The sequence below is a fragment of the Mycobacterium colombiense genome, from assembly GCF_001953985.1.
Classification (GTDB): domain Bacteria; phylum Actinomycetota; class Actinomycetes; order Mycobacteriales; family Mycobacteriaceae; genus Mycobacterium; species Mycobacterium colombiense_B.
Genome location: NZ_MBEI01000048.1, coordinates 1 through 57,671 on the forward strand (window position 1 = coordinate 1; position 57,671 = coordinate 57,671).

At 65.7% G+C, this 57,671-nt stretch carries 56 protein-coding genes and 1 pseudogene (1 of these 57 running past the window's edge); 25 read left to right on the plus strand and 32 right to left on the minus strand.

Annotated features, from left to right (window positions below; genetic code table 11):
* Both A5732_RS11325 and A5732_RS11330 read right to left on the minus strand, forming a co-directional pair.
* Nucleotides 1-1,286: Hsp70 family protein (locus A5732_RS11325; protein WP_253189049.1), on the minus strand; the 1,286-nt coding region annotated here is incomplete at its 3' end.
* 108 nt (nt 1,287-1,394) lie between these two features.
* Nucleotides 1,395-2,480, minus strand: coding sequence for an NAD(P)H-dependent amine dehydrogenase family protein (locus A5732_RS11330; protein ID WP_076102232.1), 1,086 nt, complete (start codon nt 2,478-2,480; stop codon nt 1,395-1,397).
* Between the two features lie 83 nt (nt 2,481-2,563).
* Here A5732_RS11330 and A5732_RS11335 point away from each other — a divergent pair, with 83 nt between their 5' ends.
* From A5732_RS11335 to A5732_RS11350, 4 genes are all read left to right on the plus strand, one after another.
* Nucleotides 2,564-2,911 carry an MmpS family transport accessory protein gene (locus tag A5732_RS11335; RefSeq protein WP_170880034.1) on the plus strand — a complete coding sequence of 116 codons (348 nt, stop codon included), beginning with the start codon at nt 2,564-2,566 and terminating at the stop codon, nt 2,909-2,911.
* Between the two features lie 36 nt (nt 2,912-2,947).
* Nucleotides 2,948-4,255: a cytochrome P450 gene (locus tag A5732_RS11340; RefSeq protein ID WP_076052741.1), complete on the plus strand. Its 1,308-nt coding sequence runs from the start codon at nt 2,948-2,950 to the stop codon at nt 4,253-4,255.
* A 174-nt stretch (nt 4,256-4,429) separates the two neighbouring features.
* Entirely contained in the window at nt 4,430-4,972 is a 543-nt protein-coding gene (locus A5732_RS11345; RefSeq protein ID WP_064880531.1) for an ester cyclase, read from the plus strand.
* Nucleotides 4,973-5,007: 35 nt separating this feature from the next.
* Nucleotides 5,008-5,460, plus strand: coding sequence for a hypothetical protein (locus tag A5732_RS11350; RefSeq protein WP_076052742.1), 453 nt, complete (start codon nt 5,008-5,010; stop codon nt 5,458-5,460).
* Nucleotides 5,461-5,465: 5 nt separating this feature from the next.
* On the opposite strand, the gene A5732_RS11355 is transcribed toward A5732_RS11350, so the two are convergent.
* Nucleotides 5,466-6,953, minus strand: a complete 1,488-nt coding sequence (locus A5732_RS11355) for a flavin-containing monooxygenase (RefSeq protein WP_076052743.1) — start codon at nt 6,951-6,953, stop codon at nt 5,466-5,468.
* A 277-nt stretch (nt 6,954-7,230) separates the two neighbouring features.
* Nucleotides 7,231-7,461, minus strand: coding sequence for an acyl carrier protein (locus A5732_RS11360; protein WP_076102233.1), 231 nt, complete (start codon nt 7,459-7,461; stop codon nt 7,231-7,233).
* 235 nt (nt 7,462-7,696) lie between these two features.
* On the opposite strand from A5732_RS11360, the gene A5732_RS11365 reads away from it, so the two are divergent.
* Complete coding sequence (locus tag A5732_RS11365; RefSeq protein ID WP_076102234.1) at nt 7,697-8,455, plus strand: cutinase family protein; 759 nt, start codon at nt 7,697-7,699, stop codon at nt 8,453-8,455.
* A gap of 22 nt (nt 8,456-8,477) precedes the next feature.
* Here A5732_RS11365 and A5732_RS11370 read toward each other — a convergent pair whose 3' ends face one another.
* On the minus strand, nt 8,478-9,257 hold the full coding sequence (locus A5732_RS11370) for an Rv3717 family N-acetylmuramoyl-L-alanine amidase (protein WP_076102235.1): 780 nt from the start codon (nt 9,255-9,257) through the stop codon (nt 8,478-8,480).
* 19 nt (nt 9,258-9,276) lie between these two features.
* A complete protein-coding gene (locus A5732_RS11375; RefSeq protein WP_076102236.1) occupies nt 9,277-10,542 on the minus strand; it encodes a hypothetical protein in 1,266 nt (421 codons plus the stop codon).
* A gap of 277 nt (nt 10,543-10,819) precedes the next feature.
* Between A5732_RS11375 and A5732_RS11380 the strand changes: the two genes are divergently transcribed.
* Nucleotides 10,820-11,989, plus strand: coding sequence for an acyl-CoA dehydrogenase (locus tag A5732_RS11380; protein ID WP_076102237.1), 1,170 nt, complete (start codon nt 10,820-10,822; stop codon nt 11,987-11,989).
* On the opposite strand, the gene A5732_RS11385 is transcribed toward A5732_RS11380, so the two are convergent.
* The 11 genes from A5732_RS11385 to A5732_RS11435 all read right to left on the minus strand — a co-directional run bounded on the left by A5732_RS11385 (nt 11,969) and on the right by A5732_RS11435 (nt 21,621).
* Nucleotides 11,969-12,517, minus strand: a complete 549-nt coding sequence (locus A5732_RS11385) for a TetR/AcrR family transcriptional regulator (protein ID WP_170880040.1) — start codon at nt 12,515-12,517, stop codon at nt 11,969-11,971. The two genes, A5732_RS11380 and A5732_RS11385, sit on opposite strands and share 21 nt — an antisense overlap.
* A gap of 123 nt (nt 12,518-12,640) precedes the next feature.
* The gene (locus A5732_RS11390; RefSeq protein WP_076052748.1) at nt 12,641-13,186 is read right to left on the minus strand and encodes a carboxymuconolactone decarboxylase family protein; all 546 of its coding nucleotides are present in this window, start codon (nt 13,184-13,186) and stop codon (nt 12,641-12,643) included.
* Entirely contained in the window at nt 13,183-13,734 is a 552-nt protein-coding gene (locus tag A5732_RS11395) for a carboxymuconolactone decarboxylase family protein (protein ID WP_139334643.1), read from the minus strand. The genes A5732_RS11390 and A5732_RS11395 overlap by 4 nt, the downstream gene beginning before the upstream one ends.
* Before the next feature lie 135 nt (nt 13,735-13,869).
* Nucleotides 13,870-14,367 carry a hypothetical protein gene (locus A5732_RS11400; protein ID WP_081396030.1) on the minus strand — a complete coding sequence of 166 codons (498 nt, stop codon included), beginning with the start codon at nt 14,365-14,367 and terminating at the stop codon, nt 13,870-13,872.
* A gap of 16 nt (nt 14,368-14,383) precedes the next feature.
* Nucleotides 14,384-15,652: a cytochrome P450 gene (locus A5732_RS11405; protein WP_076102238.1), complete on the minus strand. Its 1,269-nt coding sequence runs from the start codon at nt 15,650-15,652 to the stop codon at nt 14,384-14,386.
* Between the two features lie 24 nt (nt 15,653-15,676).
* Nucleotides 15,677-16,282, minus strand: a complete 606-nt coding sequence (locus A5732_RS11410) for a TetR/AcrR family transcriptional regulator (protein ID WP_076102266.1) — start codon at nt 16,280-16,282, stop codon at nt 15,677-15,679.
* A gap of 116 nt (nt 16,283-16,398) precedes the next feature.
* Nucleotides 16,399-17,601 (minus strand): thiolase family protein, encoded by a 1,203-nt coding sequence (locus tag A5732_RS11415; protein WP_076102239.1) that lies wholly within the window; start codon nt 17,599-17,601, stop codon nt 16,399-16,401.
* A complete protein-coding gene (locus A5732_RS11420) occupies nt 17,598-18,011 on the minus strand; it encodes a Zn-ribbon domain-containing OB-fold protein (protein ID WP_076102240.1) in 414 nt (137 codons plus the stop codon). The genes A5732_RS11415 and A5732_RS11420 overlap by 4 nt, the downstream gene beginning before the upstream one ends.
* Nucleotides 18,008-19,219, minus strand: coding sequence for a CaiB/BaiF CoA transferase family protein (locus tag A5732_RS11425; protein WP_076102241.1), 1,212 nt, complete (start codon nt 19,217-19,219; stop codon nt 18,008-18,010). Before A5732_RS11425 ends, A5732_RS11420 begins: the two co-directional genes overlap by 4 nt.
* Nucleotides 19,220-20,272, minus strand: coding sequence for a phosphotransferase (locus A5732_RS11430; protein WP_076102242.1), 1,053 nt, complete (start codon nt 20,270-20,272; stop codon nt 19,220-19,222).
* On the minus strand, nt 20,269-21,621 hold the full coding sequence (locus A5732_RS11435) for an alpha/beta hydrolase domain-containing protein (RefSeq protein WP_076102243.1): 1,353 nt from the start codon (nt 21,619-21,621) through the stop codon (nt 20,269-20,271). Before A5732_RS11435 ends, A5732_RS11430 begins: the two co-directional genes overlap by 4 nt.
* A 221-nt stretch (nt 21,622-21,842) precedes the next feature.
* Between A5732_RS11435 and A5732_RS11440 the strand changes: the two genes are divergently transcribed.
* Complete coding sequence (locus A5732_RS11440) at nt 21,843-22,208, plus strand: hypothetical protein (protein ID WP_076052755.1); 366 nt, start codon at nt 21,843-21,845, stop codon at nt 22,206-22,208.
* Here A5732_RS11440 and A5732_RS11445 read toward each other — a convergent pair.
* The 8 genes from A5732_RS11445 to A5732_RS11480 all read right to left on the minus strand — a co-directional run bounded on the left by A5732_RS11445 (nt 22,197) and on the right by A5732_RS11480 (nt 30,115).
* Nucleotides 22,197-22,529: a hypothetical protein gene (locus A5732_RS11445; protein WP_065054998.1), complete on the minus strand. Its 333-nt coding sequence runs from the start codon at nt 22,527-22,529 to the stop codon at nt 22,197-22,199. The two genes, A5732_RS11440 and A5732_RS11445, sit on opposite strands and share 12 nt — an antisense overlap.
* Before the next feature lie 102 nt (nt 22,530-22,631).
* Nucleotides 22,632-23,252, minus strand: a complete 621-nt coding sequence (locus A5732_RS11450) for a TetR/AcrR family transcriptional regulator (RefSeq protein WP_076052756.1) — start codon at nt 23,250-23,252, stop codon at nt 22,632-22,634.
* Between the two features lie 62 nt (nt 23,253-23,314).
* The gene (locus tag A5732_RS11455) at nt 23,315-23,716 is read right to left on the minus strand and encodes a nitroreductase family deazaflavin-dependent oxidoreductase (protein WP_076102267.1); all 402 of its coding nucleotides are present in this window, start codon (nt 23,714-23,716) and stop codon (nt 23,315-23,317) included.
* A gap of 25 nt (nt 23,717-23,741) precedes the next feature.
* Nucleotides 23,742-24,992 carry a cytochrome P450 gene (locus A5732_RS11460; protein ID WP_076102244.1) on the minus strand — a complete coding sequence of 417 codons (1,251 nt, stop codon included), beginning with the start codon at nt 24,990-24,992 and terminating at the stop codon, nt 23,742-23,744.
* On the minus strand, nt 24,989-25,774 hold the full coding sequence (locus tag A5732_RS11465) for an SDR family NAD(P)-dependent oxidoreductase (RefSeq protein WP_076052758.1): 786 nt from the start codon (nt 25,772-25,774) through the stop codon (nt 24,989-24,991). The genes A5732_RS11460 and A5732_RS11465 overlap by 4 nt, the downstream gene beginning before the upstream one ends.
* Nucleotides 25,774-27,003: an amidohydrolase family protein gene (locus A5732_RS11470; RefSeq protein ID WP_076102245.1), complete on the minus strand. Its 1,230-nt coding sequence runs from the start codon at nt 27,001-27,003 to the stop codon at nt 25,774-25,776. The genes A5732_RS11465 and A5732_RS11470 overlap by 1 nt, the downstream gene beginning before the upstream one ends.
* Entirely contained in the window at nt 27,000-28,466 is a 1,467-nt protein-coding gene (locus A5732_RS11475) for an aldehyde dehydrogenase family protein (RefSeq protein WP_076102246.1), read from the minus strand. Before A5732_RS11475 ends, A5732_RS11470 begins: the two co-directional genes overlap by 4 nt.
* A gap of 62 nt (nt 28,467-28,528) precedes the next feature.
* Nucleotides 28,529-30,115 (minus strand): AMP-binding protein, encoded by a 1,587-nt coding sequence (locus tag A5732_RS11480; protein WP_076102247.1) that lies wholly within the window; start codon nt 30,113-30,115, stop codon nt 28,529-28,531.
* Nucleotides 30,116-30,380: 265 nt separating this feature from the next.
* On the opposite strand from A5732_RS11480, the gene A5732_RS11485 reads away from it, so the two are divergent.
* The 6 genes from A5732_RS11485 to A5732_RS11510 are packed head-to-tail and all read left to right on the plus strand — an operon-like array spanning nt 30,381 to nt 37,821.
* The gene (locus tag A5732_RS11485) at nt 30,381-31,637 is read left to right on the plus strand and encodes an MCE family protein (protein WP_081396026.1); all 1,257 of its coding nucleotides are present in this window, start codon (nt 30,381-30,383) and stop codon (nt 31,635-31,637) included.
* Nucleotides 31,634-32,659 carry an MCE family protein gene (locus A5732_RS11490; protein ID WP_076102248.1) on the plus strand — a complete coding sequence of 342 codons (1,026 nt, stop codon included), beginning with the start codon at nt 31,634-31,636 and terminating at the stop codon, nt 32,657-32,659. Before A5732_RS11485 ends, A5732_RS11490 begins: the two co-directional genes overlap by 4 nt.
* Nucleotides 32,644-33,723 carry an MCE family protein gene (locus A5732_RS11495; RefSeq protein ID WP_142256590.1) on the plus strand — a complete coding sequence of 360 codons (1,080 nt, stop codon included), beginning with the start codon at nt 32,644-32,646 and terminating at the stop codon, nt 33,721-33,723. Before A5732_RS11490 ends, A5732_RS11495 begins: the two co-directional genes overlap by 16 nt.
* The gene (locus A5732_RS11500; RefSeq protein ID WP_076102249.1) at nt 33,720-35,054 is read left to right on the plus strand and encodes an MCE family protein; all 1,335 of its coding nucleotides are present in this window, start codon (nt 33,720-33,722) and stop codon (nt 35,052-35,054) included. Before A5732_RS11495 ends, A5732_RS11500 begins: the two co-directional genes overlap by 4 nt.
* Nucleotides 35,054-36,268: an MCE family protein gene (locus A5732_RS11505; protein ID WP_076052790.1), complete on the plus strand. Its 1,215-nt coding sequence runs from the start codon at nt 35,054-35,056 to the stop codon at nt 36,266-36,268. Before A5732_RS11500 ends, A5732_RS11505 begins: the two co-directional genes overlap by 1 nt.
* Nucleotides 36,268-37,821 carry an MCE family protein gene (locus A5732_RS11510; protein ID WP_076102250.1) on the plus strand — a complete coding sequence of 518 codons (1,554 nt, stop codon included), beginning with the start codon at nt 36,268-36,270 and terminating at the stop codon, nt 37,819-37,821. The genes A5732_RS11505 and A5732_RS11510 overlap by 1 nt, the downstream gene beginning before the upstream one ends.
* Before the next feature lie 22 nt (nt 37,822-37,843).
* On the opposite strand, the gene A5732_RS11515 is transcribed toward A5732_RS11510, so the two are convergent.
* The gene (locus A5732_RS11515) at nt 37,844-38,515 is read right to left on the minus strand and encodes a C39 family peptidase (RefSeq protein WP_142254549.1); all 672 of its coding nucleotides are present in this window, start codon (nt 38,513-38,515) and stop codon (nt 37,844-37,846) included.
* A 200-nt stretch (nt 38,516-38,715) separates the two neighbouring features.
* Nucleotides 38,716-39,555: a GAF and ANTAR domain-containing protein gene (locus A5732_RS11520; RefSeq protein WP_076102271.1), complete on the minus strand. Its 840-nt coding sequence runs from the start codon at nt 39,553-39,555 to the stop codon at nt 38,716-38,718.
* Between the two features lie 165 nt (nt 39,556-39,720).
* Between A5732_RS11520 and A5732_RS11525 the strand changes: the two genes are divergently transcribed.
* From A5732_RS11525 to dcm, 7 genes and pseudogenes are all read left to right on the plus strand, one after another.
* On the plus strand, nt 39,721-40,431 hold the full coding sequence (locus A5732_RS11525; RefSeq protein WP_076102251.1) for a cutinase family protein: 711 nt from the start codon (nt 39,721-39,723) through the stop codon (nt 40,429-40,431).
* Nucleotides 40,432-41,025: 594 nt separating this feature from the next.
* A pseudogene (locus tag A5732_RS11535) lies at nt 41,026-42,491 on the plus strand (MCE family protein); the annotation flags it as partial.
* Nucleotides 42,492-43,150: 659 nt separating this feature from the next.
* Nucleotides 43,151-43,783: a hypothetical protein gene (locus A5732_RS11540; protein WP_076102252.1), complete on the plus strand. Its 633-nt coding sequence runs from the start codon at nt 43,151-43,153 to the stop codon at nt 43,781-43,783.
* Nucleotides 43,776-45,332 (plus strand): hypothetical protein, encoded by a 1,557-nt coding sequence (locus A5732_RS11545; RefSeq protein ID WP_076102253.1) that lies wholly within the window; start codon nt 43,776-43,778, stop codon nt 45,330-45,332. The genes A5732_RS11540 and A5732_RS11545 overlap by 8 nt, the downstream gene beginning before the upstream one ends.
* A gap of 254 nt (nt 45,333-45,586) precedes the next feature.
* Nucleotides 45,587-47,098, plus strand: coding sequence for a DEAD/DEAH box helicase (locus A5732_RS11550; protein ID WP_171975007.1), 1,512 nt, complete (start codon nt 45,587-45,589; stop codon nt 47,096-47,098).
* Between the two features lie 68 nt (nt 47,099-47,166).
* A complete protein-coding gene (locus tag A5732_RS27025; RefSeq protein WP_142256591.1) occupies nt 47,167-47,538 on the plus strand; it encodes a hypothetical protein in 372 nt (123 codons plus the stop codon).
* A gap of 68 nt (nt 47,539-47,606) precedes the next feature.
* Nucleotides 47,607-49,286 (plus strand): DNA (cytosine-5-)-methyltransferase, encoded by a 1,680-nt coding sequence (dcm, locus tag A5732_RS11555; protein ID WP_171975008.1) that lies wholly within the window; start codon nt 47,607-47,609, stop codon nt 49,284-49,286.
* Here dcm and A5732_RS11560 read toward each other — a convergent pair.
* Nucleotides 49,283-49,714: a very short patch repair endonuclease gene (locus tag A5732_RS11560; protein WP_076102256.1), complete on the minus strand. Its 432-nt coding sequence runs from the start codon at nt 49,712-49,714 to the stop codon at nt 49,283-49,285. The genes dcm and A5732_RS11560 overlap by 4 nt on opposite strands.
* A gap of 75 nt (nt 49,715-49,789) precedes the next feature.
* On the minus strand, nt 49,790-50,242 hold the full coding sequence (locus tag A5732_RS11565; RefSeq protein WP_076102257.1) for a VOC family protein: 453 nt from the start codon (nt 50,240-50,242) through the stop codon (nt 49,790-49,792).
* A gap of 147 nt (nt 50,243-50,389) precedes the next feature.
* Between A5732_RS11565 and A5732_RS11570 the strand changes: the two genes are divergently transcribed.
* Nucleotides 50,390-51,658, plus strand: a complete 1,269-nt coding sequence (locus A5732_RS11570) for a cytochrome P450 (protein ID WP_076102272.1) — start codon at nt 50,390-50,392, stop codon at nt 51,656-51,658.
* 4 nt (nt 51,659-51,662) lie between these two features.
* Here A5732_RS11570 and A5732_RS11575 read toward each other — a convergent pair whose 3' ends face one another.
* Nucleotides 51,663-52,271, minus strand: a complete 609-nt coding sequence (locus tag A5732_RS11575) for a TetR/AcrR family transcriptional regulator (RefSeq protein WP_436971821.1) — start codon at nt 52,269-52,271, stop codon at nt 51,663-51,665.
* A 63-nt stretch (nt 52,272-52,334) separates the two neighbouring features.
* Between A5732_RS11575 and A5732_RS11580 the strand changes: the two genes are divergently transcribed.
* A complete protein-coding gene (locus tag A5732_RS11580) occupies nt 52,335-52,763 on the plus strand; it encodes a DUF1707 domain-containing protein (RefSeq protein ID WP_076102258.1) in 429 nt (142 codons plus the stop codon).
* A 28-nt stretch (nt 52,764-52,791) separates the two neighbouring features.
* Nucleotides 52,792-53,592 (plus strand): SDR family NAD(P)-dependent oxidoreductase, encoded by an 801-nt coding sequence (locus A5732_RS11585; protein ID WP_076102259.1) that lies wholly within the window; start codon nt 52,792-52,794, stop codon nt 53,590-53,592.
* Between the two features lie 145 nt (nt 53,593-53,737).
* Here A5732_RS11585 and A5732_RS11590 read toward each other — a convergent pair whose 3' ends face one another.
* Nucleotides 53,738-55,225, minus strand: coding sequence for a serine/threonine-protein kinase (locus A5732_RS11590; RefSeq protein ID WP_076102260.1), 1,488 nt, complete (start codon nt 55,223-55,225; stop codon nt 53,738-53,740).
* 261 nt (nt 55,226-55,486) lie between these two features.
* On the opposite strand from A5732_RS11590, the gene A5732_RS11595 reads away from it, so the two are divergent.
* Entirely contained in the window at nt 55,487-56,872 is a 1,386-nt protein-coding gene (locus A5732_RS11595) for an FAD-binding oxidoreductase (RefSeq protein ID WP_076102261.1), read from the plus strand.
* Nucleotides 56,873-56,876: 4 nt separating this feature from the next.
* Here the strand turns inward: A5732_RS11595 and A5732_RS11600 are convergent, their stop codons facing one another.
* Complete coding sequence (locus tag A5732_RS11600) at nt 56,877-57,542, minus strand: TetR/AcrR family transcriptional regulator (RefSeq protein WP_076102262.1); 666 nt, start codon at nt 57,540-57,542, stop codon at nt 56,877-56,879.
* Between the two features lie 108 nt (nt 57,543-57,650).
* Here A5732_RS11600 and A5732_RS11605 point away from each other — a divergent pair, with 108 nt between their 5' ends.
* A protein-coding gene (locus A5732_RS11605; RefSeq protein ID WP_076102263.1) for a cytochrome P450 crosses the window boundary here: on the plus strand, nt 57,651-57,671 show its 5' portion. Its footprint extends 1,293 nt past the window's final position; 21 of the gene's 1,314 nt are visible here — the first part of the coding sequence; its start codon is at nt 57,651-57,653; its stop codon lies off the right edge, out of view.

A 57,671-nucleotide genomic window follows, 5' to 3' on the forward strand; every position in this document is an offset into this window, starting at 1 on the left:
CGGCCGCCCCCCCCCCGCCCCACCCCGGCGGCGGGGGCTGGCGGGGGGGGGGGGGGCCGCGGCCGACCCGCGCCGGCCGCGGCCGCACCGGTCGCCGCGTCGGGGTCCGGCCCGGAGTACCCGCCGCCGGCCACCCGCGAGTTGTGCCCGGTGGCCGACCAGGCCCGTGCCGGCGCCGAGAGCGTCGCGGGCGCGGCGGGTGCGACCGGCGCGGCGGGCGCCGAGAGCGTCGAGCCGGCATCGCCGGGGCCCTGCGCGACCCGCAACGCGGCGCCTACCGCGGCCGTGAGTTGCGGACGCGGCGTGGTGGCGACGGGAACGCGAAAGTGCTGCGACAGCGCGGTGGTGACGGTCGGCAGGTTGGCCCCGCCGCCCGTCGAGACCACCGCGACGAGATCACGGATTCCGTTGCGCGCCAAGGCTTCGTCCAATGCCGAGATCGCGCCGTTCAGCGAGGGGCGGATCGCGTCGTCAAGTTCGTGCCGGCTGAGCCGGACTTCGCCGCGCGTCCCGGTCAGCCCGTCGGTCAGCGTGGCGACCGTGCTGGAGGAGAGCTGTTCCTTGGCGATCCGGCATGCGCTGCGGAGCCGACTCAGGGAGCCGATCGCCGCGTCGCCGGACGGGAACGCGCCGGTGGTCGGCATGTTGGCGATGGCGGCGCCCAGCAGCGCCTGGTCGATCAGGTCGCCGGAGAAATCGCGGTGCCGAACGGTCGGGGCCAACGCCCGGTAGTCGCCGTCGGCGTGCATCAGGGTGATGTTGGTGCCGCTGCCGCCGAAATCGCAGACCGCGACGGTCCCGCGCGCCGGGATGCCCGGGCTGGTCCGCACGGCGAGCAGCGTCGCCGCGGCGTCGGGGATCAGCAGGATCGGGCGCGTGCGTCGCGACCATTCGGGGATCTCGCTCAGGGCGGCGCCGAGGGCCTCCACCGCGGGTGACTCCCAGTGGGCCGGATAGGTGACCGCGATGTCGTCGGGCAGGGGACCTCCGCCGGTGGCCGCATACGCGAGCGCCCGCAATGCGTCGGCGACCAAGACCTCGCTGCGGTGCACCGAGCCGTCGACCGCCACGACGCCACGCGGGTCGCCCACCCGGTTGACGAAGCCGGTGATCACCACGCCCGGCCCCTGCAGTCGTGGGTTCTCCGCGGGGATGCCGATCTCGGCGGGACGATCCGGATACAGCGTCAGAACGGGCTTGCGGGTGATGGCGTTGTCGGCGGTGACGGCCGCCAGGTTGGTGGCACCTATCGATAAGCCCAGCGCGGGCCCGACTCCATTGCCCATATCCCGATCCCCGTATCCGCAGCACCGACTCGCGTCCGGCTAGCCGTTATTGTGCCGCCAAAACCTGTATTCCGTGTCGGCGGCAGCTTTGCGCCCGCTGTGCGCCGGTCACCGGATGCTGCCTTCGCCGGCGATCAGCGGGAGGTCGAGCGGGGTGACCCAGCCCGGCCGCAGGTCGTTGACCGCCGGAACCGCGTTGAGCGCCCGCAGGCCGGTCGCCAGGCACCCGGCCGCGGCCGCGTCCCGGCCCGAGCCGTCGGTGAACCGGAACGCGGTCTCCTGGAAGATGCTCGGGGTCCCCTCGATGTCCACGCGGTAGACGTCGTTGTCATGGCCGGTCGGCCAGTCCGGGGCGGCGTCCAGCCCGATCCGGTTGACGTGTTCGAGCTGGATGCGGGTCTCGCCCTGGTAGACGCCGTTGATGGTGAACCGGACGGCGGCCACGTGCCCCGGTTTGATGACGCCCCTGGCGGAGTTGCGCTCCGTGGGTGTCACCCACTTGTCCCAGGTGGTGGTGATTTCGTCGAGCATGATGCCGGCGGCGTGCGCGATCATCGGAACGGTTGCGCCCCACGCGAAGATCAGCATGTCGCGGTCTTCCAGCATCGGCTTGAACTCCGGCTCGCGGCCGATGCCCATCTCGAATTCGTAGTCGCCCTCGTAGTTGGTGTAGTCCAGCAGCTCGGAGGCCCGGACCCGGCGCACCTCGGAGCACAGCCCCATCAGCGTCATCGGGAACAGGTCGTTGGCGAATCCGGGGTCGATGCCGGTGGTGAAGCAGGACGACTCCCCCAGCTCGCAGGCCTCGGTGATCGGCTGGATCCAGTTCGGCGGGTTGAGGCTCATGGTCGGCCAGACCCACGGGGTCATCGCGGTCGAACACACGTCGATGCCGGCCCGCAGGAAGCGGGTGATCAGCGAGATGTTCTCCTTGGCGTGCATCGCCGTCGGGCCGTAGTGCACCAGCGCGTCGGGTTTCAATGCGATCAGGGCGTCGACGTCGTCGGTGGCGGTGATGCCGACCGGCTCGGGCAGCCCGCAGATCTCGCCGACGTCGCGGCCGACCTTGGCCGGGTTGCTCACGCCGACGCCCACCAACTCGAACAACGGATGATTCACGATCTCGGCGATCACCATCTTGCCGACGAAGCCGGTTCCGTACACCACCACACGCTTCGAGCCGCTTTTGGACATCCCCAACCTTCCGGTCACCAGCCCCCGCTTTGGGCTTCACCATAAGCTTCCCTACCGTCGCTCGTGGTGACACGATGCAATTCATGACGAAGCACCTCGCCGGACCTTCGGTCCTCTTGGCCGTCGGTTTCGGGTTCGCGAACGCGTGCGGCGTAGCGCACGCCCTTCCCCAGATGCCGAAGGTCCGCTACGAGATCAACGGACCCGCGGTCGCCGAGTTCATCTACTACCAAACCGACAACGGGCAGCTGCATCAGGTGAATGCGCCGCTGCCCTGGTCGACGGAGTTCACCGGCTACGGCGGCGAGGTGTTCACCATCAGTGCACAGGGACCGGGCCCCATCTCCTGCAAGATCCTGCTCGACGGCAACGTGGTGAGTGCCGCGACGGCCACCACGGGTTCGCCCGCCAGAACCATCTGCACGCACTGACCCAGCACTCCCCTTTTCACGACGAAGGAGGTCTCGGTGAGCCTCAAGACGGGTCCCAAGAAGGGCCTGGCGCCGCGGACGAACGGGGCGCCACCGCCCGACATTCCGCTCGCCGACATCCATCTCGATTCGCTGGACTTCTGGGCGTTGGACGACGACTTCCGCGACGGCGCGTTCGCCACGTTGCGCCGTGAGGCCCCGATCTCGTTCTGGCCCGCGGTCGAGTACGAGGGTTTCGAACCGGGCGACGGGCATTGGGCGCTGACCAAGCACGACGACGTGCATTTCGCGAGCCGTCACCCGGACATCTTCAGCTCCAGCCCCAACATCACGATCAACGACAACACCCCGGAGATCAGCGAGTACTTCGGCTCGATGATCGTGCTCGACGATCCGCGGCACCAGCGGCTGCGCTCGATCGTCAGCCGCGCGTTCACCCCGAAGGTCGTGGCGCGCATCGAGGCATCGGTCCGCGAGCGGGCCCGCCGGCTGGTCGCATCGCTGATCGCCAATCATCCCGACGGGGAGGCCGAGCTGGTCAACGAGCTCGCCGGCCCGCTGCCGTTGCAGGTCATCTGCGACATGATGGGCATCCCCGAAGAGGACCATCAGCGCATATTCCATTGGACCAACGTCATTCTCGGGTTCGGCGATCCGGATCTGGCGACGGATTTCGGTGAGTTTCTTCAGGTTTCGATGGACATCGGCGCCTACGCCAGCGCGCTGGCCGAGGACCGCCGGTCCAATCACCACGACGACCTGACCACCAGCCTGGTGGAAGCCGAGGTCGACGGGGAACGGCTGTCGTCGACGGAGATCGCGTCGTTCTTCATCCTGCTGGTGGTGGCCGGCAACGAGACGACGCGCAACGCGATCAGCCATGGTGTGCTGGCGCTGTCACGCTACCCCGCCGAGCGGGAGAAGTGGTGGTCCAACTTCGACCGCCTGACCCCGACCGCCGTCGAGGAGATCGTGCGGTGGGCCTCCCCGGTCGTCTACATGCGGCGCACCCTGACCCGGGACTTCAAGCTCAGCGGCACCAAGATGAAGGCCGGCGACAAGGCGACGCTGTGGTACAACTCGGCCAATCGCGACGAGTCGACGTTTGAGAACCCCTGGGTTTTCGACGTGGCACGCACCCCCAACCCGCACTTCGGTTTCGGCGGCGGCGGTGCCCATTTTTGCTTGGGCGCCAACCTCGCTCGTCGCGAGATCAGGGTCGTCTTCGACGAATTGCGCCGCGAGATACCCGACATCGTCGCGACGGATGAGCCCGCGCGGCTGCTGTCGCAGTTCATCCACGGTATCAAAACCCTGCCGGTGGCCTGGACCCCGCCCCGGTAATCCCGCGCCGAATTCGCCTCTGCCCAAGGGAATATCGCTGTTTCGAATCCGATAGCGCATGCGCTAGCGGATTCCGCACTGCCCATGCTCTACCCGGAGGCCCTCCCGGGAGGTATACCGCTCTCTCGAAACCGATAGCGCATGCGCTATCGCTTCCGGGATTACGCTGACCCCGTGACCATTCCCGCGTTCCCCGCCGCCGAGGTGCTGGCCGCCCGCCAGAAACTCGTCCTCGACCACTTCCATGACGAGGTCCGCCAGGCCTGGGATGACGTCTTGGCGACCTTCCCGCATCCGCGCTACGAGCTGATCCCCCAGATGCTCGTGCACGACGGCGATGCGGCGGTGCGCGACTACTACGCCTACACGCGGACCGCATTTCCCGACCAGGACCACGAAATCATCGCCCTGCGCCACAGCGCCGACGCGGTGATCGTCGAATTCTGGCTGATGGGCACCCACCGTGGCTACCTGGGCAAGGTCCCGCCCACCGGCAGCCGGTTCCGGGTCCGCATGACCGCATACTTCGTCTTCGACGACACCGAAACCCTTGTCTGCGAACGCATTTACTTCGACACGCTGACCATGATCAAGCAGCTCCTGGGCGGACTGGACATGAAGAAGCCGGCGAACTGGTGGCTGGCCGCGCGGTGCCTTCGCGGGTTCTTGTCGATGTCGTCGGAGAAACCGGACCCGGCGCTGACCAACACCCCCTAAACTCCACCGCTAAGGGATGGAGCAAGGAGGCTGCAATGCGGTTTTCAAGCCTTCACACGATGTGCAGCGTCACCGCCGTGGCCATATTGGGTTCCTGCGCGACGGCCACCGCCGCGCCATTACAGCCTGGGGCGCACACCGAGAAATGGATCGACCTGCGGGTCGGCGAATGCGTGACCGATCTGCCGCCGGCCGACGGCAGCCGCGTCAACGTCACCGTAGTCGATTGCGCGACAGCGCATTCAGCCGAGGTGTATCTGCGGGCTCCGATGGCCGTCGACTCCGCCATCGCCACCGTCGCCAATCGCGATTGCGCGGCCGGATTAGCCCCGTACACCGGCCAATCCGTTGACGGCGGCCGGTTTTCGATCACCTATCTGATCGACTCCAACCAGGACCGCACCGGCGCCAATCCCACCCCGAGCACCGTCATCTGCCTGCTGCAGTCCGCCAACGGGCAACCGTTGACCGGGTCCGCGCACCGCTGAGGTGTCTAGGCGATGACGTAGTCGCTGAGCGGGAAGGTCCGGCCTTCTCGCACTGCGTTGAGCGTGGACGTCGGCCGCAGCAAGGTCGCCTCACCGCTGGGATTGAAATAGTAAGACCGCGACGTCGCACAGTCGCCGTTGTTGAACACCGAGGTTTTCAACAGTTCGCTCATCCGCTCGAGGAACTCTGCGTTGGCTTCCTCGGTCACCTCGAACGTCGTCGCGCCGCGGCGCTTGACCTCGCCCAAAAGCCGATCGATGTGCCGCATCTGATATTCGATGGTGTGGAAGAACGAGAACCCGGAGAAGGCAAACGGACTGGCCAGGCCCAAGTAGTTGGGGAAGTAGGGAATCGACACGCCCTGGTAGGCCTGAAATTTGGTCTCCCGCCACCACTTTCCGAGGTTGCGCCCTTTGCGGCCGATGACCTCGATGGCCGGGAAGTTGGCTTCCCACAGGTCAAAACCGGTCGCTAGCACCAGGGTGTCGATGACGGTCTTACGCCCGTCCACCGTGACGATGCCGTCGGCCTCGATGCGCTCGATTGTGTTGGTCTCCAAGTGCACGTGCGGCTTGGTGAAAGCGCGGTAGAAGTCGTTGGACATGGTGGGCCGCTTGCAGCCGCAATCGTAGTCCGGTGTCAACTTGGCGCGCAGGTCCTTGTCCCGGAGCGTTCTGAACCGGTTGATCTTGGCCAGGTCGGCGAAGGCGATATTCCCCCGCCCCCGGGTCTGCACGAATTTCAGCGCACCGATGACCAAGATCAGCTCCATGACAATGTCGGTCACCCAGCGCAGCGCACGTTGCAGCACGGGCAGTCGGGCAAACATGCGTTGCACGCTTGGAGAGAACGCGAAATCGGGCTTGGGCAGGATGTGCGCCGCGGTGCGCTGGTAGACGGTCAGGTCCGCTGCCTCGTTGGCCAACTCGGGAATGACCTGCACCGCGGAGGCCCCGGTGCCGATGACCGCGATGCGGCGCCCCTCATAGCTGTAGCCGTGGTCCCACGCGGTGGTGTGCACCACCTTGCCTTTGAAGCTGGCGATGCCGGGGATGTCCGGCATGCGCGGCTGGGACAGGAACCCCGTCGCGGTGATCAGGAACCGGCAGGTCAGACTTTCGCCGCCGGCCAGTCCGACCCGCCATTCGGCGGTTTCCTCGTCCCACTGCGCGCCCTCGACGGTCGTGTTGAACCGCATGTGGCGGCGCACGTCGTACTTGTCGGCGACGTCCACCGCGTACTTCTTGACCTCGGCACCCGGCGCGAACAGCCGTGACCATTCAGGATTGGGCTCAAACCAGTACGAATACGTCGTGGACGGGATGTCGACGGCCACGCCCGGGTAGTGGTTGACGTGCCAGGTGCCACCCAAGTCGTCCTCGCGGTCGAGGATGATGAAGTTGTCAAACCCGAGGCGCTTGAGCTGAATCGCGGCCCCTATGCCGCCGAAACCTGCACCTACGATGATCGCGTCGAAACGGTCCGTATTCACAGCATGCTCCGTGGTAACTGTTTACCTACTTAACGAATCATAAGCTTTCCCTAAGATACAGAACTCTAATAGTGCGCCACGCCGAGCGCACGCGAGCTTTGCCAGTATGTGACCTTGCTGACACAAGCGGGGTAACTCATCGACGGGTCTATCAGACCTGGTCATCTGGCGATCAACCTGCGTAAACGGCCGCACCCTCAACGATTAGGTGATCCTCGGTCGCGATCGGTGCCGTCGACTTAGCTCAGGGTGAAGCCGTCGGCCCCCCTCAGAATTCTTATCTTGTGGCCGGCCCGGCCGCCGGCGTGCCCTGGAGCTCGTGGCATCGCCGCGCGCGCTCGGAGTCCTGCGCCATCACTTCGCTGAAGAACGACGCGACGTCATCCAGGCCGGCGTTCTTCGCGTCGCGCACGTACTGGCCGTAATCGTGCCCCGCTTTGAGCGAGTGATATTGAAGGGAAATAAGATCGAAGGTCACGTCGTCGAAACCCGTTTCACCCGTTGCCATGTCGCCACCCTCCTGACAGTGAGCGCCAGATCTGGTACTCGCCGTCTCCGGCTACCCTGAATGGACAACACCAAACGACGGCTTAAAGTGTTTTTTGTAGGCAACCCGACACGCAATGGCTGCGTGGTCCGATGGCGGCGACGCCGCCGCTATCCACCGCCTGTCGCTGCGCCCCCGGTTTACAGGAAAACACCACCAAATGGTTAGCAACTTGACAGTTTTGGGAGGGGCTTGCATGGGCATTTCGGACGCCATGATCGCACGTCACATCGTTCGTTCCCTTGGTTCAGCAGCAGTTATCGCAGCGTCGGGCGTGGCCGCGTCGGCCTTGTCCACTTCCGTTATCCCCACCGCCTCGGCCCAGTGCCCGGACGTGCAAGTGGTGTTCGCCCGCGGCACCGGCGAAGCGCCGGGCGTGGGCCCCACCGGTCAGGCCTTCGTCGACGCACTGCACCAGCGCGTCGGCGGCCGGTCGTTCGATGTCTACCCAGTCAACTACCCCGCCAGCGACCAATGGGATACCGGCATCGACGGCATCAGAGACGCGGGCGCCCACATCAATTCGATGGCCCACGACTGCCCCAACACCAAGATGGTGCTCGGCGGCTACTCGCAAGGCGCGGCCGTGATGGGGTTTGTCACCTCGGCCGCGGTACCCGACGGCGTCGACCCCAACACCGTCCCGAAGCCATTGGACCCCGACGTCGCCAGCCACGTCTCCTCAGTCGTGCTGTTCGGCATGCCCAACGTGCGGGCGATGAACTTCCTCAACGAACCACCCGTGGTCATCGGCCCGATGTACCAAGACAAGACGGTCAAGGTGTGCGCCACCGAAGACCCGGTCTGCTCCGACGGCCTCAACTTCGCCGCGCACAACACCTACGCCGACGACGGCGCGATGATCGACAAGGGAGTCGCCTTCGCCTCCAGCCACCTGGGTCTGAGTGGGCCGGCTCCGGTCGCGGCGCCGGCGGGTGGCGGCTTCGGCGGCTGAGTAGCCGGCCGGCTAGCCAGCGCTAGCCGGTCGCGGCGTTGGAGTTCAAAAAGGCGACTATGCCCTGGGTGACCGCGGCGGCATATTTCGCCTGGCCGTCCGAACTTTCCATTCGCGCCAAGTCACCCGCGTTTTTCATGTTGCCGAGTTCGACCAGAACCGCCGGATACTGCGCCAGGTTCAGCCCCGCGAGGTCGTCGCGGCCGTACAGGCCGTCGGAGCCGATGTAGGTGGCCGGCTGTAAACCCGACTGAGCCAAGGCATCCCGCACCGCGTGCGCCAGCTGCACGGCGGGCCCGGATTGGACGTCGTTGAGCGGCGGGCTGGAGTAGTTGACGTGGAATCCGCTGCCGGACGGTGGCCCTCCGTCGGCATGGATGCTCACGATCGCGTCCGGGCGCATGGCGTTGGCCGCCGCGGCGCGCTGGTCGATGCACGGCCCTACCCCGCCGTCGCTGTCGCGGGACAGCTGGGTGCGAACACCCATCTGGGTCAGCGAATCGTTGATCAACCCCACCACCGCCCAGGTGAAGGCGTGCTCGGGATACCCGTCGTCTGCGGCCGCGCCCGAGGTCTGGCAGGGCTTTGTGCCGCCGCGGCCGTTGGGTACCTGCTGGTTGATCGACGCGTCGTTCACGGCGTTATGGCCCGGGTCGAGGAAGACCGACATTCCATTTACAGCGGCCGCCGCGCGTGGGGCGGGCAGCAATGCGCCGGCGGCGACGATCGCCGGCATGACACCGGCAATCTTCAGGACGTCGCGGCGGGCGACGGATCGCGGCCCACCCGGGCGATCACTCACCGCGCGATGGTAGCAATCGTCAGTACTCCTCGAGCGCGGCCGTCAGGGCGTCCGCGACACCCTTCAAGAAGCTGGCCGGCACGCTGTAGCCACACGTCACCATCCTCAGCCTGCCCTCGTAGGTGGTGACTCCGGTCAGATATTCGCCATCGGTCTGGCTGACCACCACCGGCCCCCAGACCGCTGCCGGGCGCAAAGGGCTTGCGCCGTCGAGGTTTTGCACGCCGAGGTTGGTGACCATGATCTCCCACGGGCTGATCCGGCTGAAAAGCTGTTCGGCGTCGGCGGTTTCGGCATCGACGGTGATGATCTGTTCGAGGCCAGTCGAGGCGGCACGGATCCCGCGCGCCGATCGGGCGACCCCGAGGCGTGCGGTCGTCGCGCGGGCCTGCTCCCAGAACGGTGTGCCGTCCCACGGCGTGTGTCCCGTCGCGGTCGGCACGATGCACATGACGCAGCCGCCTTCGATTCCGAGGATCGGCCGCAGGTTGATGGGGCTGAGGACGCGGATGAATTCTTCGCCGCGGTCCGTGGCACGCACGCGGCACATCGCGACCACCAGCGCGGCGTGCACCGTGGTGCGTTCCGCGCGGCACCGCGCTACCAGCCTCGCGGTGTCCGCACGGGTCATCGCCATGGTGCGCACGTTGGCCAGGGCACCGTCGAAGGGACGGAGGACGCTGGGGGGCGTGGTCATCCTCGGGTCGTCCGGCGCCGCAACGGAGTCCAGCGGCTCACCCGATTGAAGGGCTTCGGCGACGATCCGTTCTTGCGGTTGTGGCACAGGCAAACTCGTGAAGGCTTCGCCGTTGAGCGCGGCAATCACGTCGCGGAGCGCGACGGTGGAACTGATCCCGTCCGCGACCGTGTGGTCGAAGGTGAGCACCAGCGCGCTACGCCAAGCGCTCTGCAGCAACAACGCTCGCATCAGCGGCGCCCGCGAACGGTCGAACGGTCGGCTGAGCTCCTCGGCCGCGGCCCCCTGCCAGGCCAGCTCCGGGCCGCGGCGCACGGTCAGCTCCACGGGCGGGACGTCCGCCGCGCGATAGAAGCCCAGACGAATGCCGGGGTGGTCCTCGACGTGCACCGACAGTAGGGGATGGCGTCGCAGAACGGCGGCCAATGCGGCCCGCAGCGGCTTTTCGGGGAGCACTGCACCGAATTCCGCCACGATCGAGAAATGCGCGGGATTGCGCTCGCTATAGCGATAGAAGAGTCGCTCCGCCGCTCCGAGCGGACGTACGAGGGTGGTTGCCTGGCCGTGCTGCGGGTTGTGAACGATCACCGAACCTCCAAACACCGGTAAAGCCCTGCGTCACAACGCAGACGGTCTCCCGGCTGACTCGGTTCATCCATTGAAACGATTTCATCCGACGTTCAACTGCCAGAACGCTCGATGCCCGCGCGAACCAGTGTGTCGCCGCCCCATTGGCCGCGGCTCCCCGCGATGCGCCATGTTCTCCACAGATCGCGACATTCAGCCGGGTGTCCCGTACGTCCGGCGCAATGCCGCGGTGCACCGATCGACATTGCCATACTAAAAAGTATGTTACGGTCGGCGCATGTCCGTGGTTGAAAGCCGCCCACTGCACGGCGTCACCGACGAATTCGTTGCGCGCCTGGCCGATCGCGCCGAGCAGGCCGAGCGACTGCGGCGCCTGCCCGCGGCGACGATCGACGACTTCCGGCAGACCGAGCTGTTCCGGTTATTGCTGCCGGCCCGGTTCGGCGGCCTGCAGGCCTCCTTTCCCGAACTGCTGCAACCGATTCGGCGCATGGCACACGGCTGCGCGTCGAGCGCGTGGACGCTCGGCTTCTACGCGCTGCACAACTGGCTGCTGTCGCTGTTCGATCCGCGCGTTCAGGACGAGGTTTTCGCGTCGGGACCGGTGCTGGCGCCGGCTCCCCTGGCCCCCACCGGTCGCGGCGTACCGGCCGACGGCGGAGTGCGCCTGACCGGCAGGTGGTCCTGGGCGACCGGCGCGATGGGCGCCGATTGGATGATTGTCGGCGTGCTGATCGAACGGCCGGACCGGATCGACCCGGCGTTGGCCGTGGTGCCCGCCGACCAGGTGGAGGTCGTGGACACCTGGCACACGGCCGGCATGCGCGGCACCGGCTCGCACGATCTCGTCGTCACCGACGCCCTGGTGCCCGAGCATCGATTGGTCGCCGTGGCCGACATCTACGGCGGCACGGCGCCGGGCGCGCGTGCGCACGGGGTCCCGACGTACCGGTGGCCGATGGTTCCGGCGCTGGCGCTGACCGCGGCGATGCCCGTGCTCGGGACCGCCGAACGGGTGTCCGAGCTCTTCGCCGAACGGCTCAGTGGGCGCGTGCTGGCCTACAGCGGGGTGGCGCAAAAAGACCAGCCCGCCGCGCAGATCAGGCTGGGCGAGGCCAGGGTGCGGCTGAGCTCACTGCGGGCGTTGGTCGACAAGACGGCCGACGATATCGAGGCGATCGTGGTCAGCGGCGAACGGGTGGGCCGATCGGTGCGGGCCGACGCACGGCTGGCGGCGGCGCGCACCGTGCACGAAAGCCGGGCGATCATCGCGGATCTCATGGAGGCCTCCGGCGCCAGCGTCCATCTCTTGTCGAGCCCCATGCAGCGCGCCAAGCGCGACGTGGACATCGCGGCGGGGCATGTCGTGTTCGACTACGACACGAGTCGAGAGTTGGCCGGGGCGTTGGCGATTGGGGCCAAGATCTCACCCATCGCCATGGTCTGAGCGGGCCTGGGCCGTTTCCGACTCGCCCAGCATGACGGCCAGGAATCTTTCTCGCTGCGCCACCGATCGGGCCTGCTCGGCCGAGCTGGTGAGATGCAGCAAACCGATCCCCGCGGCAAAGGTCAATTCGGCACGCAGTCTGGCGTCCTCGTAGCTGAAACCGTAGTCGCAGTAGGCCTTTATCACGGTGCGCAGCAAGAGCCGGTCGGCGGCGCGGATATTCTCGGCGGCCACCGTGTCCAGGCGGGCCCACTCCCGCATCGCCCGCTCGAGCACCCAGTATTTGGGGCTGACCAACGTTTGCGTCAGCGCCGACAGTCGTTCCCGGGGTGGCAGCCCGTCGAGCTCGGACAGTGCCTGACGGTCGCGTTCGAGGAATTTGTTCCACGATTCGACCAGTGCGGCCCGATATTGCTCGATGTCCTCGAAGTGCCAGTAGAAGCTGCCGCGGGTGACGCCTGCCTGCTGGCAGAGGCGTTCGACCTTGAGTGCGCGCACTCCCTCATGGGCAAGCACGGTGTAACCCACCTCGAGCCAGTCCTCGGCCGACAGACGGGTCGACGGTTGCTTTCGCACCACCACACCATGGACATTACGGGAGGCGTCCCTGGCCGGAAGGAAGATTAGGCAATCTCGGTAATTACCTTTCCCTCACCGCGTCGGCGGAACGGGTAGCCGGGCGGTGTCGTCGAGGTCCACGTCGAGCGCGTTGAGCATCAACGCCAGGCCGGCGTATCGGCCGATGACCATCAACGCTTCGACGGTGGCCTCCGAACCGAGGGCCTCGTGCACCTGGTCGAAAACCGGGGCCGCGACGCGGCGGGTGGTCACCAGTTCGGTGGTCAGTCGCAGGATCGCCAGCTCGGTGGCATCGAACGGCCCCGTTTGCCAATCGGCCTCGGTGGTGATGGCGTCGATGGTGGCCGCGTCTACTCCGACCGTCTGCGCGACGTCTTTGTGCTGGCCGAGTTCGTAGGCGCAGTCCATGAGATACGCCGTGCGCAGCACGATCAGTTCGCGAAGCCGCCGAGATAGCACCGGGCTGCTCAGGGCGGCGTCGCCGGCCATCATCCAGCCGGTGAACACCTTCTCGGCGTTCGCCAGTGCGCGATAGACGTTGAGATTGCCGCGCCGCGCGGTCAATTCGCGGGCGAGTTCGGTCATGTCTTCGGGCCGGCGATACGGGATTCGGGTCACTGCGCCAGGCCTTCGTCGGGGCTGGAGAAGGTCGGGGTGTCGATCTCCAGGTCGACGGCGTTGAGCACCAGCGCCAGGCCGTAATAGCAGCTGACGATCATCAGCAGTTCGGTGAGCGCCTCGTCGCCGAGCAGTCCTTGGGCGGTGGCGAAGGTGTCATCGCCGAGCCGGCGGGTGGTGCACAACTCGGTGACGGTGTCGATGACGGTGCGCTCGTCGCCGCTGAATCCGGCCGCGGCCAGATCCCCCTTGTCGAGCAGGGCATCGATCTGTTGGTCGGTGAGCCCCGCGGTGCGGCCGAAGATCACGTGTTGGGCGAGTTCGTAGGGCGAGTCCTGCAGATGCCCCACCCGCAGGATGATCACTTCGCGCATGCGCGGGGTGAAGGTCGGGCTTGTGAATAGTTCGCCCGTCATCTGCGCCCATCCGTCAAAGATGTTGGGGGCGTTGGCGAGCAGTCGAATCACGTTGAGCGTGTCGGGGCGTGCGATGGGCTGCTGGATCCGCTCGGGTTGCCGGTCGGTGCTGACGAGCGGCATTCGGGTCATCGCGGGGGTCCTTTCTTGTGCACAAAAGGTTCCTCGACTGTAGTGACCAACACTGTCTGGAAGTACAAAGGGTTTGCGGAACGCGCTAGCTCATGCGCTAGCGGGTTTGGCATTCACCCAGTCACCCGCCAGAACTCAACTCACCTTGTCCAGCCGGAAGGGCAGCGAGATCACCAACGCCTTGTTGATGCCGCAAGCACCGCTGTCGCCCGTGGTCTGGTCCACGCCGGCGAGAACGGTTGGCGTGGAATCGGTTGCCAGCCAACCTCTCTCGTCGACGGGATAGAACCGGTAGATCTGGTGTCCCGTCCGGCCGGCGCCGTTGGGGCAAGGCTCCCAGTTGGGAACGTCGCGCTTGACGACGTATTCGCTGCCGTGCAGGCCCACGTCGGCGCTCCAGCCGAGGTCGCTGGTGACCCGGCCGGTGCATTCGAGCGGGGTGCTGCACGTGGTGCTGATCGTCCACTTGCTCCGGACGGTCGCTTCGTTGTGGTAGATGTCGTTGGTTTTCGCCCAATCGCCGTTGGACGTGGCCACGAACGTGCCGTTGAGTCCCCAGTCGTCACCGGCGGCGGTCGGCACCGCGGCACCGGCGGCAAGGGCCAGTGCCAGAGCCGGACTCATCAACGACATCAACCGCATCGATCACCTACTTGATCGGCGTGAACTGAAGGTGCAATTCGTTGAGTCCGCGCAGGATGTAGGTCGGCGCATAACTGTAGCGGCGGTCCTCCGCCGGGCCGTGCACGTCTTCATTGACCCGGATATCGCCCATCCGGTCCAGGATTCGCTCGAGCGAGACCCGGCCCTCGACTCGGGCCAGCGGCGCGCCGGGGCAGCTGTGCACCCCGCGCGCGAAGGCGATGTGCTCGCGAACATTGCCGCGGTCGAGCCGGAATTCGTGCGGGTCCTCGAAGCGGTCGGGATCCCGGTTGATCGCCCCCGGGCACAGCATGACCGTGGTTCCGGCCGGGATGTCGACATCGCCGACGCGGGTCGACTTGCGCGCCAACCTAAACGCCGTTTTCACCGGGGCCTCCATCCGCAGTGTCTCCTCGATGAAGCCGGGGATAAGGCTGCGGTCCTCACGCAGCGCCTGCTGCAAATCCGGCCGGTCGCAGAGGATTTGCAGGGCCGCGCCGAGCAGCTTGGCGGTGGTTTCCTGGCCCGCCCCGAACAGGAAGGTCGCCGAACGCACGACCTCAACCACCTCGGGCACCGACCCGTCCGGATAACGTGCGGCCGCAAGGTCACTCAGCACGTCGCCGCGCGGCTCGCGGCGCCGGTCCTCGATGTAGAAGCTGAATTTCTCATCGAGGAATTCCAGCGGGTTGATCGCGGCCGGATCGTGGTCCAGGTTGCCCGCGGTGTGCGAATTCGCCAGTGCGGCACGGAATTCCTTGTGATCGGCCTCGGGCACCCCGAGCAGGTTGGCGACGGCCAGCAGCGCGTAGGGCTTGGAGTATGCGTCGAGGAACTCGCATTCTCCGCGGCCGACGAACTCGTCCAGCTGCTGATCGGCCAGGTTCCACAGGAAGTCCTGGTTCTCTTTCAGCCGAGCGGGCGTCAGCAGCCGGCTCAGCACCGATCGGGCGCGGGTGTGGTCCGGCGGATCCATGGTGACCATGTGCTCGTGCAGCGGCATCTGCACACGGTGCTGGTCGATCAGTTCGCTGATGTCGTCGCCGGACGGCTCGAAGGGCAAGGGCGGGAACGGGCCACCCACCGCGATGCAGCTGGAGAACGAGTCGACGTCCTTGTACAGCGCCATCGCTTCGTCGTAGCCGGTGATGGCGACCACCCCGTGGTGCGGCTCGCGGACCACGGGGCCCTTGGCGCGCAGGTAGTCGAAATAGGGGTGCGGGTTGGGGACGAGGGTAGGGTCGGTGAAGAAGTCGAAGTCGTCAAAGTCGTTCACTGGCAACCCTTCCTGGGCGATCGGTCATGCTATGGGTGCTCCGAGCGCGGCTCTGCAGAACTCCCAAAGGTTTTCTTCGGTGGCCTGCAAGTCCTCGTCGGTTTTGGTCGCGTAGGCGTAGTAGTGGTAGATGGCGCGCTGCAACTCGACGATGAACCAGGTGTCCCAGTCGGGATTTCGCGGACGCAGCAACCCCTTGTCGGCGGCGGCCGCCACCTCGGCCCGCAGCAGGTCGACGAACGATTGCTCGGCCTCGGCGAGTTCGGTCGGAAAGATGCGGTGCAGGTGCCAGTGCGCGGAGACGATGAACCGGATGCCCGCCGCTTCCTGGCTGTCGCCGTGGAATTGCTGCAGCGGCGCGGTGATGTACGAGCGCAACCGGTCCATGGGGTCGGTCATGTCGGCGGCGGCCTTGGCCCACCGGTCGCAGGCCTCGGTCATCGCGTCCCCGATCACCGCCAGCAGCAGTTCATCTTTGGAGGCGAAGTAGCGGTAGAAGGTCTGCAGCGCCACACCCGCCTCGGCGACCAATTCCTGCGTGGTGAAGTCGTCCTTCACCTGAATGAGCCGCCGGGCGGCGTCGAGCATCAACCGCACCTGGTTGGCGATGCGGGTACGGGACCGCTGCACGGCCGCCGACCGATCGACAGCGCGCTCCACCCAGGACTCCGACGGGACTGTCACAGCGACTCCCTAAACGCCAGTGATAGTAGAACGCTATTCTGATTCGCCGGAGAACGCAACTCTCAAAACGGGTCGGCGGAGTAGCACACCGCGCCGCCGAAGTGCGGCGAGGAATGGCACGCCAGCCCGATCGTCGCTTTTTCGTGTTGCCTCTCCCCGGCTCGCCGGGCCAGTTGCAGGTAGCACTCGAGCATCTGCGGGATCCCGTGCATCCGCCCATTTCCCAGCGCGCCGCCTCCCGACAGCGCGGGGATGGCGCCGCGGCGGTCACTGTCGATGCCGCCGGCCTCGACGAAGCGATGCGCCTCGCCGGCCGCGCACAATCCCAATACCTCCAGCCACAGCCAGACGAACAGCGAAAAGCCGTCGTACACCTGCGGCAAATCGACGTCGGCGCCGGTGATTCCGGCGTGCTCCCACAGCCGCCGCGCCGTCTGCGCGCCGCCCTCGACGATGTCGTCCAGCGGCCAGTGCAGGGGAAGGCGCCGCCGGGCCGGCATGCCGGAGGCATAGCCGGTGACATACACCGGGCGATGCGGCCCGTCCTTCGCGCGGTCGGCGGAGGTGAGCACGAACGCGGCCACGCCGTCGACGGGAATGTCGCAGTCGTAGCGGCAGACCGGGTCGAACAGCATTGGTGCCGAGAGGTATTCGTCCGCGGTCAGCGGGCGATCGTGCCAGTACGACCACGGGATGCGGGCGCCGTTCTTGCGCGCCTCCACCACCACGGCGGCCATCGACTCCCGTCGCGCGCCGAAGCGCTGCAGATATTCGTTGTGCGGCAGGGCGATCATGGCCAACGGCCCGAAAAAGCCTTGCGGCGCCGTCCATTGCTGTTGGCCGCGCGCCTCGCGCATCGGGTTGGCGTGGTAGCGCCCGGCCGGGTTGTGCAGGGCGCGATGCAGCAGCACGTAGTCCGCGGCGCCGCTGGCGACCGCGTTGACGGCCATGCCCACCGAGCCGGTGATCTGGCCGATGCCCTCGAAACCGGCGACGTAACGCGGTGTGGCCCCGAGGTGTTGGGCGAGCCAGGCCGATGAGACGGTGCTGACACCGTCTTCGGCGGCCTGGCCTCCTGCGCTGGGCAGCAGGCTCGAGCTGACGAATCCGTCGATCTGGTCGTCGCGCAGTCCTGCGTCGGCGATGGCGGCGCGGGCGGTGTCGACGGCGAGGGTGCCCAGGGTGCGGTCGGCGCGGCGGCACACCTGGCTGTGCGCGTAGCCGACGATGGCGACCTTGTTGCTCGCGGCGAATCGGCCGCTCACGTCAGCTCGAATGCGGGGAGGGCCACGCCGGGTGCGAGGTCTTCGAAACCGACTGTGACAGCGTCACCGACGCGCAGCGGCGCGTCGACACCGTCCAGCAGGCGGCCGATGAGGCGCAGCTCGGCCTGTTCGACGAGTTCGACGTCGACGAGCACGAAGGGAATGTCGTCGTCGAAGCCGGGCAGGAAGGCCTGGCGCACCACGGTCCAGGATCGAACGACGCCGCGTCCGCTCACCGGCGTGAACTCAAAGCCCGGATCGGTTGAGTGGCAATGCGGGCACACCATATCGGGGGGCACGCTGAACCGTCCGCATCGCGCGCAGCGCGCCACGGTGAGCACGTGGTCGGCCGCGGCCGACCAGTATGGCGCCGAGGTGTCGTCGGGAACCGGCAGCGGCCGTCCGCTCACGGAATCACGCCCTGGTCGGCCAGTTCGGCGATGCGGTCCCAGTCATACCCGAGCTCGGCCAGCAGCGCCTCGGTGTGCTCGCCGTGCTCGGGTGCGCGCCGCATCGGGGGTGCCTGCTCGTCGAGTTGCAGCGGCACCGTCGGCAACCGGTAGGCCTGGCCGTCGTCGAGCCGGACCTCGCCCACGTAGCCGTTGGCGATCACCTGCGGATCTTCGGCTACCTCCGAGACGGATTGCACTGGGGCCCAGGGTGCGTCGAGTTTGGCCAGTAGCTCTTTCCATTCGGCGAGGGTGCGGCGTGCGAAGACGGCGTCCAGCTCGGCCACGCAGGCCGCACAGTTGGCGCGCCGGGCCGCCAGGTCCGCAAACCGCGGGTCGTCGATCAGGTCGGCGCGCCCGACCAGCCGACAGAATTCCGCCCAGTACCGGTCGCCTTGCAGGAACATCAGTTGGAGGTGGCGGCCGTCCCTGGTGCGGTAGTTACCGGTCAGCGGGTTGACCTGGGGGCCGCGGCCACCGACGGGCCCGGCCTCGCCGCCGTTGAGCACCGCGAGCAGATCCGACGACAGCATCCACATCGCGGTGGCCAGCAGCGAGACGTCCACGATTGAGCCGACCCCGGTCTTGGCCCGCTTGAGCAAGGCGGCCGCGATGCCGAAAGCCAGTGCCATGGCCCCGTTTCGATCGCCCATCGCGCCGCGCTGGCTGATCGGGTAGTCGCGTTCGGGCGGGGTCAGGATGTGACCCACTCCCCCGCGCGCCCAAAACGCCGAGCTGTCGTAGCCGGGCTGATTGGCGTCCGGGCCACGCATTCCGAAGCCATGGCCGCGGGCGTAGATGAGGCTGGGATAGCGGTCGCGCAGCGTGTCTGCGTCCAGGCCGAGCCGGCTCAGCGCGCCGGGGCGCAGGCTGGTGAGGAAAACGTCTGCGGTGGAGAGCAATTCGTGCAGCACCGACATGCCGGTCGCGTGCCGCAGGTTCAGCGCCACCGACCGCTTGCCGCGATTCGCCAGGGCCATCGAAAGGTTGACGCCGTCGCGGTCCGTGCCGATGCCCTGGGTGGCCAGCCCCCGGTACGGGTCGCCGTCGAGGCGCTCGATGCGGATGACGTCGGCGCCCCAGTCGGCCAACAGCGCGCCGGCCACCGGGACGAAAACCCATTGCGCCAGTTCGACCACGCGCAGCCCGTCAAAAGCGCCCTGGTCCATCTACTGCCTCCTCGAACTCTGCACCGCCGACAGCGCGTCGTGATCCGCGACCGCCGTGCCCAGCCGGTGCAGCAGCATGGCGATGATCGCCGACTGCACTTTGGTCGTGATGCCCCACAGAAAAAAGCCGTGCACCATGCCGAACGCGATGGCGCGCCAGGCGTCGTCCCATGGCGGCGGTGTGACGCCGTGCGAGGCGAGGGCATCGAGATAGTGCCGCAACAGGTCTCGTTCGGTACGGCGCCGCTCTTCCACGGTCAGCGTCGAGGCGATGTGGTAGCCGACATCGAGAGACCACATGCCGCGTTGGACGAGTTGCCAATCGACCAGGGATCCGGCGCCGGCCGCGTCGAGAAAGACGTTGCCCACGTGCGCATCACCGTGAATGACGCACCGGGGTTCGGAGACCATCTCGGGGGCCGCCAGGACGCGGTAGGCGTCGACGAGCCGGCGCGCATCGCGAACCTCGTTGGGAATCCGTTGCCCGTTGGGGCCGTCGAAGTTGCGGCCGATGATGTCGAGGGTGGCCGGCAGCCCCCACACTTCCAGCGCCCGCCCCAGCCGTGGCGCGAGCCACGGCGCGATGGCGCAGCGAGCCGAGTCCCATGTTGCCGCGTGCAGCCGCGCGAACTCGGCGAGCGTCTGGGCGGTCTGATCGGGAGTGTATGCGCTGTTGCCGTCCAGGAACGTGGCACCCTGGGCGGCAACGTCTTCGGTGACGATGACGCCGTGCCGGGTTTCCGGATCGACGTCGGCGTAGACGCTGTGCAGGGTGCGCACGCCGGTCGCGGCGGCGAGGTCGCGATAGAAGTGGGCCTCGGGCGCGCCGATATAGCGTGCGGCCCGGCCGATCTCGTTGAAGTAGCCCTTGACGCACAGGTTCTGCGAACGGCCGTCGGCGCAGCGGATTGTGAATCTCGCATTAGTGGAGATCCGATCAACGATCGGACCGGGCGTCACCTCAAAGACGTCGGCGCCCAGCGCGGCGGTGAGCCATTCCGGGGACAGCGCCTGCTCGAGGCTGTCCGGCACGGGAACGGTTGCCACGCTCATGCCGGTGCCGTCAGCCGTGCGAAGGCGGCATGCGCTTTCGCGGCCTGGTCTTTCAGCAATGACGCGCGGTCGTCCTTCAGGAGGTATCCGGCCCGGATAGTGTCGTCGAGGCTGATCGTGAACTCGGCGAGGTAGGCCCGCACGTCGCCGTAGCGCTCGGCGAGCACCTCGTAGGGCAATGGCACCTCGTGGCCCGCGAGCTTGCACAGCGGCCCCGGCGTCGAATGTGCCTCGTAGCGTGCGATCGGCACGGCGAGGAATGGCGACGGCACCCCGCCGATGGCATTGCCGAACCGGTCGACGGCCGCCTGGGCCACCGCATCGTCGATGCTGAGCGCGATGCGCGGCGCCGTGGGCGGCGTGACGCCGTCCTCGGCCCAACGGAAGAGATTCCGTAATGCGGCGCGGACGAACGCCGACATCGGAAAACTCGAGCCGTTCCCGTCGCACCCGGGGATCCTGGCGGCGTGGGGTGCGCCGGCGATCTCGTACAGCCGGAACCGGTCCCCCGCGGCGTCGCCGTCCTCGCGCCGCACCGACGCACTGCCGGGGTTGACGAACTCTTCGAAGCTGAATCCCTCAACGTCGGTTTGTGGTTGGACCTCGATGACCGGAACCTGGCAAGGCGGCATCGCCGCGTACTCGAAGCGCGGCAGGCCTTCTCCCACCGCGAGCGGCGTCAGGCTGGCCGCATGACAGGCGGGGAAGAATCCGTCGTAGGCGGGACGGCCGTCGCCGGTGCGGGTCAGCGCGCCGAATGACGCGGCGAAAGTGGCGGTGTCGACGCTGCTTTGGGAGTAGCCGCCCAGGTAGACGTGCCGGACCGGCAAGTGGCGCAACGGGCTGCGTCGGCCGCCCTCCTTGAGCACCGCGCCGATCGCCCGCAACAGGTCCCAGACCAAGTCATTGGAAGGGATCTCGACGTCGGCGTAGCGCTGCGGGTCGTAGCCCTTGAGTTGTGTTGCCGACGTGGTACGCACGGTGATGCCGATCCACGCGTCGCCCTGCGCCTGCAGCAAGGTGGCGACATGCAACCACAAAGCGTCGCGGTCGAGGCCATAGGTGGTGTTGAACGGCTCGACAACGACCCGGCCGCTGAAGCGGGACGCGTCTTTCGGGTAGCGGGCCAGCACGCGGGTCACGTAGCGGTGTCCGTCGCTGACCACCCTGGCCGGTCCGGTGGCGGGCCCGGCGTAGCAGCTGGCCGTGCCGGAGAGCAGGTACTCGAACTCCGCGTATTCGTTTGAAAACTCGGGCAGGTCTTCGTCGAACTGGGACGGCGGCCGGGTTGCGCTGGTCTCCGAAACCCCCGAACCGCAAGGCACCTCTTCCAACTCGGTCATGGCCATGCCGCAAGCCTTCCAGAACCGCGCAGGGATGTCAGCAACTTTCCCGCACTTTCTATCGAAAAAAGCGTCGTGCAAGTAGAATTGACTTCTCGAACCGTAGGAAATGAAGATCTCCGAGGAGCGTCATGGGTTCTGCGCGACGGCTCGCCTTGAAGACCTCGACGCTCGCCGGCGCTCTGGCCGTCGCGGCCGCGGCATGCCCGCCAATCGCCTGGGCTGCCATGCCTTTCGGCAACTACGACCTCCACGTCGAGGGCAGATACGACTTTCACACCTGGCTGTGGGCGATCACCGCATGCCCGGGAGGCGGCTGCGTGCATGTGAATGCCATCGCCAGACCGGTGGCCAAGGCGTTCCCGTACATCGGGGACGCGCGGTCGGTCGACGGCCAATACGTCTTGACGGTCGACGTTCCCGACGGGCTGAGGTGTGACGACATCTATTATGGCCCAACGGTTCCCACCCATGATATCTACACGTGGGATCCGAACTCGTTGGCCGGTTCGCTGCAGTCCTCCTTCGACGCGGGTTGCCATGGAGCGCCCGCCGGTTCCTACACGTATCCGTTCACGTTGTCACGCTTGTAACTCTCGCTCCCGCTGAGCGAGTTCGGCCTTCTGCCCGGCCCTTTGCATCGCATCCATGCACTGCTGCAATGCGAACGCCGGGTTCAGCTCGAGCGCCTTGGTTCGTTCGGGATAGATCAGGATGTGTCCGGCCGGAAAGAAATACACCTCGCCGGCCGTCGCCGTCTCGTCCGGCCAGTCGGTGTTCGGATAGGTCGCGCGGATCGAGCCTTCGAAGATGTATCCGTAGTGCGGACAGGGGCATACGCCGCCGGGAAGTCCGCCGAATTGGTAGAGCTGCGTGCAGTCCAGCGGCCCGGTGGTCGTGTACCCGACCTCCATGTCGCCCCACTGCACCGAACGGAAGTTGTCGCCGACCGCCGGCCACCGCCCCGCTCCTCCGCTGGGCAGCTCGTCCGGTTTTGCATGGGGCATGTCGTACCTCTATTTCGATCGGCTACCACGCGACTTGCGTGTGGTTCCGCCCAACGCGGTCAGGCAGAACTGCCACAGCTGCTCTTTGACGTCGACCTCGCGCGGTGCGTAGGCGTAGTAGTGGTACACCGAGCGCACCAGTTCGGCGACGAACCAGGCCGCCCATTTCGGGTCCGCCGGAGCCAGCAGCCCGGCGTCGATGCCGGCGTTGATCTCGCCCAGCAGCAGATCGACGAACGGCTTCTCCGCCTCGGCGAGCTCGTCGGGGAAGATCCGGTGCAGCCGCCAGTGCGTCGACACGACGAACTTGGCGGTGCCGCCGTCGCCTTCCTCGCTGTCGAGCACCTCGATGACCGCGGTGACGTAGAAGCGCAACCGCGCGACCGGGTCGGGCAAGTCCCGGGCGGCGTCCGTCCAGCGGGCACACGCGTCGGTCATCGCATCGGCGATCACCGCCAGCAGCAGTTCGTCTTTGGTGGCGAAGTAGCGGTAGAAGGTCTGCAGCGCGACGCCCGCCTCTTTGACCAGCTCCTGGGTGGTGAAGCTGTCGCCCTTCTCGCGGATCAGCCGCAGAGCGGCGTCGAGCATCAGCCTGACCTGGTTGGCGATGCGTTCGCGCGAACGCTGCACCGCCGCTGACCGCTCCGCGGCCCGTTCTTCAGCACGTGACACCGAAGAAATGCTAGCCGTGGTCATGCCGGTATGAGTAGCACGACGGGGATGTCGCGCTCGGTTCGTGACTGGTAGACGTCGTAGTTGGGCCACACGTCGGTCATGATCTTCCACAGTCGCGGCTTCTCGGCGGCCGACGCGGTGCGCGCCACGACCGCCAACTCGTCGGCTTGCACCTGAATGCCGGCCGCCGGATTGGCTTGCAGATTCAGATACCACGACGGGTGCCGCGGCGCGCCGCCCATGGAGGCCACCACCAGATAGTCGTCGCCGTCGCGGCCGAAGATCAGCGCCGACGTGAGTGTGCGGCCGGTGCGACGCCCGGTCACCGTGAGCAGCAAGGTCGGAACGCCGTTCCACAGATAGCCGGTCTCGCCGCCGGTTTCGCGGTACGCGCGCACGTGGTCCTCGCCGACCAGCAACAGGTCGGGCGGCGTGTAGCCCGGTTCAGACATCGAACACCACCGGTATGGCGGTCGCCCCGCGCTCGTACATTCCGACGAAGCGGGGCGGTTCGGCGTCGGGATCCAGCCGTAGGTTGGGCAGCCGGTCGAGCAGCGCCGAGATCGCGATGGTCATTTCGGCGCGGGCGACGTGCATGCCGAGGCAGATGTGTGAGCCCTGGCCGAAACCCAACGACGGCTTGAACTTTCGCTCGATGTCGTACTCGTCGGGACGGTCCCAGCGGGCGGGATCCCGGTTGGCCGCGCCCAGCGCGAGGTGCACGACGGACCCGGCGGGGATCGACACGCCGGCCAGTTCGGTGTCGGCCATCACCCAGCGGGAGAACATCGGATCGGTCGGCATCCACCGGATGGCCTCCTCGATCGCGGGCCGCAAGAGCTGGCGGTCGGCGCGCACCGCCTCGAGGAGATCGGGACGCTGCAGCAGCGTCGTCAGCGTCGTGCCCATCTGCTTCCAGGTGGTGCCCGAGCCCGCGCCGAGCAACAGCAGTACGAATGAATCGATTTCGCGATCGGTGAGCCGGTCCTTGGCACCGTCTTCGTCGATGAGCTCAGCTTGCACGAGGACGCTGATCAGGTCGTCGCGTGGCTCCTCGCGGCGGGCGGCGATGACTGGCTTGAGTAGGTCGACCACCTTCTGCGGATCCCGCGCCAGCGCCTCGCGGATATCAAGGGCCTGCTCGACGGGCACGCCGAAACTGCCGGTGATGGTCAGCACGGGGATGGCCGCGCAGAAGTCGACGTTGAGTTCGGCGCGCCCCTCGTGAACCAGCCCGTCGATCAGCAGGTCCACCGTCTCGGAGATCCAATTGTCGATCCACCACTTGCCATTCGCCGGCAGGAACGACGGCTGGACCAGCGCGCGATAGCGCCGGTGCTGCTCGCCGTTCATCGACAGCATGCTGTTGGTCAGGCCCAGTGGGCCGTTCTCGAGGTCGACGGGCTCCGGGGACGAGGCGAACACCTCCGGGTGGCGGTAGGCGATCATGCAGGAGTCGTAGTCGAACACCGTGAAATGCGGGCAGTCCGGATACGGCAGCCCGTGGAAGAACATCATGTCGGTGCTACCCGTCAGCTCGTGCAGGACGCCGGGCAGCACCGGACCCTCCTCGCGCAGCCGGTGCCACACCGGATACGGATCGTCCTCGTAAGCGCCACCGGCCCAAGCGTTGTAGGAGCTGCGCAGGTCGAACAGCTCGCGCAGTCGGTCGCGATCCAATGCGGGAGCGGTCATTTCGCCACGAACCCGCCGTCGACCGGCAGCGCCACCCCGGTGACGTTGCGCGACGCATCCGAGACCAGATACAGCGCGGCCTCGGCGCAGTCTTCCGCGGTGATGGCGCGCCCCAGCGGATGCTGCCCGCCGACCGATTCGGCGATCGCCGCCTGCTGATCCGCGTCGACCTTCAGCCCGCCGGCCGCCATGAAACCGGTCAACGGCATGGCCGCCGGGCAGATCGCGTTGACGCGAATCCCGAAGGGGGCCGCCTCGATTGCGACCGCTCGGGTGAGCTGAATGACCCCGCCCTTGGTCGCGCCGTAGACCGAACCACCCCAGCCCACCAGGCCGGCCACCGAGGCGGTGTTGAGGATAACCCCGCCCGGGCCCTGCTCCTTGAAGCGCAGCACCGCATACTTGCACCCGAGGAACACCCCGCCGAGGTTGACCGCGACCAAACGGTTGAAGTCTTCGAGTGTGTGGTCCTCGAAGATCATGCCGAGTCGCGGCGTCGGTATGCCGACGTTGTTGAACAGGATATCGAGCCGGCCGTACTGGTCGACCGCCGCCGCGATCATCGCCTGGACCTGTTGCTCGTCCGAGACGTCGCTCCCGATCGCGATGGCGGTGCCGCCGGCCGATTCGATCTGGCGCACAGTCTCTTTCGCGTGGTCGAGGTCGATGTCGGCGGCGACGACCCGCGCACCTTCCTCGGCGAACCGCAACGCCGACACCCGGCCCACCCCGGAACCGGCGCCGGTCACGATGGCGCTCTTGCCGGCGAGCACTCCGGGCATCAGGCGCTCGCCAGGACGGGGGGCCCGGCCGGTGTGAACCGGTAGAGCTTCTGGGCATTGCCGCGCAACAGCTTGTATTGCACGTTCTCCGGGAGATCCTTCATGGTGTTGCGGGCGACGCCGATGCAGTCGGGCCAGGTGGAGTCCGAGTGTGGATAGTCCGTCTCGCACATGATGTTGTCCTCGCCGATCTCGTCCAAACTCTTGACGGCGTGGCGGTCTTCGATGATGCAGCCGTAGATGTGGTTGCGGAACGTCTCGCGGATGTCGAGGGTGTCGAGGTCAATCGCGTTGCCCGCGCCGGCGTGCGAGTCGAACTTCGCGCCCCGCATCACCCAGTACCGCTGCTTGTCCAGCACCTGTTCGGCGCGCTCCAGGAAGTAGGGCATCCAGCCGACCTCACCCTCGGACAGCGCGATCTTCAGCTTCGGGTAGCGCTGGAACATGCCGCTGAACAACCAGGACAGCATCGTCCCGGAAGTGCGCGAGGCACCCCAGGTGAGGTTGGCCATGAACGGCGCGTCCGAACAGATCTTGGGCAGCGTCGACGAGGAGCCGACGTGCATGCTGGCCACCATCTCGAGTTCGTTGGCCGCCGCCATCACCGGTTCCCAGTAGCCTGCGGGGTCGTGAATGGTAGGCAGCCCCAACGGTTCCGGGTTCTCCGAGAACGCGAAGGACGTCACGCCCTTAGCCGCCATGCGCTCCATCTCCGTGGCGGCCAGTTTCGGGTCCCACATCGGGATCAGCATCAGCGGGATGTACCGGCCGGGCGCGGCGCCACACCATTCCTCGACGAGCCAGTCGTTGTAGTGCTGCAGACACTCGAAACCGAACTCGCGGTCGCTGGCCTCCATGAACAGCTGCCCGCAGAACCTTGTGATCGTCGGAAAGCACAGCGACGCAAGCACACCCGAGCGGTCCATGTCCTCGACGCGAGCCTTGGCGTCATAGCAGCCGGGCCGCATCTCGGAATACGACAGCGGCTCGGGGCTGAACTCCTCCTTGGACTTGCCCACGACGGCGCTCAGGCCCGAGTTCGGGTAGCGCTTGCCGTCGTAGACCCAGTTGTCCACGCCGTTGTCGTTCTTCTCCATGTGCGGGGCGCGGTCGCGGTCCTTGGCGGCCACCCGGTCGACCCACAGGTTCGGCGGCTCGAGGATGTGATCGTCGACCGAGATCAGCCAGTCCAGGTTGTATTTCTTGTCTCCGTTGGTTTCTGAGCTCATTTCAACTCCCCAATCGACATGTGCTTGACCTCCTGGAACTCGCGGATGCCGTCCGGTCCCCGTTCGCGGCCCAGACCGCTCTGCTTGTATCCGCCGCTCGGTGCGTAGGCGGAGAACACGGTGGTGTTGACGTTGACCGCGCCGGTGCGCAGCCGGCGCGCCACCTGCAGCGCGGCCGCCGCATCGGTCCCGTACACCTGCCCGGACAGGCCGTAGATGCTGTCGTTGGCGATGGCGACCGCGTCGTCGGTATCGCGGTAGCCGAGCACGCCGATGATCGGGCCGAAGATTTCTTCCTGCGCAGCCGGATTCGCGTTGCTGGGCAGGTCGAGCACGGTCGGTTCGAAGTAGTAGCCGCGGTCAAGATCCGCCGGGCGTCCGCCGCCGCAGAACACCTTGCCGCCGTGTTCTTCGGCCAGCTTCACGTACTGCTCGCATTTGTCGCGCTGGGCCGCGCTGATGACCGGGCCCATCATGGCCGTCTCGTCGCTGGGCGGACCCACCTTGATCGAGCCGTAGGCCGCGCTGACCGCGTTCAGCACTTCGTCTTTCTTATCTTGCGGCACAAGCATTCTGGTGGCGGCAACGCACGCCTGGCCGGCGGTGCTGAGGACCACGATCATCGCGCCGCCAGCGGCGCGGTGCACGGCGTCGGGCAGGTAGATCTGCGCGGATTTTCCGCCGAGTTCCAGCGACACCCGCTTGACGGTCGGGGCGGCCTGGGCGAGGATCTTGCGGCCGGCCAGCGTTGAGCCGGTGAACGACACCATGTCGATGCCCGGATCGCTGGTCAGCAGCTCGGCCCCGGCGATGCCCGACTCGACGACCACGCTCAGCACTCCCGGCGGCAGGCCGGCGGCGTCGGCGGCCGCGCCGAAAATCAAGGACGAGATCGGGGTCAGCGGGCTGGGCCGCAAAATCACTGAGTTGCCCGCCATCAACGCGGGAATCAGCTTCTGGAAGCCCATGATCAGCGCCGCGTTGTACGGCGTGATGGCGGTGACGACGCCGACGGGTTCGTGCCGCCGGACGCTCAGCGCGACCCGGCCACGCACCAGGTCGTCGACCGGGACCGGGCTAGCTTCCTCGTGCGACATCGACAGGTACAGGTCGATCGTCTGGCGCGCGATGGCCGCCCCGGCACCCAGCTGCGTCATCTCGGCGAAGCGCGCCGATTGGCCGGCCTCGGCGACGAGGGTGGGAACCAGCGTGGCGCGCTCGGACTCGATGTGGTCGATAAAGGCGTGCAGCACCCGCGCCCGCTCGCTGGGCGCGGCGTCGGCCCACACCCCATCGTCGAAGCTGCGGCGCGCCTCGGCGATCGCGCGCCGCACCTCGGGCAACGGAGTGGCGGTGATGTCGGCGACGTGACTCTCGTCGGCCGGATTTTCGACGCTGACCACGTCGTCGCCGGTGACCCAACGGCCCGCGACATACGTGCGTTGTTCCGCGACGATCGTCACGACAACTCCTAAATATCAGGTAACGGTAGAACCGTATTCTACTTTGACCAAAAGTTCAACTCTCAATTTTCGACCGGCCCAAGTGCTGAGCCGCCCGCCCATCGCTGCCCCTTCTCTCGAACACTCTGGCGCACAACGTATTTCTGCACCTTGCCGCTTGCGGTCCGGGGAAAGTCGGTCACCTCGTGCAGCCCCTCGGGCCACTTCTGCTTGGCCACCCCGGCACGCTCGAAGTGCTCGCGGACCTCGGCCATGGTCGGCATGCCATAGCCGGGCTTGAGGCGCAGCACGGCCGCCGCGTGCTCGCCGAGCCGCGCATCGGGCGCGGAAACCACGACCGCCTCGGCGACCGCCGGCATGGCGAGCAGGACTTCCTCGACTTCCAGGGCACTGATGTTCTCGCCGCCGCGGATGATGATGTCGGACTTGCGGTCGGTGATGGTCAGGTAGCCGTCGTCATCCATCACCCCGATGTCGCCGGTGTGATACCAGCCGTCCTCGTCGAAGGCGCGGGCGGTCAGCGCGGGATCGGTGTAGCCGACGAACAGATCCGGTCCGCGCGAGAGTATTTCGCCGTCGTCGGCCAACCGGACCTCGACGCCGGTGCGCGCCTTGCCGTCGGTGAAGAGCCGCTTGTCTTCCGGTGCGGTGTGCTGCGAACCGGTGATCGACGGGTGCTCGGAGCTGCCGTAGGAGCGGGTGACGACGATCCCGAGGTCGGCCAGGCGCCGGGTGACCACCGCCGGGACGGTGGATCCGCCCAGTCCGATGTGTTTGATGTAGCGCAGGTGATCCGGGGTGAAGCGAGGGTGGTCGAGCAGGCTGGTGACGAAGTACGGCGGTCCCCCGCCTAGTGCCACGCCGTCGGCGTCCATCAGGTCGATCGCCTTGTCGGGGTCCCAGACATCGGTGAGGTCGATCGGCGCGCCGTCGAGCACCGGCATCAGGAACGCGCCGAGCATGCCGATGAAATGCCCGACGGGCAGCGCGGTGAGCTGCCGCCCGAGCCCCTGCGGGTAATTCGCCAACAGCTGGCGCGTTTCGAATCCCAGTGTCTGATGGCTGTGGATCACGCCCTTGGGGTCGCTGGTGGTGCCCGACGTGAACGCGATCACCGCCGGGTTGGCGGGATCGGTCGCCACCGTGCCGTCCATCGGTTCGTCCTCGAGCAGCGCGTCGAAGCTCTCCCCCACCAGCGCGACGGTCGGTACGTCGGCACAGACCTCCGGCGCGAAGGTCATGCGCCCGAATCCCTCGGCGGTGATGAAGACCCGCGGCTTGACGCTCGACAGGATGTAGCGCAATTCCTTCGGCCCGTAGAAGTGGACGATCGGCACCACGACGACGGAAAGCAGCGCCGAGGCCCAGAAGGTGACCGCCGCTTCCACCCAGTTCGGCAGCTGGAAGGCGACCACGTCACCCGGGCCGACGCCCCGGGCGCGCAGCCCCGCCGCGAGCCGCCGGGCCATCAGCTCGACATCGCCGAACGTGCCGGTAAATGGCCGCACCGCGGAGTGCACGCGAAACGTGTTGTGCTGGTTGTCTTTGAGGCCGCGGGCCAGCAGATCCCCGAGGGTGTCCGGGGTCCACCAGCCCTGCTCCTCGTAGCGGCGCGCCAACTCGGGCGCGACGACACGGATACCGGTCACATTCCTCCTCCGGTGAGCTTCAGCCGTGGCCAGCGTAGAACGACACTCTCGTGCTGAACAGTATTGAAGTTCTGGTAATGCGGATGTATCGTTCTGCTCGCTACTAACGTGAGATTTGTATCACACCGCGGACCGGTTGGCTTGGATGACTATGGATCGGGACAGCGTGACGGGGGTCTGTAGTCGGCATGTGCGCACCACTTCGACTGTCGCACTGGCTGTTTGGTGCATCGACCCGACATCCCGCGGCGGCGAAGGGGCCTAGGTGACCAGACGAATCCAGGCCGTGCCGGCCGGACACCGAGCGCCCTCGCATCCCCTCGCCAATCGCCGCGCCACATCTCGCTCTGCCCGCCCGCTCGCGGGATTGGCGACCGTCATCGCCGCAGCCGCGGTCCTCGTCCTCGCGGTCACACAGTTCCGCGGCGGCTTCACCCAAACCGTTCCGGTGACGGTGGTCGCGGGCCGGGCGGGCTTGATGATGAACCCGGGCGCCAAGGTCAAGCTGCACGGTGCACCGGTGGGCAGCGTTGCCTACATTCAGGACCGACCCGATGGGCAGGCCGACATCCATCTGGCCCTCGATCCGTCCCGGCTGGAACTCATTCCCGCCAATGTCCTCGTCAACGTCGTGGCGACGACGGCGTTCGGCGCCAAGTTCATCCAGCTCATTCCCCCGGAAAGCCCGTCGCCGCAGCGCCTGCGCGCCGGTCAGGTGCTCGACGCCGGTCGCGTCACCGTCGAAATCAACTCGGTGTTCCAACAACTCACGTCGGTGCTGGCCAAGGTCGACCCCGCCAAACTCAACGAGACGCTGGGCGCCATGGCGACCGCACTCAACGGGCGCGGTGCGCGGCTGGGCCAGATGTTCAGCGACCTGAACGCCTTTCTCGGCAAGTTCGAGCCGAGCCTGCCGAACCTGAGTCACGACATCGACGCGATGGCCGACGTGTCCAGTGCCTACGCCGACGCGGCGCCGGACCTGATCACCGTCGCGGACCGCACCACGCGCATCAGCCAGACCCTGGTCGACGAACAGCAGAACCTCGACGCGCTTCTGATCAGTTCGATCGGCCTGGCCGACCTCGGCAACGACGTCCTGGGCGCCAATCGCGAAAAGCTGACCGAGGTAACGCATCTGCTCGTGCCGACGACCGATCTGACCAACGAGTACCACCAGGCGCTGACGTGTTCGCTGAAGGGAATGTTCCCGCTGGCCCTGCAGCCGCCCACACAGGTCCCGGGGCTCGAGGTGTTGGGTGGCATCACGCTGGGCGCCGAGCGTTACCGGTTCCCCAAGAACCTGCCCAAGGTCGCGGCGAAGGGCGGACCGCAGTGTGACCACGAATTGCCGCTTTCCTACAACACTTTCCCGCCCTTCGACGTCGCCGACATCGGCGCCAACCCATGGCAGTACGGACAGCAGGGGATCGTGCTGAACTCCGACGGGCTCAAGCAGTTTCTCTACGGCCCGCTGGATGGACCGCCGCGCAACACCGCACAGATCGGGCAACCGGGATGACCGGCACCGGCCGCATCATGGTGAAGTTCGGCATCTTCGCCACAGTGATGCTGATGCTGACGACCTTCCTCTTTTTCATTTTCGGCCAGTTCCGCAACGGCCCGACCCACCGGTACTCGGCAATCTTCGTCGACGCCTCGCAACTGAAGACCGGAGATTCGGTGCGAGTGGCCGGAATTCGGGTCGGCACGGTCAACGGCATTGCGCTGCAGCCGGACAACAAGGTGGTGGTGGACTTCGACGCCGACGACGACGTCGCGCTCACCACCGGCACCCGGGCGGCCGTGCGCTACCTCAACCTGGTGGGCGATCGCTACCTCGAACTCATCATCGGGCCCGGCTCCATGCGGGTGCTCCCGGCGGGGTCACAGATATCGATCGACCACACCATGCCCTCACTGGACCTCGACATGCTGCTGGGCGGGCTGAAACCCGTTATCCGAGGGCTGAATCCGCAGGACGTCAACGCGCTGGCCGGCGCGCTGCTGCAGATATTCCAGGGCCAAGGCCAGACTCTGCAATCGCTGCTGGCCAAAACGTCGTCGTTCTCCAATGACGTCGCCGAGAAGAACAAGTCCATCGAGACCCTGATCGACAACCTCAACACCGTGGTGCGGACCCTCGCCGATCAGGGCGGCCAGTTCTCCGGAGCGATCGAACGCCTGCAGCGCCTCGTCACCGACCTCGCGCACGACCGCGATCCGATCGGGGACGCCATCCAGGCGCTGGCCACCGGCACCGCCTCGGTAACCGATCTCCTCGGCGCCGCGCGCCCGCCGCTGGCCGGAACGGTCGACCAACTCAACCGCCTGGCTCCCCTGCTCGAGCAGGGCAAGGGACGCCTCGACGACGCACTGCAGCGGGCGCCCAACAACTTCCGCAAGCTCGCCCGCACCGGCGCCTACGGCAGCTTCGTCAACTACTACATCTGTGGGCTGACATTCCGCGTCACAGATCTGCAAGGCCGCACGGCGGTCTACCCATGGTTCAAGCAAACAGAGGGAAGGTGCGCGGAGCCCTGATGCTGAAATATCGTGGCGCACATCTCATTCGGCCGGGCTTCATAGGCACTGTGCTGATCCTGCTGGTCGTCGCCGTCGGGTTGGCACCCGACCGGCTGATCTCCTGGGCCACGACCCTCCGTTACCACGCGTTGTTCGCCGAGGCCGGAGGGCTCTTGCCCGGAAACAAGGTTCTGGTCTCGGGGGTCAACGTCGGCACGGTTTCCGGGGTTTCGCTGGACGACGACGGCAATGCCGTGGTCGATTTCGGGGTCAACGGCAAGGTGCGACTGGGAGCGCAGACCACCGCGCATATCCGCACCGGATCGCTGCTGGGCGCGCGAGTGCTGACCCTGGAATCGGCCGGCACCGGCCTGTTACGTCCGTCGGATGTCATACCGCTGTCCCGGACGTCGTCGCCGTACTCGCTGACCGAGGCCGTCTCGGAGGCGACCACAAATCTAGCGGCCACCAGCACCGACACGCTGAATCAATCGCTGGACGCATTATCGGCGACGATCGACCAGATCGCCCCGCAGCTGGGCGCGACGTTCGACGGGCTGACCCGACTGTCGCGGGCGATCAACAATCGCGGCGAAACCCTGGACGCGCTGCTTAAGAGCGCCAGCGATGTCACCGGCATCCTATCGGAGCACAGCCAGGGGGTGAACTCGCTAATCCTCGACGGCAACGTGCTGCTCGAGACGTTGGTGCGGCGACGCGATGCGATCAGTGAGCTGCTGGCCAACGTTTCCGCGGTCTCCAAGGAGCTGACCGGGCTGGTCGCCGACAACGAGGCCAAGCTCGGCCCGACGCTGGACCGGTTGAATTCCGTTGCGGCCATGCTGGAGAAGAACCGCGACAACCTGTCCAAGGCGCTGCCCGGTCTGAAGAAGTTCGAGATCACCTCGGGCGAGGCGGTGTCCAACGGCTTCTATTACAACGCTTTCGTTCCCAATCTTGCGATCCCCGAGTTTATTCAACCATTCTTCGATTACTACTTCGGGTTCCGCCGCAACGACCCGAACATGCCGCGGGCGCTGTTCCCCTGGCCGCACAACGGCATTCCGGGCGGTTCGCGATGATCGCGCGCAGGCGGCTGCTGGTGGCCGCGCTGTTGATGGGCCTGCTCGTGGGTGCGAGCGGATTCTTGGTGCGCCAGACGTTCTTCCGTCCGCTGACCATCACCGCCTACTTCCCGTCGGCAACCGGGATCTACGCCGGCGACGAAATCCGCGTGTCGGGCGTCAAGGTCGGCACCGTGGCCTCCGTGCAACCGCAGCCCAGCCGGGTCAAGCTGATCCTGCACGTCGATCGCCACGTGGCGATCCCCGTCGACGCCAAGGCAATCATCGTCGCGCAGAACCTGGTGTCCGCCCGCTACGTCCAGCTCACCCCCGCCTATCACCGGGGCGGTGGCCCCAAGATGTCCGAAGGGGCCGTCATCGACACCGACCGCACCGCGATACCCGTCGAATGGGACCAGGTCACCGAGCAATTAACCAGGCTCGCAACGGACTTGGGCCCGGCCAGCGACGTGTCGTCGACGTCGGCCAGTCGGTTCATCACGACCGCCGCCAACGCCCTGGACGGCAACGGCGAGAAGCTGCGCGAGACGCTAAATCAGCTCTCCGGAATGAGCCGCATCCTGGCCAACGGTAGCGGCAACATCGTCGACGTCATCAAGAACCTGCAGAAGTTCGTCACCACCCTGCGCGACAGCAACCAACAGATCGTGCAATTCCAGAACCGGCTGACGACGCTGAGCAGCGTGCTCGACGACAGCCGCTCGGATCTGGATGCGGCGCTGACGAATCTGTCGGTGGCCGTCGGCGAGGTGCAGCGCTTCGTCGCCGGAACCCGGGACAAGACCGCCGAGCAGATCCAGCGGCTGACCGACGTCACCCAGGTTCTGGTCGATCACCGGATGGATGTGGAAAACATCCTGCACGCCGCGCCCACCGCATTCTCCAACGGCTACAACATCTACAACCCCAACACCCCCGGGGCCATGGGCAGCTTCATCATCAACAACCTCTCCAACCCAGTACATTTTTTCTGCGACGCCATCGGGGCCGTCGCGAACGTCACCGCGGCCGAAACGGGCAAGCTGTGCGCGGAGTACGCCGGCCCGGGCCTGCGCACCGCGAACCTCAACTACCTGCCGATCCCGACGAACATCATCCTGCAGCAGATCGCCACTCCCGGAAAGATCATCTACGCCGAACCGCGCCTGGCACCCGGCGCCGAAGGGCCTGCGCCGACACCGCCCGACGTCCCGCCCGCGGTGTCCGCCTACACCGGCATCAACGGTGACTCGACACCGCACAGCGTGCAGGACCTGCTGCTGCCCGACGATCGCAGGCCGGCGCCGGGCGATCAGCCACCGCCGCCGGGCCCAGGGACACCGCCGTGATCACGCGGTTCGGGCTTTGTATAGTGGCGTGCGCCTTGGCCGTTGGCGGCTGCTCTTTTCAGGGCGTGAACTCGTTGCCGCTGCCGGGTGCGGTCGGACGTGGACCACACGCCAGCATTTATCACATCGAGATCGCCAATATCGGCACGCTGGAATCGAATTCACCGGTGATGATGGCCGACGTCATCGTGGGCAGCGTCGGCAAGATGCGGGTCAACCACGATCACGCCGACGTCGAGGTCTCAGTCAAACCCGATGTGGTGGTGCCCGGGAACGCGGTGGCCGCCGTCGGGCAGACCAGCCTGCTGGGTTCGATGCACGTGGAGCTCAATCCCCCGCTCGGCCAGCCTCCGCGGGGACGGCTGCAGCCCGGGGCCACCATTCCACTGGACAGGTCGTCGTCGTATCCCTCTACCGAACAGACATTGTCAGCGCTGTCAGCGGTGCTCAATTCCGGTGGCCTGGGCCAGATCGGCGACATCGTGCACAACTTCAGCGCGGCGATGTCCGGCCACGAGACCGACGTGCGCCAATTGTTGACGCGCCTCGACGAGTTCGTCGGCGTCCTGGATCAACAGCGCGACCGGATCATTGCGTCGATCGACTCGCTGAACCGGCTCGCCGGCACGTTCGCCTCCCAGCGTGAGGTGATCACCCAAGCGCTGCGCAAGATTCCGCCCGCGCTCGACGTGCTGATCCGCGAACGCCCGCGCATCACCGCGGCCCTGGACAAACTGCGCGTGTTCAGCAACACCGCGACCCACTTGGTCAACGAGACCCAGGCCGACCTGGTGAAGAACCTGCAGAACCTGGAGCCGACGATCCAGGCGCTGGCCGACGTGGGTCCCGATCTCAGCACCGTTCTGGGGTACGTGCCGACCTTCCCGTTCACGCAGAACTTCATCGACCGCGCGGTGCGGGGCGACTACTTCAACGTCTTCGCCGTCATCGACATGACCATTCCCCGGCTGAAGAGGACGCTGCTCGCCGGCACCCGCTGGGGCGATCCGGACGCACCGCTGGTGCCCGCCCCGGGTGATCCCTGGTTCTCGAACTACACCTATGACCCGCTCGGATTCGGCGTTGCACCGCCTTTGGCGGCGCCGCCTGGCGCACCTCCCTCGGCGGGCACGCCTCCTTCTGCGCCCGCCGTGGTGGCTCCCGACATGAGTGCCATTGCGCCCGTGGACCAACCGTCGCGAGGCGGTGGTTGATGCTGACGCGCTTCGTGCGGATTCAGCTGACCATCTTCGCGCTCGCGTCGGTGGTCGCGATGGCGTTCATGTTCTTCCAGTACATGCAGGTGCCGACGTTGCTCGGGATCGGCAAGCTCACCGTCACCTTGGAGCTGCCGGATACCGGCGGGCTGTACCGCTTCAGCAACGTCACCTACCGCGGAGTGCAGATCGGCAAGGTGACCGCGGTCGGACCGACGGCGACTGGCGCGAAAGCCACACTGCAGCTTGATACTTCGCCGAAGATCCCTGCCGACGTGCACGCGGCGGTGCGCAGCATGTCGGCGGTCGGCGAGCAATACGTGGATCTGGCACCGCGCTCGGAATTGGGACCTTACCTGCGCGACGGGTCGGTGATCGCCGCGCGCGACACCAGCATTCCACCGCCGGTGGGGCCGATGCTGGACAAGCTCAGCGCGTTGGTCAAGAGCATCCCCAAAGACAAGCTGGCGCAGCTGCTCGACGAGTCGTTCTCCGCGTTCAACGGTGCGGGTTATGACCTGGAGTGGCTACTCGACTCGTCAAGCAAGCTGTCGCACGATGCGTCAGGGCTTGTCGACCACACCCGTGCGCTGGTCGACGACGGTAAACCCTTCCTAGACGCGCAGGCCCAGACCGCCGATAAGACGCGACGCTGGGCACACAACCTGGCCGGCTTCACCGACCAGATGGTGACCGACGATGCACAGTTCCGCAAGCTCCTGCACACCGGACCTGGCTTCGAGCAAGAGGTTTCGCGGCTTTTGGACCAGTTGAAGGCGACCCTGCCGGTTTTCCTGGCGAACCTGACCACCATCGGCCAGATCGGCGTGACCTACCACCCCTCGCTCGAACAAATCCTGGTGCTGCTCCCCCCGTCCGTCGCGGCCTACGGCTCCTACGGCGCCACCAACAACCCGACCGGTCTGGCGATGGGTGGGTTCACGCTGACCATTGCCGACCCGCCGGCGTGCACGGTGGGGTTCCTACCGCCGTCGCAGTGGCGCTCGCCGGCCGACACGAGTGAGACCGACACCCCCGATAATCTGTATTGCAAGCTGCCGCAAGACTCACCGATCAGCGTCCGCGGCGCGAGAAACTATCCCTGCATGAACAAGCCCGGAAAGCGCGCTCCCACAGCCGAAATCTGCAACAGCGATAAGGAGTACGTGCCTTTGGCCGAGAGGCAGCACGCGCTGGGGCCGTATCCGCTCGACCCGAACCTTCTCTCGCAGGGGCTGCCGCCCGATGACCGGGCTGGCATCGAAAACAGGACTTTTGGTCCGGTTGACGGGACGCCGTTGCCGCCGGGAGCGGCGCCGGGCGGAACACCGCCAGGGCCGCCGGCGCCGGGCTCGCTCAACCAGCCGCCGACAGCGCCAAGTGCATTCAATTCCAACAGCTCTGCCGTCTCGCCTTCAGTTGCGGTGCTGCACTACGACCCGCGGAATGGGCGGTACGTCGCTCCCGACGGTCAGCTGTACCGGCAGTCGGATCTAGTGCGCCTGCCCAAGCCGAAGACGTGGAAGGACATGCTGTTCACCGCAAGTTGATGCGCTATCGCGTCGCCGACGGTCACTTGGTCACGATTGCCGAGTTGTAGTTAGGGGCCCACGCTCGCTCGAAGACAGAGATGGGAACCCGCTCGTCGCGGCCAGTGCTGATGCCACTGTCGTTGAGGTGCACCACACCGGCCTTGCTGTCGATGCCGGTGACAACCACGAAGTGGTTTGCGGAGTTTCGCTTCCCGGGCCGGTTCCAAATTGTTTCGGCATTGAGTATCGCGATGATCTTATGGTTTTGCGCCAGCTTGCGCGCCAAGGCGTCGGTGTGGGTCTGAATGTTCTCGGCTCTGATCCAGTAGTGCCACAGCAGTTTCGGCAGGTCGGCGATGTCGGTGGTGCCCATTGGCTTCCAGATCGGCCCGTGACCCTTTGCGCTCGGTGTGGTTTCGGCCAAAGCAATCATCTGCTGCTCGGTAGGTTCGCGTCCCGTGATCTGGCCGACCACATCGGCCACCGCCATCTCCCCGCAGTCGGAACCGTGTTGCTCACGCCAGTAGGGCGCGGCGGCGACGGGATCGCCATACATTCCCAACTCATGGTCGGCGTCGGGGACGGGTGCGCCGGGATTGGCATGAACCCCAGCGGCCAATATCACCGACAACCCTGCGGCGGTAGCGCACAACAGAACGACACGGTAAACCGTTCGTGCGGCGGTGCCCCGCGCCCGCAAGGTGCTCGTCATAGGCGCCCGTTCCCGAGCCGCCGCGGCGGCGTGTAGATGTGACGAGAAAAGGCTCAGGTATGGGCCTGAACGAATATTTAACAGAAACCTGGCGAAAATGCGGCAGCGACGCGCGGGTAGTTATCGCCATGAGATCAGGCTGTAAGTTATAACGGCCAAACCGCGTGGCGCACGTCCTGTACCCAGCGACCAGTGCCAGCTCAGACGGCCTGCGGCGCATCAGCTTCCGGCTCGGAAGTCGCGCTGAGTTGCTGCACAAGATCGGCGGCGATAGCACGCAGCGGGACGTTCATCTCCTGGCTTTTCCGGCGAAGCAAGTCGAAGGCCTGGTCGGCGTCGATCTGGTGGATGGCCATCAGCATGCCTTTGGCCTGTTCGATGGGGGCGCGGGTTTGCAGCGCCCGCTGGATGGAGTCGGCCACATCGCGGGCAGACCGGAAGCGGGAAAAGTCGCCGATCGCGCGGGACACTGCCGTGGTGAGCATGCCGAGGATCTCGGCGTCGAAGTTGTCGAATGCCGACCGCGAACGCCCATAGAGATTCAGCGATCCCAGCGTCTGGTCGTCGGTGAAGAGAGGCGCCGCCAGGAAGCTGAGAATTCCTTCGTCGCGAGCCGCAGCGGCGAAGCGCGGCCAGTTCGCTGCGGCGTCATCGGAGTCGACAAGCACGATGGTGCGGGTCCGGGAGGCGTCGAGGCATGGTCCCTGATCGGCGTCGTATTGCTCGGTATCGACACGCAGAGTGCGTTGGTCGGTGTGGACCGCGGTATAGACGCGGCCGCCCAGGTCGATGGTCACTCCCGTGCTGTCGGCGCCGTCGACGGCGTCGTGCGCGATCTCGCAGACATGCTGCAGCAGCGTCAGCAGGTCGTCCTCGTCGGCGATGCTGCGACTGGCGCTGACCAGCATCTGACCCAGCATCGTCGGCGTGATCCTGCTGTCGCCGGTGGCCTGGATGACCAGGTCGGCGACCTGCTCGCTGTCCTGCGCCGACGCAGCGGCCGGAAGAGAGTCGTCGGTGCGCCGATCAGGGGAAACCATCAGCACAGTGTGACACGAATTGCCGTCGGACACGCCCTGCTGAGCAGGCATTCAAGCTCGGCGTGATGGCATTCGCACAGGTCACGAACGATCGGTTCCTCGGGCGACGCCGCTGACATCGCCGACGCCGGTTTCGACTGACCTACCAGCGGGCATCCGCCAGCGATGAGCGCACTACGATTCACCCGTTTGCTGGGGACCGCCGTGGCAACGGCCTGGGCGTGCATGGTCGGCGCGCCCCTCCCAACCGTTTCTGCCGCCCCGTGTCCTGACGTGGAGGTGGTGTTCGCCCGCGGTACCGGCGAGCCACCCGGCGTCGGCGGGGTCGGGCAGGCTTTCGTCGACGCGCTGGGGTCGCGAGTCGGCGGCAAGTCGGTCGGGGTGTACCCGGTCAACTACGCAGCCAGCGGCGATTTCAATGGCGGGATCGCGTTCGCCGCAACGGTCGTCGAGGGGATCAGGGACGCCGGCGCTCACCTGCAATCCACGGCGGCCAACTGTCCCAACACCAGAATGGTGCTCGGCGGCTATTCCCAGGGCGCCGTCGTGTCCGGCTTCGTCACGTCGGCCGCCGTGCCCAAGGAGGTTCCCGCGGAGTTTGCCTCCTCCGTGCCCCAGCCGCTCTCGCCGGAGGTGGCCCGTCACGTCGCCGCCGTGGTGCTGTTCGGAACACCGTCAAACGAGTTCTTGCGGGAAGCCGGCGCACCACCCATCACGATCGGCCCCCTATACGCGCCCAAGACCATTCAGTTGTGCGCGCCCGATGACACCATCTGTAATGGCGCGCCCCCGGGGCCGCCCGGCATCGCCCACACCGTCTATCCGGCGAACGGCATGGTCGGCCAGGGCGCGGATTTCGCTGCGAGTCATTTGTAGGCGTCGTGATTGGGTCAGATAACCGGTGCCATCCGAGGGTCTGGTGATTACTCCGCGTGAGGACTGACCCATTCAATACAGTTCCATTTCCAGCGCAGAACTGCCTGGACCGTAGGGCGCTCGCCTCTCGCGGTCACCGTTACGCAGCGCCTAGTACGCGAGCGCGCTCTCGAATGCCTTCCGCGTTGCTTTGATGACGCCTCGTGCCATTAGGAAGTTCCCGCCGCCACCAATGGCGACTCCGATGCCGAACGGAGCCGCTCGGCCAAGCACGATGATTCCCCGCTTCGTCCCGTACTTGGTAATGAAATGCGCTCCAAGTAACCGATTGATACGGCGGATCGTCTCCATTGGAACCGCCTGGACGCCACGAGCGCCAAGTGAGATCCGGTTCTCCCCGCAGCTTTGGACATGCCGCCTGCCATCCCGCCGCCCGCTAAGACCATCAAGAGCAGAGCCCGTTGCCGCTCGTAATTTTCCACGCGTATCCCGTAGACACTCGCCACGGCCAACACGTGCGCGGCGCTCGCAGTAAGGAAAAAGCATGGCTACAACTCATGAGCTTGGTGGTCATGTCGAGGACCACGGCACGACAAGCTCACCGTCACCTTGGAGCTGCCGGATACCGGCGGGCTGTACCGCTTCAGCAACGTCACCTACCGCGGAGTCCAGATCGGCAAGGTGACCGCGGTCGGACCGACGGCGACTGGCGCGAAAGCCACACTGCAGCTTGATAGTTCGCCGAAGATCCCTGCCGACGTGCACGCGGCGGTGCGCAGCATGTCGGCGGTCGGCGAGCAATACGTGGATCTGGTACCTCGCTCGGAATTGGGACCTTACCTGCGCGACGGGTCGGTGATCGCCGCGCGCGACACCAGCATTCCACGGCCGGTGGGGCCGATGCTGGACAAGCTCAGCGCGTTGGTCAAGAGCATCCCCAAAGACAAGCCGTCGCAGCTCCTCGACGAGTCGTTCTCCGCGTTCAACGGTGCGGGTTATGACCTGGAGTGGCTGCTCGACTCGTCGGGCAAGCTCTCGCGCGACCCGACCGGCGCTGTCGACCACACCCGTGTGCTGGTCGACGACGGCGTGCCGTTCCTGGACGCGCAGGCCCAGACCGCCGACAAGACGCGACGGTAGGCGCACACCCTGGCCGGCTTCACCGACCAGATGGTGTCCGACGATGCGCAGTTCCGCAAGCTCCTGCACACCGGACCTGGCTTCGAGCAAGAGGACTCGCGGCTTTTGGACCAGCTGAAGCCGACCCTGCCGGTGTTCCTGGCAACCTGAGCACCGTCGGGCAGATCGGCGTGACCTACCACCCGGCGCTGGAACAGCTGCTGGTGCTGCTCCCCCGTCGGTCGCGGCCTACGGGTCTTACGGCGTCACCAACAACCCCACCTGCCTGGCGGTCGGCGGCTTCACGCTAACCATCGCCGACCCGCCGGCGTGCACGGTGGGCTTCCTGCCGCCGTCGCAACGGCGCTCGCCCGCCGACACAAGCGAGGCCGACACCCCCGACAACCTCTACTGCAAGCTTCCGCAGGACTCGCCGATCAGCGTGCGCCGCGCGCGGAGCTATCCCTGCATGAACAAGCCCGGAAAGCGCGCTCCCACAGTCGAAATCTGCAGCAGCGCGATAATGAGTACGTGCCTTTTGGCGCAGAGGCAGCACGCGCTGGGGCCGTATCCGCTCGAACCGAACCTGCTGTCGCAGGGTCTGCCGCCGGATGACCGGGCTGGTATCGAGGACAGGACTTTTGGGCCCGTGGAGGGGACACCCTTGCCGCCCGGGGCGGCGCCCGCTGGAACTCCGCCAGGGCGGCCAGCCCGGGTTCGCTTAACCAACCGCCGACAGCGCCGCAGGCGGTCGCCGCGCCAGCGGCGCCAAGCGCGTTCAACTCCAACGGTTCTGGTGTGTCGCCTTCGGTTGCTGTGCTGCATTACGATCCGCGGACGGGAAGGTATGTCGCGCCCGATGGGCAGATGTATCGGCATTCGAATCTGGTGCGTGCGCAGCACCGAAGACGTGGAAGGACATATTGGCTCCGTCGATTTGAGCTGGATTGGCTACACCTATGTTGTTTTGCCGGGTGAGTTCCCGTCGCGAAGGGATCGCGCGCTCTCGGTACCCGAGGCGGCGACCGCCACGGCCTTTCCACCACTCGGCTTTATTCGACTTTGGCAGTGGTCAATCGCCTGCATGAAGGACCCTGCTGTTTCAGCGCTTACGTGGCTGCGCACATCAATTACGACGGATTCGGGTCAGCCAATAACCTCACTTGCTGGCGCGCTTAGCTTTTCGCATCGGCGCACGCTGGCTTAGGGCCGAAGCGGCTGCTGTCTTGGACACCTTGCTCGTCCGGGCGTCGCGAAGGACCTTCGAGGCCGCGGCCGCCGCCCGTGCAGTGGTCTTGCGTCCAGCCATTTTCTTGCCTCCTGATCGAGTGAAATATTAGCCTCGGCTACCGATCTGGCCAGCATCACCCGCTTGGCGAGGTAGCCCTACCTAATACGTGCCCTACTGTGACAGGCTCGCGGTTTCCATCCGATCTAATCCGCTTCCCACATTGGAGTCCGTCAGACCTCCGCACTCACTAAGTAGGGGGACAAGCCGCCCGCGCGAACTCGAGCCTCGTGGAGGTCATCGTCAGACCCCGGTACGTAATCGGATAAGGGCTAGGAAACCTCAGCGATTAACAGCTAGGGAGGAGGTACGGTGTCGGAGGAAGACCTTAATGCGGCGTTTCTCGAATTGGTTGAGGGCGGCGGGTTCGACCGTATTCTGCGTACTTTGCGAAATCAGTGGGACCGGGTGCCACGCGAGACAATTTTAAACGCTGTTCGCGATGCAGCCACCGACGTAGTGCGCCGACATCGCGACGGCCAGGCCATTGATAACGTCGCCGCCCTAGTAACGACCATCGCGCGCCGCAAGCTCATCAAGATTTGGGACTCAATTCAGGAGGGCCGGGCCGCCGGATCCGCCCTTGAATTACAGGTTAAGCACCCCGAAGCCTGGCAACATGATGAGGAACGCATCGTCAGGGTGAAGCGTGCCGCCGATTATGTGCGCACCCTCGTTCCCCAAGTCGATAACGAGAGATACCGCCGTACCCTCTACGAGATGCTTGACGCCGCTGAGCAAGGCAGGCAGCTGATGCCAAAAGAGCTCGCCGAGATCTTGGACTGCTCCCCTAACACGGCGAGTAAGCAGATGGAGCGAGCTCCTGCCCGCCTACTCCCGATTCTGAAGGAAGCCGGCTTCAACACCGTCGGTGCACTGCTCCAAATACCGCCGCAGGCGACCGACAACTATTCGGACGATAACAAGGAGATCAAGAATGACTGATACGCCAACCGTAGACGACCTGAAGGCCTTATTTGATGAGGTGCAAGTATTGTGCGACACCTTGGACGAAGACCTAGCCGACGAATTTGATGGCATTGAGGATCGGTTCAGCGACGACGAGTTGCGTGAATTGCTGACCGCTGTTCTGGTCCTCATCCGATCTGGTGGGGAGCCTGCCAAGGCGGACCATGCCCAGATTGCCGACGACGTGCGTTCGGCCATCGACGCCGCAATCAAGAAGCGAAACCTGATGAAGGCAGAATGGGACGAATTTCCCGCGCCGTCGCCCGAAGAGGCGGGTCCGGCTGCCGGAACGGATAGCGAGCGCACGCACCTAGGGCTTTACGGTTACGACGGATTCGACGTTCGTCCCGCACCGACGTCGACATTCCTTGGCCGCTCGATTCCACTAACGGAGGGATTCGCCAAAACTCAAGACATCGAGTTTTGGCAGGAGAACAAGCGTCTGCAGATCGACCTGAGGAACTTCCGCCGAACGGAGAATCGCGACCCGGACCCCGAAGAGCTGAAGCGGATGCTCTGGCCGAAGGGGAGCACAGCGAAGGGCGACCCGTATGAAATTGGCGACTTGGCCGACGACATTGCCGCGCGTGGCGTTCACACTCCCCCAGTCATCGACTTTTGGGGCACGGCGTGGGACGGCAACAGGCGCCTTGCAGCGTGCCTCTACATTCTCGAGAGTGACGAGTACAACGATGTACAGAAAGAGCGCGCCCGCCATATTCGTGTCTGGCAGACGGGCGAGCACGCTACCAAGGACCAAATCGATGCGATAGTCACGTCACTTAACTTCGGTAAAGAGCTGAAAAAGCCCTGGCCCGAATACGTTCGGGCCCGCGATGTGTACGACGCTTACATCGATCTACGCGATATCGAAGCCAGCCGACGTACGATCACCGACCGCGACGAGACAAAGATCCGGCGTCGCGTTGCGGATAGGTTCGGCATTAAGACAGGGGACGTCACGCGCTACTGCAAGATGGTCACCTGGGCGATCGAGTTCGAGGACTACCACCGCGAGCAGGAACGGAACGAGAACGAGATCGAGTCCCGGACGGCCGATTTGTTTCAGTACTTTTACGAACTTGACGCCGGCGTTGGGGACGACAAACTTGCGCATCGATTTGCCGGCGACGAGGCTTTTCGTGCCATCGTTTTCGACCTGCTCTTTGACGGGAAGATCAAGAACTTCTCCCAAGTGCGCGAGCTGCGCCGCGTCTACGACACTCCTGCGGCGCTCGACATCCTGAAGGAGGCCCATGCACAGCCGCACACGGCACTTGGGCGAAAGGCCGTGGACGACGCCGTCTTTCTTGCCAAGCAGAAGAGCCAGGAGAGTCGGCGGGCCGGCAAGGGTAGCGAGCTGGCGTCCATCGCCAAGTGGCTGCGAGAGGATGTCACACTCTCGATACTTAGCAAGCTCGATGTGAATGTCCTGCGCGACTTCCGCGACGCCGCTCGAGCCGTAGACGGCATGATTACTAGCCTGGTTGACGCCGCTGCCGACGCGACCGTGGAGGCTTCGTAATGACACTCGCGGATGTCGGCGCGGTCGGGACTTCACTGCGATTCTCACCACGTCGCGGCGCCGACACCGCTGGTCTGGTACGTCACTTGCGAAGCCGAGTCAGGCCAGGCCTGGTTCGCCGGGATGGTAGCGGAGTCTTGGTACCAGCGCGAGACCTGCTGTGGCTATTAGATCCGAGCGAACAAGCTGCACTCGACGTGGCCTTGAACGCGGAGGCTGAACGCGCGCTCGAGGTACGGCGCCGGGCGTCCCAAGTGCATGACAGCTATCGCCGGCACGTTTGCGCATTGCGTGACGGTGGTGTCGATGAAGCTCGAGCCGAATTACAGATGCATCCGACTTGTCAAGGACTCGAGCTTCTTGACGACCACCAGATCGTCAACGTTGCGGCGATGACCGCTCCGGAGGGCTACGGGATGCTCCTGTTCGACGAGCAGGGCGCAGGCAAGACCGTATCAGTAATCTACGCGTTCGATCGCCTGGTCGAACTCAACGTGGTGGATCTAATGGTTGTCGTCGCCCCGAAGTCCATGGTCGGAGAGTGGGCAAACGCCATTGTTGAATTCATGGGTGACCAGTATGGTGTCGCGATCGTCGAGGGTTCGGCGCCCGAGCGTTTGTTGCGCGCCGACTCTGGTACCGACGTGCTGGTGATGAACTATGAGGCAATTCCGACCGTGCGCGACGTTCTCGTACGCCGGCTCCGGCGTCATCCGGATCGGGCGCTTCTTGTGGCTGATGAATCCTTCGCGGTCAAGAACCCCAATGCCCGTCGGACCAAGGAACTGGAGGGCATCCGCGATTGGTTCACGCGCGTCTGGCTGCTTTGTGGTACGCCAGCCCCAAACGCTGCCCACGACATCGTAGCCCAGGTAAGCCTTGTCGACTTTGGCGAGACCTTCGGAGGGTTGGACATCCCGAAGGACCGAGCACAAGCGCTGCCAGTCGTTCGCCAAGCGCTCGATACCCGCGCAATCTACTTGCGCAACCTGAAAGTCGATGTTCTGCCGGACTTACCCGAGCGCACGTTCACGCGCCTGACGATCCCCATGGCGCCAATTCAGGCCCAGCTCTATGACGCCGCATTGGGCACCCTCATTGCGGAGGTCGAGGCGCTCGATGACAAACAGTTTCTTAGGCAGCTTGGCACATATTTGGCTCGTCGGATGGCGCTGCTGCGCATCACCTCCAACCCCGCCGGGGTCTTCGACAGCTACGACGAACTGCCGGGTAAGCTTGGCGCGCTCGATGACCTTATCGGCCGGCTGGTTGATGAGGACGGCGAAAAGGTGGTGGTCTGGTCGTGCTTCACTTACTCGCTTAACGCCATCGTGGAGCGCTTCGGACGCTTCGGCACTGTCCGCTATGACGGTTCGAGCTCAATTGACGAGCGCCGCGCTGCTGTGCGGCGCTTCCAGAACGACCCAGATACTCGCATCTTCGTGGCCAATGCCGCCGCCGGAGGTGCAGGCTTGACTCTCCACGCGGCCCGCTATGCCATCTACGAGTCATTCACTAACCAGGCGGCGCAGTACCTTCAGAGCCTCGACCGGATCCACAGACGCGGCCAAACACGCGAAGTGGAGTATTTCGTTTTGGTTGCGGAGAACACCATCGAATCCATGGAGTTCGACGGCCTCGTAGGCAAAGAGGAGCGTGCTCGTGATCTCCTGGGTGACGCAATCCCGGAGCCGATCACCCGTACACAGTTCCTACAGGATCTGCAGGCAAACCGGCGGTGCGCGCCTGCCAGCGTGAATCGATGACGACGTCATTGGTCCGGCAGGGCGGGCCAACCGAGATACACGAACATCGGGCAGCCACCCTCTCAGCGATGGCAATGCTTTCCGGTTACACAACCGCGATCGCGACACTGCCCGACAGGTCGCGTCCGGACGTACTGCAGCTCCGTCCGACGGACAGAAGTTTGTTCATCGGCGATGCGAAAGCCACGGAGACACCCGGCAATAAAGAAACTTTCTGCCGGCTAGGTCGCTATGCAACCTTCCTAGAGGACTGGATAGGGGCGGGTGGCTCCGGAATCATTGCATTGGCCGTAGCGGGCATCGATGCCTTCGACTGGCTAAGGGTGCTACGGGATCTGTGTCTTCAACCGGCTGGCGGTAACCGGGTGCAGGGCCGAATCTATCGTGTCGATATCGCGACGACCGTCGTATCGCACCTCTTCACCGGGAAAATTGCCTAGAAACTGATCGAGGCTCGACCGGCTCGTCGGCTCGACGAATGTCGGTACCGTGCCGTACGGTCCGAATCGTGGCAAGGCGATCAGCAATACCCTTACGTGCAATTGACTTGTACTGCGGTGCAGGCGGTCTCACTGAGGGCTTCCGAAATGCTGGATATGAGGTCGGATTCGCTCTCGACTGGGACCCGGACTCGTGCGAGACGTACAAGAAGAACCACCCAGCCACATATGTCGCCAACGCCCCCATCACCGACTACACGCCGAAACAGATTGAGATGCTCGCGGGCGGCCCGGTGGATGTCGTGCTCGGCGGGCCAAGCTGCCAATCGTTCAGCACGGCTGGACGGCGGACGCGGTGGGTCGGCGAAGGTGACGCACGAAACGACCTCTGGGAGCATATGTTTGAAATCGTTCGTTACCTCAAACCTAAAGCCTTCCTCATGGAAAACGTGCCAGGATTGCTCTACTTCAAGTCCGGGTCGTTCGGAGAGAAGATCCTCAGGCGCTTCTCCGAGGAGGGGTACACCGTCCGCAAAGAGATACTGCTCGCCGCCGACTGGGGTGTCCCTCAGCGTCGCCGCCGCCTCTTCCTAGTTGGCATCCGCGGCACCACGGGGTTCAAATTTCCCGAGCCCACACATCTTGGAGGCTGGCGTCGCGACAGCCTCGAGCTATGGGAGCAGAAGCGCCAGGAGCGCGGTCTGTTGGAGCACCTGACAGTCTGGGACGCGATCGGTGACCTACCGAGGCTAGACGCCAGTCAAGGGCCCACGAATAAGTATGCTTTGAAGGCGAATGAGGCTACATCGATAGCTCTCACACTGCGCAAGGGCTCGCGCAGCCTTCGTGACCACGAGGTCTCCGCCATGTCTCCGGAAACTCGCCGGCTAATCCGCTATGTTCCTGCGGGGGGAACCTGGCGCGATATTCCACCACACCAGCTACCTGAGCGTTATTGGGGCATGCGACGGACGGACAGCACCAACCTACTCGGACGCCTCGACGCCAGCTTGCCCGCATACACGATCACAACGCAGTACAACAACGTCACTACGGGCTGCTTCACGCATCCCATCGAGGACCGCTCCCTGTCTGTTCGCGAGGGTGCTCGCATCCAGACGTTCCGTGACACATACGAGTTCATAGGCTCGCTGCACTCGCGCTGCCGCCAGATCGGCAACGCTGTCCCGCCTTTGCTCGCCCAGGTGTTAGCACATGCCATCGCCGTCCAGATCGGGGACCAACAAGCGGCTGAGGTGCACCCGGCCCCGCTGCCGCCGGTGCGCGGCGCGTGGGTGAACCACCCAGGTACCGCAGATCAAGTCACCCAAGCACGCAAGCGGCGCGAAGCTCGTCAGGACACGCTGGCCTCCCGCCTGGTGCAGGCCGAACTAATCACCAGCAAGATACCGTTCACGGTCACTGGAAAGGGATACAGTGTACCACGCGAGGGCGACATTCTCATTGAAAATTCCAAGATTGTGGCGATGGTGAACAGCTGCTTCTGGAACGGCTGCGCAGACCACACCAAGGAAACCAAGTCGCGTACGAAGTGGTGGGCCCTCAAAATTATCGAGAACCAAAAGCGCGACGCTCAGACCAAGGCGTACTGGGAGCGCAAAGGGTGGGATGTCGCTGTCTTCTGGGAGCACGAGCATCCGGATGACGTCGTCCGTCATCTACAAGAATTGGTCGACGCTAAGTCGCAGGCGGAAGGCGGCGGGTCGGTAACCCTGGCAGCGAACTAGAAGCGAGCACGGCCTCGTGCAACCGCTTCGATGGCGTTCGCCACTGACGCCGGGTCCAGGTGCGCCCAATATCGAAGAACCCGCCAACCCAGCGCTTCAAGCTGCGTCGTGGTGTCTATGTCACGAGCCGCATTTCGTGCAATCTTCTGCTCCCAGAACGGTGCGTTCGTCTTGAACACGCGGGTACCGTGCTCAGGACATCCATGCCAGAAACAACCGTCGATGAAAACGGCGATTCTCTGGCGGGTGAAAACGATGTCCGCGCGACGACGAATCCCAGGGGCAGGCCGCATGTCCACCCGATAGCGGAGACCGCGGGCGTGCAAGATCCGCCGGACAGCGATTTCGGGCGTAGTATCTCGCGACCGGTTCGATTGCATGATCTGTCGTCGAATTGGCGACGACGCCCACGATTCTTCATGACCCACATGACCACGGTGCCAGTCGAGGCGCTTCCATCCAAACGAGCGTCAACTCTGGCAAGAGCACGAAACGAACCTGACCTAAGGCCGCGCCGGCAACGCAGACAACCACCCATCCGAAAGCAACTCCAAAAGTTGCCCATCCGGATCGCGGATCATCGCCATCGCCTCACCCACACTCCCGTCGACCACCGCTCCCCCGAACTCCGCAACCCGAGCCAGCACGCCGGGAAGGTCGGACACCGAGAACGAAATGTGCGTCAGCCCGATCTGATCCATCACCCGCTCCGAGCCGGCGTGAACCTGACGCTTCGAGTAGTCCATGAGCTCGAGCACCAACCCGTCCCGCACCAAGTACGTCGCATGCACCCCGAGCGGCTCGGGCAGCCCCACCAGCTGGGAGGTCGGGCCGTCGGGCGGGTCGAGTTCCCACCAGAATTGGAACCCCAGCAGGCCCTCGTAGAAGCGGCGCGACCGCTCGCGGTCCGCGACGCATAACCCAACGTGATTGAAAACCGTCCGATGGCTCGTCATGACGACCTTTCCGCAGCAAATCGGGCCCAAGCGGCCATCCAACCCACTTCCAAACCGCTTCCACCACGCAGCTCAAACGCGCAATAATGCAAAGATAATAAGCGCACCGCCGAATAAGCAGATCACCTTCCGTTGGAGGGCTTTTCGATGGCCACACGTCCGAACGTCAGCGCAGACGCGATCGTTGACTTCGACCATCATTCCGATGCTTTCAATCTCAACGAGCTGGCCGTCAACGCCGACCTGCGGCAGCGATGTCCGGTGGCGTGGAACGAGAACTACGGCGGGTTCTGGTTCCTCAGCAGCTACGACGCCGTCAGCCAAACCGCCCGCAACGGCGGCACTTTCGCCCACAAATACGAGCCGAACGCCGCAGACGGCGTCGACTATCAGGGCGAGATGGGCGTCCCCCGCCCCGACGGCCAGCCGGCCCTGGGCATCGGCGAGGTCGACGGGCCCTACCACCAAGCGTTACGGCACGCGCTGGCGCCGTTCTTCTCCCCCGGCGCCGTCGAGAAACTCAAGCCGTTCATGGAGCAATCCGCGCATTGGTTCCTCGACCAGCACATCACCAAAGGGCACATGGACCTGGTGCTCGACTACGCCAGCCCGGTCCCGGCCATCCTGACCATGAAGCTGATGGGCCTGCCCTACGACAACTGGCACCTGTACGCCAACCTCTTTCACTCGGTCATGGCCGTCCCCCAGGACAGCGACGAGTACGCGAACGCGATCGCCAAAGTGCCCGCCATGATGGAAGAGGTCCTCGAGTTCGCCGCGAACCGACGAGCCGATGCCCGAGAAGACTTGACCAGCTTCCTTATTCAGTTCGAATTCGACGGCCAGCGCCTCACCGACGAGCAGCTGCTCAACATCCTGTGGAACCTCATCGGCGGCGGCGTCGACACCACCACCTCCCAGACCGCGCTGACCCTGCTGCATTTGGGCACCCATCCGGCAATCAGGCAGCAACTCATCGAGCGCCCCGAGCTCTACCGCACCGCCACCGACGAATTCCTGCGCTACTTCTCGGTCAACCAAACTCTCAGTCGCACAGTCACTCACGACGTCGTCCTCGCCGGTCAACGCCTCCGCAAGAACGACAAAGTCGTCATCAGCTGGCTGTCGGCCAACCACGACGAAAACGAGTTCGACCGCCCCGACGAGATCATCCTCGACCGCGCACCCAACCGCCACGTCGCCTTCGGACTCGGCCCACACCGCTGCATCGGATCGCACCTGGCCCGGTCGATGTCCGGCGTGCTGGTCAAGGCCGTCCTCGACCGCCTCCCCGACTACCAAGTCGACGTGGAAAACGTCCACCAATACCTGGGCAACCCGAGCATGACCGGCCTGGGCAGGCTCCCGGTCACCTTCACACCGGGGATCATCCGGGAAACGTCACGTCCGTGGTGATCGCTCAAAGTACTTGAGCCACAACGCCTGCGATGATGTCGTCGGGCGCCTCAACGATCCCGACTGCGGTCAGTTGGCCCCCGATGGCGAGTGACGCGATGCCGTGCACCAGCGACCAGAGCGGTGCGGCAACCTCTCGCGGATCCCGACCCTCGACGATCCCGGCCTCCTGGCACTTGGTGATCGCGTCGAGCAGGTCGCCGAACGCCTGCTCGCCGGCGACCGCCACGCTCGGCTGCTCGGCCTTCAGCGACTCCGCGCCGAACATGACCTGATAGTGGTCGGGATGGGCGACCGCCCATTGCACATACGCACGGCCGAGCTCGACAACCCGCTGCTTCGGATCCGACGCGCGGTCGGCGGCGGCGGTCAGGGCGGCGTGTAGGTCGTGGAATCCCTGTTCGGCGACGGCGGCCAGCAGCTCGGCCTTGTCGGCGAAATGCCGGTACGGAGCCGCGGCGCTGACGCCGGCGCGCCGCGCCGCCTCCGTGAGGGTGAATCCCTTCGGCCCCTTCTCGGCGACCAGCGATAGCGCGGCGCTGGTCAGCGCACGTTTGAGGTCGCCGTGGTGATAGCTCTGACGCCGCTTGACGGTCGTCCGCTGCACTGCCATGTTGACGACATTAACATTCAGGTCTATGTTAATGCTATTCACATCGGCGACCAAGGAGACGAAATGTCGAATCTGCTGGACACCACATCGACGCTCGCCGGCACCCGCGACCGGGAGAAGACCGCCGACCTGCTCGGTCAGGCGCTCGCCCAGGGCTATCTGCAGGTGAACGAGTACGACCAACGGCTGCAATCGGCGTTCCAGACGCACACAGCCAAAGAGCTACGCGAACTCGTCGCGGACCTGCCGCTCGATCGCATCCGGCGCCGCGACCCCCGACGCCGCACCGCTCGCCTCGCCGCCGCACGCCGCGGAGTGCGCGCCCACCTGGCCGCATATCTGGCCATGTGCGTCATCGTGCTCACCGTCTGGGCGGCGGTCGCCCTGACGACGGACGCCACGTACTTCTGGCCGATCTGGCCCATCCTCGGCGCGGGAATCGGACTCGTCAGCCACGCCATGTCGATCCCGCGCGGCAAGCAAAGCCATTGAGCACCAGCACTACTCGTGAGGAACAGTCATGAAGAACACGGCAGTGGTCACCGGCGCCAGCTCAGGTCTGGGCGCGATTTTCGCCGAACAACTGGCGCAGCGGGGTTTCTCGTTGGTGTTGGCCGGACGGGACCAAGCTCGGCTCGAGGCCGTCAAGCAACGGATCGGACAGGACACCGAGGTCGAACTGGTCGTGGGTGACCTCGGCACCGAGGACGGTGTCGAGGATTTGATCGCTCGCCTAAACGGGCAGGTGATCGACGTGTTGGTCAACAACGCGGGCTTCGGCACCTACGGCCCGTTCGCGGAAATCGACGCCGGTCGCGAACGCGAACTCGTCGCGGTCAACGTCGACGCGCCGGTGCGCCTGACCCACGCGGTCCTGCCCGGCATGCTGGCCCGGGGTCGCGGCGGCATCTTGAATGTGGCCTCCACCATCGCCTTTCAGCCCGGCACCTATCAGGCCACCTACGGCGCATCGAAGGCGTTCGTGCTGTCGCTGAGCCAGGCCTTGTGGGCCGAGACCCGCGGATCCGGCGTCACGGTGACCGCGCTCTGCCCCGGGCCCACCCACACCGGTTTCGTCGACGCGCTCGGGTCCGACGTCTCGCACACCGCCGTCTATCGGCACCTCGCCGCACCCGAACCGGTCGTGGCCGCCGGGTTGCGCGGTCTCGAGCGCGGCCGCGCAGTGGTCGTGCCCGGCTGGCGCGACCGGATGATGGTGACGGGCACACGATTCGCGCCCGGATGGCTGTCGGCGATCGTGAGCGGGCGGATGCTGCGACCCGCGGCGGCGGCCCGCGACGCGCTGGCGCCGGATCGATAGACGACTTTCAAACGCGCTAGCACATCCGCTAGCGCGTTTGAGAATCATGTTATGGTCGGAAAGCCGTTACTCAAGTGACGTATGAGGCCAAGACAAACTACCCCGTCGCACGCGGGTGAGCCGAAATCAACTGCCCGCGTGGTGATTACGACGCCGTGGCGTATTGCAGCACGCGTTCGGAGGAATCGACGTGTCCATAGCTGATGATCCGCAGCCGGTTCGGACGCACCTCGTAGACGACGCCGTCGACCGGATTGGTGACGTCGAATCCGTCCTCGACCTGCTCGGCATTGGAGAGTTCGAGGTGGGCGCCGTCGCGGATCCGCTCGCCGCGGTAATAGTAAGTGCCACTGAGGTTTTTACACACCACCGCCAGTGACTGCGCGGTTCGCACCACCAAGGCCGGCGGGTTGCCCGGGTCGCAACGGGCCGTCTCGCCCACGAAGCCCAACCCGTCGGCGCCCTTCACCGGACGCGACAGCGTCGGCGTCAGTGGCGGCGGCGAGGACGTCGAGGACGGCGGCGCGGCCGCCTGCGCAGTCGAAAGCGGCGGTGAGGTCGGACCGTTGTGATGAGTCCCGCCAACCAGATTCACCGACAACAGCAGCCCCGCGATCAACACCACCGCTGCCACAGCGGCCACCACGAGCGGGGTGCGGCCGATCGCCGGCCAGTGCCACGAGCGTTCGGGCGCAGCAGGCGACGAGGGGCCAACATCAGCGGGCTCCTCGAGTTCCGCAAGCGAGACGGTCGGCAACGGGCGCGTCTTGCGAGGGGGACCGCCTCGGCCGGCCGCGGCACCCACCGGCTCGTAGGCCGCGAACACCGCCTCGCTGGCGGCGCGGGCGAGCTCACCCGCGGACGCGAATCGCGCAACGCGCGGCTTGGCCATGCCCCGGGTGATGATGTCGTCGTACTCCCGGCCGACGCCGCGGCGCATGATGCTGGGCCGGGGCGCCGGCGCCAGCATGTGCGCGCGCTTCAGCTCCCCCGCGTCCTCGCTGTCGAACGGCGGCTGGCCGGTGAGGCATTCGTACAGCACGCACGCCAGCGAGTAGACGTCGGTCTGCGGCCCAACACGCCCGGTGGTGAATCGCTCGGGCGCCATGTAGGTTCGCGAGATGTTCTCGTCGCCGGCGGCCTGGGCGATGCCGAAGTCGGCGAGGTAGGTGAAGTGGTCGTGGGTGAGCAGGATGTTCTCCGGCTTGACGTCGAGGTGCACCAGCCCCTCGGCGTGCGCGGCATCTAAAGCGCGCGCCACCTGCGCAGTGATCGATGCGGCGCGCGACGGCTCCAGGCCGCCCTGCTCGCGCAGCAGATCCTTGAGGCTGCCCCCGTCGTCGACCAGGTGCATGTCGATGAAGGGCACCCCGTCGATCTCGCCGAAGTCATGCAGCGGCAGCACATGTGGTTCCTGCAGTCGCGTCACCTTGCGGCACTCGCGCCAAAGGCGTTGCTGGAAGCCAGGGTCCGCCGCCGTCTCGCCACGTAGTAGCTTGAGGGCGACCATCCGGTCCTTAACCGTGTCGTACGCGCGGTAGACCTCGCCCATCGCCCCGGTGCCGATCAGTGATCGCAGCTCGTACGGCCCGAACCGGGTACCGAGCCGCGAACCGCGGGACGAGGAGGTCACGTCAGCAATCCTTTCTCAAGACAGTCCAGCCCGCGAGTTCCCGAATCGGGCGTCGACATAACGTGGGCAGCCTCACGCGTGTCGCTACACCGAGACACCGCTGATGGCCGCTATTGTTCGCCGGCCGGCTGGCCAACAGGATCGGCCTGCACGAAACCGCGCCTTCCCTACCCTAGCGGCAACGACACCGTCCAGGCAGACCGAGCCACCGCCCCGAATACAGTGAGTAATTGTCCGGCACGTAAGCAGGTGAGGCCTTCGATGACCGACATGACGGCGCGGTTCGCGGAAATCGTCGGCGCGCACAACCTGCTTACCGGCGACGCCATTTCCGACGACTACGCGCACGACGAGGTGCTGACCAAGCCGCCGCAGAAGCCGGCTTACCTGGCCAAGCCCGCGACCGCCGACGAGGTCGCACAACTGCTCGAGCTCGCCACGGAAAGCCGGGTGCCGGTGACGGCCCGCGGCTCGGGCACCGGCTTGTCGGGCGCGGCGATCCCCTGCGCGGACGGGCTGCTGATCTCCTTCGAGCGCATGAACGCCGTGCTGGAGGTCGACGTCACCAACCAGGTCGCCGTCGTGCAACCCGGCGTGACGCTCTCCGAACTGGACGACGCGACCGCCGGCACCGGGCTGCGCTACATGGTCCACCCGGGCGAGCTGTCCTCGAGCGTCGGTGGCAACGTCGGCACCAACGCGGGCGGCATGCGCGCGGTCAAGTACGGCATCGCCCGCCACAACGTGCTCGGGCTGCAGGCCGCGCTGCCCACCGGCGAGCTCATCCGCACCGGCGGCAAGATCGCTAAGGTCTCCACCGGTTACGACCTGACCCAGCTCATCGTCGGTTCCGAGGGCACCCTGGCCCTGGCCACCGAGGTGACCGTCAAGCTGCATCCGCGCCTCGACCACAGCGCCACCGTGCTCGCCCCGTTCGCCGATTTCGACCAGGTCATGGAGGCGGTGCCCAAGATCCTCGCCAGCGGCCTGGCGCCCTACATCCTGGAGTACATCGACAACGTGACGATGGCCGCGCTGGTGCACACCCAGAACCTGGAGCTCGGCCTTCCCGACAACATCCGCGACAGCTGTCAGGCCTATCTGGTTGTGGCGCTTGAGAATCGGACCACCGACCGGCTGGACGAGGACGTCGAGAAGACCGGCGAGCTGCTCGCCGAGCTGGGCGCGGTGGACGCCTACGTGCTCGAAGGCGGCTCGGCGCGCAAGCTCATCGAGGCGCGCGAGAAGGCGTTCTGGACGCTCAAGGCGCTCAACGCCGACGACCTCATCGACGCCGTGGTGCCGCGCGGCGCGATGCCGAAGTTTCTGTCCGGGGCGCGCGGTCTGGCGGCGGCGGCCGGCGGCGCCGCGGCGGGCTGCGGGCACGCGGGTGACGGCAACGTGCACCTGGCCATCTTCTGCCCGGACGCGGCGATCCGGAAGAAGCTGCTGACCGACATCTTCGCGCTGGCAATGGAATTGGGCGGCGCGATCTCCGGCGAGCACGGCCTCGGCCGCGCCAAGGCCCCGTACTTCGTGGAGCTCGAGGACCCGGTCAAAGTCGACCTGATGCGCCGCATCAAGGCAAGCTTCGACCCGGCGGGCATCCTCAACCCCGATGTCGCGTTCGCAGCGGGCGACGCGTAAGCGACTAAATCGGCCCGGTGACCATCGGCATCAGGTAGTTGCGCACGTAGGCGCGGGTGTCGTCGATGGTGGCCAGATTGATGCCCGTGTGCGGGGTCACGATGAACGACAGCGTCAGCCGGGTGTGCAACTCGGCGACCGTGCGCAGGTGACGCTCCTGAGCCGCAGTGGTTTTCGACGTCCCGTAGAGTTCGGTGCGCAGCAGCCCCATGGCGTGTTCGGTGGCGTAGTCGAGGATAGCGCCCGCGTCGATGGTCAGGCTGGGCAGGATCGTCTCGGGCTCGGTGCGCAGCAACTTCTTGAGCAGGGCATGTTCGCGCATGAACGTCACCGAGAACACCGTGCTGTAGACCATCCGGTCTTCGAGCGTCTCGCCATGCGCCCAGGCCTGCGCGTCGCCCTCGAGGAAGCGGCGCGCTTCGGCGAGCACGACGGCGTCGACGAGCGCCGCCTTGGTCGGGAATCGCCGGTACAGGGTGGCCCGCCCGACGCCGCTGCGCCGCGCGACGTCTTCCATGGTGATCCGGCGCATGCCGACGAGTTCGGCCTGCTCGATGGTGGCGGCCAGGATGCGGGCGGTGATCTCGTCGGGGCTGACAACCTGGGCGAGGACAACGGGATCGGGTTCGGTGAGCCGACGGACGAACTCCGCCGTTCGCGTCGTTGTCATCGATCCCTCCTTGCCGGTTCGTCGGGGCCGTCGTATCGTAGCGATCGAAGCGCGTGAGACATTGAGAGTCTCATTGTATCGCATGTTGCATCTCTGGGAGGGATCGTTATGCGAGTCGGACTCAGGGCC

Bases quoted from the DNA above. Each gene is read 5' to 3' on its own strand.
- A5732_RS11330 (WP_076102232.1), bottom strand. From the start codon at position 2,480: ATGTCCAAAAGCGGCTCGAAGCGTGTGGTGGTGTACGGAACCGGCTTC.
- A5732_RS11335 (WP_170880034.1), top strand. From the start codon at position 2,564: ATGACGAAGCACCTCGCCGGACCTTCGGTCCTCTTGGCCGTCGGTTTC.
- A5732_RS11350 (WP_076052742.1), top strand. From the start codon at position 5,008: ATGCGGTTTTCAAGCCTTCACACGATGTGCAGCGTCACCGCCGTGGCC.
- A5732_RS11360 (WP_076102233.1), bottom strand. From the start codon at position 7,461: ATGGCAACGGGTGAAACGGGTTTCGACGACGTGACCTTCGATCTTATT.
- A5732_RS11365 (WP_076102234.1), top strand. From the start codon at position 7,697: ATGGGCATTTCGGACGCCATGATCGCACGTCACATCGTTCGTTCCCTT.
- A5732_RS11380 (WP_076102237.1), top strand. From the start codon at position 10,820: ATGTCCGTGGTTGAAAGCCGCCCACTGCACGGCGTCACCGACGAATTC.
- A5732_RS11395 (WP_139334643.1), bottom strand. From the start codon at position 13,734: ATGACCCGAATGCCGCTCGTCAGCACCGACCGGCAACCCGAGCGGATC.
- A5732_RS11400 (WP_081396030.1), bottom strand. From the start codon at position 14,367: ATGTCGTTGATGAGTCCGGCTCTGGCACTGGCCCTTGCCGCCGGTGCC.
- A5732_RS11425 (WP_076102241.1), bottom strand. From the start codon at position 19,219: ATGGACCAGGGCGCTTTTGACGGGCTGCGCGTGGTCGAACTGGCGCAA.
- A5732_RS11430 (WP_076102242.1), bottom strand. From the start codon at position 20,272: ATGAGCGTGGCAACCGTTCCCGTGCCGGACAGCCTCGAGCAGGCGCTG.
- A5732_RS11435 (WP_076102243.1), bottom strand. From the start codon at position 21,621: ATGGCCATGACCGAGTTGGAAGAGGTGCCTTGCGGTTCGGGGGTTTCG.
- A5732_RS11440 (WP_076052755.1), top strand. From the start codon at position 21,843: ATGCCTTTCGGCAACTACGACCTCCACGTCGAGGGCAGATACGACTTT.
- A5732_RS11445 (WP_065054998.1), bottom strand. From the start codon at position 22,529: ATGGAGGTCGGGTACACGACCACCGGGCCGCTGGACTGCACGCAGCTC.
- A5732_RS11460 (WP_076102244.1), bottom strand. From the start codon at position 24,992: ATGACCGCTCCCGCATTGGATCGCGACCGACTGCGCGAGCTGTTCGAC.
- A5732_RS11465 (WP_076052758.1), bottom strand. From the start codon at position 25,774: ATGCCCGGAGTGCTCGCCGGCAAGAGCGCCATCGTGACCGGCGCCGGT.
- A5732_RS11470 (WP_076102245.1), bottom strand. From the start codon at position 27,003: ATGAGCTCAGAAACCAACGGAGACAAGAAATACAACCTGGACTGGCTG.
- A5732_RS11490 (WP_076102248.1), top strand. From the start codon at position 31,634: ATGACCGGCACCGGCCGCATCATGGTGAAGTTCGGCATCTTCGCCACA.
- A5732_RS11500 (WP_076102249.1), top strand. From the start codon at position 33,720: ATGATCGCGCGCAGGCGGCTGCTGGTGGCCGCGCTGTTGATGGGCCTG.
- A5732_RS11510 (WP_076102250.1), top strand. From the start codon at position 36,268: ATGCTGACGCGCTTCGTGCGGATTCAGCTGACCATCTTCGCGCTCGCG.
- A5732_RS11515 (WP_142254549.1), bottom strand. From the start codon at position 38,515: ATGACGAGCACCTTGCGGGCGCGGGGCACCGCCGCACGAACGGTTTAC.
- A5732_RS11520 (WP_076102271.1), bottom strand. From the start codon at position 39,555: ATGGTTTCCCCTGATCGGCGCACCGACGACTCTCTTCCGGCCGCTGCG.
- A5732_RS11525 (WP_076102251.1), top strand. From the start codon at position 39,721: ATGAGCGCACTACGATTCACCCGTTTGCTGGGGACCGCCGTGGCAACG.
- A5732_RS11545 (WP_076102253.1), top strand. From the start codon at position 43,776: ATGACTGATACGCCAACCGTAGACGACCTGAAGGCCTTATTTGATGAG.
- A5732_RS27025 (WP_142256591.1), top strand. From the start codon at position 47,167: ATGGCAATGCTTTCCGGTTACACAACCGCGATCGCGACACTGCCCGAC.
- A5732_RS11565 (WP_076102257.1), bottom strand. From the start codon at position 50,242: ATGACGAGCCATCGGACGGTTTTCAATCACGTTGGGTTATGCGTCGCG.
- A5732_RS11570 (WP_076102272.1), top strand. From the start codon at position 50,390: ATGGCCACACGTCCGAACGTCAGCGCAGACGCGATCGTTGACTTCGAC.
- A5732_RS11575 (WP_436971821.1), bottom strand. From the start codon at position 52,271: ATGGCAGTGCAGCGGACGACCGTCAAGCGGCGTCAGAGCTATCACCAC.
- A5732_RS11580 (WP_076102258.1), top strand. From the start codon at position 52,335: ATGTCGAATCTGCTGGACACCACATCGACGCTCGCCGGCACCCGCGAC.
- A5732_RS11585 (WP_076102259.1), top strand. From the start codon at position 52,792: ATGAAGAACACGGCAGTGGTCACCGGCGCCAGCTCAGGTCTGGGCGCG.
- A5732_RS11595 (WP_076102261.1), top strand. From the start codon at position 55,487: ATGACCGACATGACGGCGCGGTTCGCGGAAATCGTCGGCGCGCACAAC.
- A5732_RS11600 (WP_076102262.1), bottom strand. From the start codon at position 57,542: ATGACAACGACGCGAACGGCGGAGTTCGTCCGTCGGCTCACCGAACCC.